Source organism: Rubrivivax rivuli, assembly GCF_004016505.1.
Taxonomy (GTDB): Bacteria; Pseudomonadota; Gammaproteobacteria; order Burkholderiales; family Burkholderiaceae_C; genus Rubrivivax; species Rubrivivax rivuli.
The window spans coordinates 449,528-506,002 of the sequence record NZ_SACR01000002.1 but is presented as its reverse complement, the minus strand read 5'-3'; the positions used below and the strand labels follow the sequence as shown (position 1 = coordinate 506,002).

Genomic DNA, 56,475 nt, shown 5'->3' with positions numbered 1-56,475 from the left:
CGACGGTGGCGAAGAAGACAAGCTCGGCGCCCTCGACGCCACGCTGGCCGCTGCCGACCTCGTCATCTGCCAGGCCGGCTGCGTGAGCCACAACGCCTACTGGCGCGTGAAGGACCACTGCAAGCGCACCGGCAAACGCTGCGTCTTTGTCGAGACGCCCAGCGCCGCCGGGCTGCAGCGCGCATTGGCGCAGATCAGCGGCTGAGGCCGCCTGACTTCAGTCTCTCAACCCCAGTTTCCCCATCTGCCAGAGCAGGAAGCTCTGCATGTCGGCCGCCAGGGCCTGGCGCTGCGTGTGCGTGCTGCCCATGCCGTGGCCGGCCTGCATGTCCAGGCGCAGCAGCGTGGTGCCGGCGTTCGGCAGGCCGGCCTGCGCAGCCTGCAGGCGCGCGGCGGTCTTGCCGCTTTGCCACACGTCCACGCGCGGGTCGTTCATGCCGTGCACCAGCATCACGCCGGGGTAGGCCTGGCCGTCCTTCACGGCGTGGTAGGTGCTCATCGCCATCAGCGCCTTGAACTCGGCCGGGTCCTTCACGGTGCCGAACTCGCTGATGTTGGTGACGCCGTTGGCGCTGTCTTCCGAGCGGATGGTGTCCATCATGCCCACGTTGAAGATGGCCGCCGCGAACAGTTCAGGCGCCTCGGTCACCGCGCGGCCCACGAAGATGCCGCCCGCGCTGGTGCCCATGATGCCCATGGTCTTGGGCGAGCCGTAGCCCTTGGCGATGAGGTACTTGGCGCCGGCGATGCCGTCCTTCCAGGTGTTGGGCTTGGTGGTCTTGAAGCCGGCGCGGTGCCATTCGTCGCCATGCACGCCGCTGCCGCGCGGGTTGATCTTGGCGATGACGCCGCCGCGCTCGATCCACACCATGTTGTCGCTGCTGAAGCCGGCCGAGATGGAGAAGCCGTAGCTCGCGTAGCCGTCCAGCAGCACGGGGTTGCGGCCGTCCAGCGGCAAACCCTTCCTGTGCAGGATGGTCATGGGCACCAGCACGCCGTCGTGGCTGGGCACCTGCACCTCGGTCACCACCACATCGGGCAGGTTCACTGGCGCGCTGCGCTGGCCGAAGCTGACCTCGGTGTTGCGGGCGTTCCTGTCGCTCGAATCCAGGCGCTGCCAGCGCAGCGGCTCGGTCCAGCTGCTGTGGGCGTACAGCAGGGTTTCGCTGTCCTGCGCCGGGGCGGCAGCCGTCCAGGCCGTGCCCGGGCCGGGCAGCGGCAGTTCCACGCCGTTCACGTCGCCCTTCGCGTAGCGGCGCAGCAGCACCGAGGTGCCGCGGCGCCACTGCGCGATCACGGCCGTGGGCGTGAGCTCGAAGCCTTCCAGCGCGCCTTCTTTCGGCTGCGCGGCCACCACGGGCGCCTGTTGCAGCGGCACGGGCTGGCGCAGGTCCACGCGCACCACCTGGCGGCGCGGTGCGCCGGCCTGCAGCATCACGTAGAGATGGTCGCCCTGCAGCGCCACCTCCATCACCTTGTCGGCTTCGTTGCCCAGGGGCTGCCAGCGCATCTTCGGCGTGCCCAGGTCGGCCAGGCGGCCGGCGAAGAGCTTGCCCTCGGGCACGGTGGTGTCGGTGGTGCGCGCCACCACCCAGGGGCTGTCGGGCACGGTGTAGATCTGGCCCACGTCCAGGCGCACCAGGCCGAGCTGGCGCGTCACCGTCGGGCCGAACACGGGTTTCGGCGCGCCGCCCAGGCGCTGCAGCATCACCTGCGCGTCCATGTAGGTTTCCACCACGGGCTGGCCGGGCTTCATCAGGCGCGTCTGCGTGTAGGTGAGGGCGCGGCTGTCGGGCAGCCAGTGCACGCCGGCGTCGTACACGCGCGGCACGGGCCGGCCCACGGTCTTGCCGCTGGCGATGTTCAGCACGTAGAGGGAGGCGTCTTCCGAGCCGCCGGCCGACATGCCGTAGGCCAGGTGCCGGCCATCCCACGACGGCTTGAAGTAGTTGATGGCGTGCGGCACGCCGTCGCGGCGCGTGGCCTCTTCGGGGTCGACCAGCAGTTTCTCGGCGCCCTGCAGGCCCTGGCGCATCACCAGCTTGAACTGCTTCTCGCCGACCTTGCGCTTGAGGTAGTAATAGCGCTCGCCAGGCAGGCGCATCACGCTGCGCACGGCGTCGCCCTGCGCATCGGCCAGCTCGGCCAGGCGCTGGGCGATGGCCTCGCGGCCATCGATGCGGTCGAGCACCGAGCGGGCCTCCGCGCCCTGGCCCTTGAACCAGGCCTGGGCGGGCGCGCTCTTGACCTCTTCCATCCAGCGGTAGGGGTCGGGGACCACGGTGCCGTGCAGCGTGGTGGGAACGTTCTTGATCTCGGCCACGGGCGGGGCAGCCAGGGCCGCCGGGGCCACGGTGGCGGCGGCTGCGGCCACCAGGGTGGTGGCCAGCAGGGTGAGGGTGAGTCGCATCGGCGGACCTCCAGCTTCAGAGGCGGCCGATGCTACGCCGCTGCGGCGGCCTGGGTGCTGGCGGCCTCAGGCCGTGGGCAGCACGTGGTCCTTGAACAGCTCGCGCAGCTTGTTCTTCTGCATCTTGCCGGTGGCGCCCAGCGGGATGGCGTCGACAAACACCACGTCGTCGGGCGTCCACCACTTGGCGATCTTGCCTTCGAAGAACCCGATGATCTCCTCGCGCGTGACGGCCGCGCCGGGCTTCTTCATCACCACCAGCAGCGGGCGCTCGTCCCACTTCGGGTGCTTCGCGGCGATGCAGGCGGCCATGGCCACGGCGGGGTGGGCCATGGCGATGTTCTCCAGGTCGATGCTGCCGATCCACTCGCCGCCGCTCTTGATGACGTCCTTGCTGCGGTCGGTGATCTGCATGTAGCCGTCGGCGTCCATGCGGGCCACGTCGCCGGTGGGGAACCAGCCGTCCACCAGCGGGTCGCCTCCTTCACCCTTGAAGTACTGGCTGACGATCCACGGGCCCTTGACGAGCACGTCGCCCGAGGTCTCGGTGCCCCAGGGCAGCTCTTCACCGTTCTCGCCGACGATCTTGAGGTCGACGCCGTAGACCGCGCGGCCCTGCTTGGACATCACGCCATACTGTTCTTCCTTGCTGAGCCCCAGGTGGCGCGGCTTGAAGGCGGCCACGGTGCCGACCGGGCTCATCTCCGTCATGCCCCAGGCGTGCAGCACGCGCACGTCGTACTCGTCGCCGAACTTGCGCAGCATGGCCGGCGGGCAGGCCGAGCCGCCGATGACGGTGCGGCGCATGGTGCTGAACTTCAGGCCGTTGGCCTCGACATAGGCCAGCAGGCCCTGCCACACGGTGGGCACGCCGGCCGAGACGGTGACCTTCTCGGTCTCGAACAGCTCGTAGAGGTTCTTGCCGTCCAGCCCCGCGCCAGGGAAGACGAGCTTGGCGCCGTTCATGCACGCCGCATAGGGCAGGCCCCAGGCGTTGACGTGGAACATCGGCACCACGGGCAGGATGCTGTCGTTGGCGCTGACGCTGAGCGCGTCGGGCATGCTGATGGCGAAGGTGTGCAGCACCGTGCTGCGGTGGCTGTAGAGCACGCCCTTGGGGTTGCCGGTGGTGCCGCTGGTGTAGCACAGCGAGCTGGCGTGGTTCTCGTCGAAGCTGGGCCAGGTGTAGCGGTCGTCCTGGCCTTCGATCAGCTCCTCGAAGCACAGCAGCCCGGGGATCTTGGCCGCCGCGTCGCCGGTGGGCATGTGCGCGCGGTCGCTCATCAACACCCAGTGCTTGACGGTCTTGCAGCGCGCGGCCACGGCCTGCACCAGCGGCAGGAAGGTGAGGTCGAAGAACAGCACCTGGTCTTCGGCGTGGTCGGCGATGTAGACCACCTGGTCGGGGTGCAGGCGCGGGTTCAGCGTGTGCAGCACGGCGCCGCTGCCGCTGACGGCGTAGTACAGCTCCATGTGGCGGTAGGTGTTCCAGGCCAGCGTGGCCACGCGGTCGCTGTGGCGCACGCCCAGTGCGGCCAGGGCCTTGGCCATGCGGCGGGCGCGGGCGGCCAGCTCGCGGTAGGTCTCGCGGTGGATGTCGCCCTCGACGCGACGCGTCACGACTTCCTGCTCGCCGTGGTGGCGTTCGGCGTGCACGAGCAGGGAAGAGATCAGCAGCGGCTGCTGCATCATCTGGCCGTTCATAGGTCTCCTTGAGGCTTGTTGTTGCACCCGGGCTGCAGTGCCCAGGCGTCGTGCAGGTCCGCTTCGATTTTGCGACAGGCCGGAGCGCCGCCGCCTGAGGTTCAACCCCCGCGCGCGCAGCGGAAGCCGATGTAGACCACCGTGGTGTCGGGCGCCTTGAACTGGGCGTGGTCTTCGCGCATCTGCGCCGTGCCGTACCACCACGAGCCACCGCGGGTGCGGCGCTCAGCGCCTGCGGCGGCCCCGGCCGGATCGTCCACCCATTCCCAGGCGTTGCCGCCCATCTCGAAAAGGCCGTTCACGCCGGCAGGCGTGCTGCCCACCAGCGCATGGCCGTGGCCGCGCATCAGGCGCGCGCCCTGGCGGTGGCCGCGCTGGCGGGCGGTGCGGCCGCAGTCGTCCAGGCACTGCGCACCTTCGGCGCTCTCGCCCGTGGGCAGCGGGTAGCGTCGGCCGGTGCTGAAGGGCGCGGGCGGGTTGCTGCGCTGCTCCAGGTAGGCCGCGCGGGTCCATTGCGCGTCGGTGGGCAGCGCCCCGCCGGCCCAGCGGCAGAAGCTGCGGGCTTCGTCGAACGTGAGGTGCACGGCCGGCTCGTTGTCCACACCCAGCCGGCCGAAGGGCCGGGCCCAGGTCCAGCCGGGGCGGTCGGTCCAGCCGAGTTCGTAGACCTGGCCGCCGCCGCGCTCTTCGGCCAGCGTGCGCGTGTTCGTGGCCTGCACGAAGCGGCGGAACTGGCCGACCGTAGTTTCGGTGCGGGCGATCTCGAAGCTGCCGGGGCCGCTGCCGATGCGCACCCAGTCGATGCCGGCCGGGTTGGCGGTCTTGGCCTGGGCAGCGGCCGCGGCGAGCAGGGCCGCCAGTGTCGCCAGGGTCAGCAGCTGGCGCGTCATGGTGCCTTCGGGGCCTGGGGCGGTGCAGGCGCCTTGTCGCTCCACAGCACGCCGCCGGTGGCCCAGTCGTGGCGCTCGATGTCGTGAAAGATCACGTCCACGGTGTCGGCGTTGCCGCCGAGCGTCTTCACCACGGCTTCGGTGATGGCCACCGCGGCGGCGCGTTTCTGGTCGGCCGTGCGGCCCTTGAAGAGCTGGACGTGGACGGTGGGCATGCGGGCTCCGTGCGGAAGTGTTCGGGGCCGCAAGGCTAACGGGCCGCGGTTTTCCGGCGCCGCGGTGCGCCTACTCTGCGGCCTGCGCTTGCTTCGCGCCGGCCTGCACCCAGCGCCCGATCAGCGCACGCTCTTCGTCGGTGATGCCGGTGGCGTTGTTCATCGGCATGAGCTTGAGCACCACGGTCTGCTGGTAGACGGCCTGGGCCTGCTGCTGCAGCAATTCGGGCGTGTGCAGGGCCACGTTCTTCTGGCGCACCTGGTCGTTGTGGCACATCACGCAGCGCGCCTGCACCACGGCGTGGGCCTGGGCCAGGGTCACTGGCGCGGCGCTGGCCGCCACGGGCGCGGCGGGCTTGGGCGCGAGCCACACCGCCAGGCCCAGCAGCAGCACGGTGCCGCCCGCCGCGTACTCCCAGGGCACGCGCTTGCCGAGCACCAAGGCCTTGTGCCGCACCACGAAGCTGTGGCGGATGAGCGCGCCGGCCAGCATCAGCAGCACCAGCACGGCCCAGTTGTGCGCGCCCTGGTAGAGCCAGCCGTAGTGGTTGCTGAGCATGGCCACCAGCACCGGCAGCGTGAAGTAGGTGTTGTGCACGCTGCGCTGCTTGGCGCGCTGGCCGTGGATCGCTTCCACCGGCTGGCCGGCCTTCATCTGCGCGATGACCTTGCGCTGCCCCGGAATGATCCAGAAGAAGACGTTGGCGCTCATCGCCGTGGCGAGCATCGCGCCCACCAGCACGAAGGCGGCGCGCCCGGCGAAGAGCTGGCAGGCCAGCCACGACGCGAGCACCACGTAAAGCAGCACCAGCACGCCGACGCGCAGGTCGCCACCGACCGCACCGTTCTTCTCGCCGAACCAGCGGCAGATGCGGTCGTAGAACACCCAGAACAGCACCAGGAAGGCCAGCGCCGCCGCGACCGCCATCCACGGCGCGGGCCAGGCGTGCACGCGCGCATCGACGAGGAAGGTGCTGGCGTTGAAGAGGTACATCACCGTGAAGAGCGCAAAGCCCGTCAGCCAGGTGGAATAGCTCTCCCAGAAGAACCAGTGCAGGTGCTCGGGCAGCGTCTTGGGCGCCACGAGGTACTTCTGCGGGTTGTAGAAGCCGCCGCCGTGCACGGCCCAGAGCTCGCCGCCCACGCCTTGCTCTTTGAGCTTGGGGTCGGTGGGCGGCGTCAGGCTGTTGTCGAGGAAGACGAAGTAGAACGAGGAGCCGATCCACGCGATGGCCACGATGACGTGGGCCCAGCGCAGCAGCAGGTTGGCCCAGTCGAGCAGGTAGTTCAGGTCCATTGCTGCGATCAAGAACCGCGGTAGGTGCTGTAGCTCCAGGGGCTGCAAAGCAGCGGCACGTGGTAGTGGCCTGCGGCATCGGCGATGCCGAAGTCGAGTTGCACCACATCGATGAACGGCGGCTCGGGCAGCACCACGCCGCGTGCACGGAAGTAGGGCGCCACGGCGAAGAGCAGGCGGTAGTGGCCGACGGCCATCTCCTCGGCCTTAAGCAGCGGGCCGTCGGCACGGCCGTCGGCGTTGAGCGTCACCTGCTTCAGCGTCACCGGCCCGGTCTCCTCGACGCGCTGCAGGGTGACGGCCATGCCGGCGGCGGGGCAGCCGTGGGCGGTGTCGAGAACGTGGGTGCTGAGGTGGCCCATGGCTTGCTGGTGAAAACGTGTGCAGGGTGTGCGAGCTATTCTCGGCCACCACGCAAGAACACTGCCAAGCCTGCGATGAACGCCCCCTTGCCCGCCGAACGCTACCCGCGCGACCTGCGCGGCCACGGCCGCTACCCGCCGAACCCGCACTGGCCCGGCGGCGCCCGCGTGGCTTTGCAGTTCGTGCTGAACTTCGAGGAGGGTGGCGAGAACAGCGTGCTGCACGGCGATGCCGGCAGCGAGCAGTTCCTGAGCGAGATGTTCAACCCGCCCGCCTTCCCGGCGCGCCACCTCAGCATGGAAGGCATCTACGAATACGGCAGCCGGGTGGGCGTGTGGCGGCTGCTGCGCGAGTTCGAGGCCCGCGGCCTGCCGCTCACCATCTTCGGCGTGGGCATGGCGCTGCAGCGTTGCCCCGAAGTGGCGGCCGCCTTCGTCGAACTGGGCCACGAGATCGCCTGCCACGGCTGGCGCTGGGTGCATTACCAGAACATCGACGAGGCCACCGAGCGCGAGCACCTGCGCCTCGGTCGCGCGGCGGTGGAAGCCGTGACGGGCCAGCCCTGCACCGGCTGGTACACCGGCCGCGACAGCTCCAACACGCGCCGCCTGGTGGTGGAGGCCGGCGGTTTCGAGTACGACAGCGACTACTACGGCGACGACCTGCCCTTCTGGCTGCAGGTGCGCAAGAGCGACGGCACGCTGGCGCCGCACCTGGTGGTGCCCTACACGCTGGACGCCAACGACATGCGTTTCGCGCTGCCCCAGGGCTACAGCCACGGCGACGAGTTTTTCCAGTACCTGCGCGACAGTTTCGATGTGCTCTATGCCGAAGGGGCGCGCGACCCCGCCGAGGGCCAGGGCGGCCCGGCGATGATGAGCATCGGCCTGCACTGCCGGCTGCTGGGCCGGCCCGGCCGCATGCGCGCCTTCCAGCGTTTTCTCGACCACGTGCAGGCTCACGACCACGTGTGGGTGGCGCGGCGCATCGACATCGCGCGGCATTGGAAGGCCACGCATCCTTTCGATGCGGCCACGGCTTTTGTTTGGGAATGAGCGCCTGCTGATGAGCACCCCCCTGACGCTGGACCTGTTGAACGCCGCCGGCCGCGACGACTTCGTTGCGCTGCTGGCCGGCACCTATGAACACTCGCCCTGGGTGGCCGAGGCCGCGCATGCGCAACGCCCGGCCGAGGGTTTTGCGACGCTGGCGGCGCTGAAACACGCGCTGGCACAAGCCGTGCGGCAGGCCCCGCGTGCGCAGCAGCTGGCGTTGATCTGTGCCCACCCCGAGCTGGCCGGCAAGGCGGCGATCGCCGGTGAGCTGACGGCCGAAAGCACGAACGAGCAAAGCAAGGCCGGCCTCACCGCCTGCAGCCCCGAAGAGTTCGCGCGGCTGCAGCAGCTGAATGCCGACTACAAGGCCAAGTTCGGCTGGCCTTTCATCCTGGCCGTGCGCGGCCCGCGCGGGCTGGGCCTCACGCGCGCCGAGATCATCGCGGCCTTCCAGCGCCGCCTGGCCGGCCACCGCGACTTCGAATTCGCCGAGTGCCTGCGCCACATCCACCGCATCGCCGAGATCCGCCTGAACGACCGCTTCGGCCACGTGCCGGTGCTCGGTCAGCGCCTGTGGGACTGGGCCGAAGCCCTGGCCGCGCACAGCGACCCCGGCTTCAAGGAACAAGGCCAGCTCACGGTGACCTACCTCACCGAGGCCCACCGCGCCGTGGCTGCGCAGCTGCAGGCCTGGATGCACGAGGCCGGTTTCGACCACGTGCGCCTCGACGCCGTGGGCAACGTGGTGGGTGTCTACGAAGGCCAGCAGCCCGGCGCACGCCGCCTGCTCACCGGCAGCCACTTCGACACCGTGCGCAACGGCGGCAAGTACGACGGGCGGCTGGGCATCCTGGTGCCGATGGCGCTGGTGCGCGAGCTGCACGCGCAGGGCCGGCGCCTGCCTTTCGGCATCGAGGTGGTGGCTTTCTCGGAAGAAGAGGGTCAGCGCTACCCGGCCACCTTCCTGGGCAGCGGTGCGCTCACCGGCAGCTTCGTGCCCGCCTGGCTGGAACAGGCCGATGCCGAGGGCATCACCATGCGCCAGGCCCTGCAGGCCGCCGGGCTGCCCGGCACGCTGGAGAGCATCGTCGCGCTCCAGCGCGACCCGGCGCAGTACCTGGGTTTCGTGGAAGTGCACATCGAGCAGGGTCCGGTGCTCAACGAGCTGGACCTGCCGCTGGGTGTCGTCACGTCCATCAACGGCAGCCTGCGCTACCAGTGCACGGTGCAGGGCGTGGCCAGCCATGCCGGCACCACGCCCATGGACCGGCGGCGCGATGCGGCGTGCGCGGTGGCCGAGCTGGTGCTGTTTGTGGAGAAGCGCGCGGCAGCGGTGCCCGACGTCGTGGGCACCGTGGGCATGCTGCAGGTGCCGAACGGCTCCATCAACGTGGTGCCCGGCGCCTGCCACTTCAGCCTGGACCTGCGCGCCACCACCAACGCCGCGCGCGACGCCCTGGGCGCCGACGTGCTGGCCGAGCTGCAGCGCATCTGCGAACGCCGCGGCCTCACGCACAGCGTGGTGCCCACGCTGGCGGCCAACGCCGCGCCCAGCCACCCGGCGTGGCAGCAGCGCTGGGAGCGCGCGGTGGCCGCCCTGGGCTTGCCGGTCTACCGCCTGCCCAGCGGTGCCGGGCACGACGCGATGAAGCTGCACGAACGCATGCCGCAGGCCATGCTCTTCCTGCGCGGCGGCAACGCGGGCATCAGCCACAACCCGCTGGAAACCATCAGCGCCGACGACGCCGAGCTGTGTGCGCTGGCCTTCCAGAACCTGCTTGAAGACCTGGCCGCCGCATGACTGACCTGTACCAAGCTCTCGACACCTGGATCGCCGCGCACTTCGACGAAGAAGTGCGTTTCCTGCAGGCCCTGGTGCAAGTGCCCACCGACACCCCGCCCGGGAACAACGCGCCGCATGCCGAGCGCACCGCCGCGTTGCTGTCGGGCATGGGCTACACGGCCGAGGTGCACCCGGTGCCGGAGGCAGAAGTGCAGGCCTACGGTCTCCAAAGCCTGAGCAACCTGATCGTGCGGCAAGGCTTTGCCGAAGGCGGCCCGACCATCGCCCTCAACGCCCACGGCGACGTGGTGCCCCCCGGCGAAGGCTGGACGCATGGCCCTTACAGCGGCGAGGTGGCCGACGGCAAGCTCTACGGCCGCGCCTCGGCCGTGAGCAAGAGCGACTTCGCCACCTACACCTTCGCGCTGCGCGCCCTGCAGTCTCTGGGCGTGCCCTTGAAAGGCGCCGTGGAGCTGCACTTCACCTACGACGAAGAGTTCGGCGGCGAACTCGGCCCCGGCTGGCTGCTGCGCCGGGGCCTGACGAAACCCGACCTGCTGATCGCCGCCGGCTTCAGCTACCAGGTGGTGACGGCGCACAACGGCTGCCTGCAGCTGCAGGTGACGCTGCACGGCCTGGCCTCGCACGCCGCCTACCCGCACACTGGCGTGGACGCTTTGCAGGCCGCCAACCAGCTGCTGACGGCGCTGTACGCGCACAACGCGGTGCTGAAGACGCGTCTCTCGAAGGTGGCCGGCATCACCCACCCCTACCTGAACGTGGGCCGCATCGAAGGCGGCAGCAACACCAACGTGGTGCCCGGGCAGGTGACGATCAAGCTCGACCGCCGCATGATCCCCGAGGAAGACCCGGCGGCGGTGGAAGCCGAGGTGCGAGCGCTCATCGAGCAGACGGTGGCCGCCTGCCCCGGCATCCGCCTGGAGATCAAGCGCCTGCTGCTGGCCCACCCGCTGCAGCCGCTGCCTGGCAACGCGCCGCTTGTGGCGGCCATCCAGCGCCATGGGCAGGCGGTGTTCGGTGAAGCGATCCCGGTCTCGGGCACGCCGCTTTACACCGACGTGCGCCTTTACGGTGCCGTCGGCGTGCCGGCCGTGATCTACGGCGCCGGCCCGCGCACGGTGCTGGAAAGCAATGCCAAGCGCGCCGACGAGCACCTGGTGCTGAGCGACCTGCAAGGCGCCACGCGCGTGGTGGCGCGCACGCTGCTGGACTTGCTGCGCGCGGGCTGAGGTTTCCGCCGCCCGGCGCGGCGCGCGCTCAGGCCCCGGGCTGCCAGCGGCCGACCAGCCGGCCCACCTCGGCCAGCACCGCCTCGTCCTCGGGACGCATGCGGTCGCTGTCGCGGTGCCGGCTCTCGAAGTAGGCCGCCAGCAGCCAAGGTGCGCGCTGGGCGCCGGGCCAGATGATGGCCACGTCGTTGTAGCGGTCGGGCATCGTCGGGTGCATGCCGGTGCCGGTCTTGTCGCCGGCTTTCCAACCGGCGGGCAGGCCGGCACGCAGGCGCCGCGCGCCCGTTTGTGTGGCCACCATCCAGCCGATGAGCTGTTCGCGCCCGGCGGGGCTGAGCACCGGGCCCGTCAGGATGCGGGCGCCTGTGGCAGCGATGGCCGCCGGCGTGCTGGTGTCGCGCTCGTCGCCCGGCGCCACCACGTTCATCTCGGGCTCCCAGCGGTCGATGCGCGTGACCGCATCGCCCTGGCGGCGCAGCCAGGCGGTCAGCCCGGCCGGGCCGCCGAAGAGCTCGCGCAGCAGCAGGTTGGCGGCGGCGTTGTCGCTCGTCTCCTGGGTGGCCTGGGCCATCTGCAGCGCCGTGAGGCCGCCTTCGGCCAGGCGCTCGCGCAAGACCGGTGAAGGCGGTATCAGATCGGCCGCGGTGTAGGCGATGCGCCGGGTGCTCGGCCAAGCGCCGGCTTCGACGCGTTCGATCGTGGCCGCGGCCAGCAGCAGCTTGAAGCTGGAGCACAGGCCGAAGCGCGAGTCGGCGCGGTGGCCGGCGCTGGCGCCGCTGGCGGTGTCGAGAACGGCCACGCCCAGGCGGCCGCCACTGCGGGCTTCCAGCGCGGCCAGTTCGTTTTGCAGGGCCAGGCTGCGCAAGGGCTGCTGCGCGCGCGCAGGCAGCGGCGCAGCCAGGCCCAGCAAACTGCCCATCAGGGCGAGGCAGTGGCGGCGCGGCAGATGGGGCGGGCAGGGCGGATGGGGCATGGCGGTGCGTTCGGCGGGCTCGAAAGCCCGGATTCTGGTCGCCAGTGCCACCTTCTGGTGCACGGCACTGTGCATGGAACTTGCACAACCCTGTCTCAAGGCCCGGCGTCCTGGGCTGCTGCAGGAGAAGATGCCCATGTTCCGCACGTCCCCCGTTCCCAAGCTGGCGAAGTCGGCGAAGCTGCCGAAGATGCAGCGCCGCGGCTGGCTGCAACTGGCGGCCCCGCTGGTGGCCACGCTGCTGTCGCTGCCCACGCTGGTGTGCGCGCAGACCGCGCTGAAGTTCCAGCTCGACTGGCGCTTCGAAGGACCGGCCGCGCTTTTCCTGGCCAGCCAGGCCAAGGGTTACTACAAGGCCGCAGGCCTGGACGTGACGCTGGACGCCGGCAACGGCAGCGGCGGCACCGTCACGCGCGTGGCCAGCGGCGTGTACGACGTCGGATTCGCCGACATGGCGGCGCTGATGGAGTTCCACGCCAACAACCCCGAGGCGCCGAACAAGCCCGTGGCCGTGCTGATGGTCTACAACAACACGCCGGCCGCGGTGCTGGCGCTGAAGAAGAGCGGCATCAAGACCCCGGCCGACCTCAACGGCAAGAAGCTCGGCGCCACGGGCTTCGACGCCGGCCGCAAGGCCTTCCCCATCTTCGCCAAGGCCAACAAGGTCAGCGGCGTCACCTGGACCAGCATGGACCCGCCGCTGCGCGAGACCATGCTGGTGCGCGGCGACATCGACGCCATCACCGGCTTCAGCTTCACCAGCCTCTTGAACCTGGAGGCGCGTGGCGTCAAGGCCGAAGACGTGGTGGTGATGCCCTACCCGGCTTTCGGCGTGAAGCTCTACGGCAACGTGATCATCGCCAGCCCCAAGCTGATCAAGGAGAACCCGGCGGCGCTCAAGGCCTTCATCGGCGCCTTTCTGAAGGGGGCCAAGGAGGTGATGGCCAACCCGGATGCCGCCATCGAGTACGTGAAGGCCCGCGACGGCATCATCAACGTCGATCTGGAGAAGCGCCGCCTGCGCCTGGCCATCGATGCCGTGGTGGCCAGCCCTGATGCGCGCGCCGAAGGCTTCGGCGTGGTGGTGCCCGGCCGCCTGGCCCTGATGGCCAGCCAGGTGAGCGACGCCTTCGGCACCAAGACGCGCGTGGATCCGGCGGCGGTGTGGACCGACGCCTTCCTGCCCGCCAAGGCCGAGCTGAACATCCTGCCGCCGCTGAAGAAGTAGGCGGGCATGGCATCGTTCGTCGAGTTCGACAAGGTCTGGCTGGCCTACAACGACGAACTGCTCGCCAAGGAGCAGTTCGCCGTCGAGGACATCACGCTGAAGGTGGGCGAGGGCGAGTTCATCGCCATCGTGGGGCCGAGCGGCTGTGGCAAGAGCACCTTCATGAAGCTGGCCACCGGCCTGCGCCGGCCCAGCCGGGGCACCGTGGTCATCGACGGCAAGGAAGTGACCGGCCCGCTGAAGATCACCGGCATGGCCTTCCAGGCGCCGAGCCTGCTGCCCTGGCGCACCACGGTGCAGAACGTGATGCTGCCGCTGGAGATCGTGGAGCCCTACCGCAGCCAGTTCAAGTCGAAGAAGAAGGAGTTCGAGGCCAAGGCGCGCGCGCTGCTGCAGAGCGTGGGCCTGGGCGGCTACGAAGACAAGTTTCCGTGGCAGCTCTCGGGCGGCATGCAGCAGCGCGCCAGCATCTGCCGCGCGCTGGTGCACGAGCCCAAGATGCTGCTGCTCGATGAACCCTTCGGCGCACTCGACGCCTTCACGCGCGAAGAGCTGTGGTGCGCGCTGCGCGACCTGCACGCGGCGCAGAAGTTCAACGTCATCCTCGTCACGCACGACCTGCGCGAGAGCGTGTTCCTGGCCGACACCGTCTACTGCATGAGCCGCAGCCCGGGCCGTTTCGTCGTCAGGCGCGACATCGAACTGCCGCGCCCGCGGGACCTGGAAGTGACCTACACCCCGCAGTTCACCGACATCGTGCACGAGCTGCGCGGGCACATCGGCGCGATGCGAAAGACCGGCGTGGTCGTACCCCAATGAAGATCACCAAGAACGTCGAACGCTGGTCGCCGCTGATCCTGCTGGCCGCCTGCCTGCTGCTGTGGCAGGGGGTGGTGATGGGTTTCAGCGTGCCCGAGTACATCTTCCCGAGCCCGGTGCAGATCGCGCAGCAGTTCGTCGAGTTCACAGGCCCGCTGATGGAAGCGGCGTGGAAGACCTTCTGGGTGACGATGCTGGGCTTCGCCATCGCCATCGTGGTGGGCGTGCTGCTGGGCTTCTTGATCGGCAGCAGCCGGCTGGCCTACACCGCCATCTACCCGCTGATGGTGGCCTTCAATGCCGTGCCCAAGGCGGCGGTGGTGCCCATCCTCGTGGTGTGGTTCGGCATCGGGCTGGGGCCGGGCATCCTCACGGCCTTCCTCATCAGCTTCTTCCCCATCACGGTGAACATCGCCACCGGCCTGGCCACGCTGGAGCCCGAACTGGAAGACGTGCTGCGTGTGCTGGGTGCCCGGCGCTGGGACGTGCTGGTGAAGGTGGGCCTGCCGCGCTCGATGCCCTACTTCTACGGCAGCCTGAAGATCGCCATCACGCTGGCCTTCGTGGGCACGGTGCTGGCCGAGATGACGGCGGGTGATTCGGGCATCGGCTACCTGATGCAGAGCGCCGGCAGCCAGCAGCGCATGCCGCTGGCCTTTGCCGGGCTGGTGACCATCGGCGCGATGGCGATGGCGATGTACGAGCTGTTCAGCTGGGTGGAGAAACGCACCACCGGCTGGGCGCACCGCGGCAGCCAGGGCGAGTGAGGCTTTGGGGTGTAGCGGCATCATCGGCGCATGACTTCAGCTTCAGGCTGGCGCGGCGAACTGCGCCTGCGCTACCACCGCCGCGGCGAACGCACCGTCGCCTTCGACGCCCACACCGGCCCGCTGCGTGTGCTGCAGCCGCTCTACCCCGAGGGCGAGGGTGTGTGCCACCACGTGCTGGTGCACCCGCCTGGCGGCGTGGTGGGCGGCGACGAGCTGCACGTGCAGGTGCAGGCCGAGGCCGGCAGCCACGCGCTGCTGACGACGCCCGGCGCCACACGCTTCTACCGCAGCGAAGGCGCGCAGGCGCTGCAGCACACCCAGCTGCAACTGGCCGAAGGCGCGCGGTTCGAATGGCTGCCGATGGAGACCATCGCCTACAGCGGCTGCCAGGCCAGCAACCGCGTGACGGCCGAACTCGCGCCCGGCGCCGAGATGCTGGGCTGGGACGTGCTGGCCCTGGGCCTGGCGGCGGCCGGCCAGCCCTTCGAGCGGGGCGTGTTCAGCCAGCACTTGGAACTGCCGGGGCAGTGGATCGAAGGCGGCCGGATTGCGGCCGAAGATGCGACGCTGCTGCAAGGCCCGGTGGGCTGGGCCGGGCACACGGTGGCGGCCACGCTGTGGTTCGCGGCCGGCGCGCCACTGGCGCCGGCGCGCCGCGCGGCCTTGGTGGAGGCTGCTCGCGAGCTGCTTCCCAGCCACACGCTCGCGGCCACCGCGGGCGTCACGGCCCCGCAGGCCGGCGTGGTGGTGCTGCGCGTGCTGGCCGCACGCGTGGAGCCCGTGATGCAGCTCTTCACGGCCGTGCGCGCCGCCTGGCGGCAGCAGGCCTGGGCGCTGGCCGCGGTGCCGCCGCGCATCTGGAAGACCTGATCCGGCCGCGCCCCGCGCCCTGAACCGGGCCGCCCGGCCCGGCCGCTATCCTCGCGCCCCATGTACGCGTCGTTCTTCGGCCTCAGCAAAGAGCCTTTCTCGATCGCGCCCGACCCGCGTTTCCTGTTCATGAGCGAACAGCACCGCGAGGCGCTGGCGCACCTGCTCTACGGCCTGGGCGGTGGGGGCGGCTTCGTGCTGCTCACGGGCGAGGTCGGCGCGGGCAAGACCACGGTGTGCCGCTGCTTCCTGGAGCAGGTGCCCGCGCATTGCCGCGTGGCCTACATCTTCAACCCCAAGCTCAGCGTGGCCGAGCTGCTGCAGACGGTGTGCGGCGAGTTCGGCATTCCGCTGCCGGCGCAGGCCGACAGCGTGAAGGCGCATGTCGATGCGCTGAACGCCTTCTTGCTTGCAGGCCACGCGAAGGGCGAGCAGGCGGTGCTGGTCATCGACGAAGCGCAGAGCCTGAGCGCCGAGGTGCTGGAGCAGCTGCGCCTGCTCACCAACCTGGAGACGGCCGAGCGCAAGCTGCTGCAGATCATCCTCATCGGGCAGCCCGAGCTGCGCGAGATGGTCGCGCGGCCCGAGCTCGAGCAACTGGCGCAGCGCATCGTCGCGCGCTACCACCTCGGCCCGCTGAGCCTGGCCGAGACGCAGCAGTACATCCAGCACCGCCTCTCGGTGGCCGGGCCCAGCGCGCCGCTGCCCTTCAGCGCGGCGGCGCTGGCGCGCATCCATGCGCTCAGCGGCGGCGTGCCGCGGCGCATCAACCTGCTGGCCGACCGCGCGCTGCTGGGCGCCTACGCGCAGGGCCAGCCACGGGCCGAGCGCCGCACGGTGCAGCAGGCCGCGCAAGAGGTCTTCGGCCGCGGGCCCGCGCTGCCCGTGGCTTGGCGGTGGCCGGCCCTAGCCGGCGGCGTGGCGGTGCTGCTGGTGCTGGGCGCGGTGGGGCTGCTGCGCAAGCCGGCGGTGCCGGCGCCGGTGGTGGCGGCGGTGACGGGCACGGCCTCGCAGCCTGGCGCCAGTGCAGGCGGGGCAGCGCCTGCCCTGCCCGGGCCCGCACCGGCCAGCGCCCCGCCGCTGGCCGGCTCGGCCGAGCTGGGTGCGCTGTGGCGGGCTGCGCCTGTGCCGCCGGCCACGGCCTGGCGCGAGCTGGCGCTGCGCTGGAACGTGGCCATCGGCGACGGCGAACCCTGCGCTGCCGCCGCGCAGGCGCAGCTGGCGTGCTTCCGCAGCGGCTCGGGCGGCCTGGCCGTCGTGCGGCAGTTGGGGCGTCCGGGCTGGATCACGCTGCGCCGGCCTGAAGGCGGCAGCAGCGCAGCCTTGCTGGTGGCGCTGAACGACAGCCAGGCCACGCTGCAGGCCGGCGGGCAGACGGTGAGCTTGTCGCTGGCCACGCTGGCCGGTCTGTGGCCCGGCGATTTCGCGACGCTCTGGCGCCTGCCGCCTGGCTGGGCCGACAGCCCCGATGGCGGCGCCGACCCTGCCGCCCGCGCCTGGCTGGAGCAGGGCCTGCTGCGCGCCGGCATTGCCGCCGGGCCGACGTTGGCCGAGCGCGTGCGCCAGTTCCAGCGCGCCCAGGGCCTGCCGCCCGATGGCCGCGCCGGCCCGGTGACGGTGATGCGGCTGAACCGCCTTGCCGGTGTTCAAGAAGCCCGCCTCGCGGGCGAGAGCTGAAGCCCCGCGATGTCCTACATCCTCGAAGCCCTGCGCCGGTCGCAGGCCGAACGTGAACGCGGCCAGGTGCCCGGCCTGAACGCGCAGCCCGGCGCCGTGGCCGCCTTGCCGCCACGGCCCGAGGGGCCGCCCTGGCGCTGGGTGCTGCCGCTGGGCCTGCTGGCGTTGGGCGCGGTGCTGCTGGCTGTCTGGGCCTGGCGCAGCGCCGCGAAGCCGGTGCCGGCTGCCGCGCCGGCACCCGCCGTGGTGGCTGCCCCGCCGGCCGCCCCGCCTGCGCCGCTGCCGCTGGTGGTGTCGGCACCAACACCCACCGTGGGGGCCGACGCGCCCGCCGCCCCGGCGGCACCGGCCGTGGCCGACCGGCCCGCCGCCCCCGCCCCCGCCCCCGCCCCCGCCCCGCGCGCGCTGCGGCTGTCGGAGCTGACGGCCGAGCAACGGCGCGAGCTGCCCTCGATGTCGCTGGGCGGCTCGGTGTGGTCGGACAGCGCGCTCAGCCGCTTCGTCATCGTCAACGGCCAGGTCGTGCGCGAAGGCGAGACCGCCGCGCCCGGCGTGGTGGTCGACAGCATCGGCCCGAAGTCGGTGCGCCTGCGCTGGCGTGACATGCGCATCGAACTGGCGCTCTGAGATCTGCGGCCATCCCCGTGCTTCGGGGGAAGCACCTCGGGTGCGGGCCCTGCCGCGGGCCATACTCCGCGCCGATCAGAAATGGAGCGTGGGGTGAGATGAGGGCGGCGGGCGCAGCGTTGTGGTCGGGCAGCAGGCGGTGGGCGTGGTCACGCGGTGTCGCGCTGGGCCTGTGTGTCCTGGGCGCCTGCGCCGCTGCCATCGCCACGCCGGGCAACGCCTGGGTGGTGACGCCGGAAGGTGGCCCGGCGGCGCTGGCCGATGCGGTGGCCCGCGCCGCCGATGGCGACACCGTCGAACTCATGCCCGGTGAGTACAAGGGCAAGCTCTTGCTGGAGCAGCGCCGCCTGACCCTGCGCGGCACCGGCAAGGTGGTGGTGCAGGGGGCTGGCCAGCCCGGCGAGCACAAGGCGCTGTGGACGGTGCGTGGCGGCGAGGTGCTGATCGAGGGCATCGAGTTCCGGGGCGCGCGCGCCAAGGACGGCAGCGGAGCCGGCGTGCTGCTCGACGGCGGCAAGCTGACGCTGCGCAAGGTGCAGCTCTTCGACAACGAATACGGCCTGCTGGCCGTCAACAGCCCGCAGGCCGAGCTGACGATCGAGAACTGCGTCTTCGGCCAGGCGCCCAAGGTCGAGGGCGGGCTGCACCACCTGCTGAATGTCGGCCGCGTCGCCAAGCTGCGCATCACCGGCAGCCGCTTCCAGCAGGGTTTCGAGGGCCACCTCATCAAGAGCCGGGCGCGCGAGGCCTTCATCGCCTACAACTTCATCCACGACGGCGTGCGGGGCGGGGCCTCCTACGAGATCGAACTGGCCGCCGGCGGGCTGGCCACCGTCATCGGCAATGTCATCGGCCAGGGCGTGGACAGCCAGAACCGGGTGCTCTTGAGCTATGGCAACGAGGGTCGCGCCTGGGACCGCAACGAGCTCTACGTGGCCCACAACACCTTCGTGCATTACGGCTGGCTGCCGGCCTGGTTCATGCGCGTCTTCGACGACCGCGTCGGCCCCGACGTGCGCGTGCACGCCGTCAACAACCTGCTCGTCGGGCCGGGCGTGTTCTGGCTCGCGGCCCGCGGCGAGTTTGCGGGCAACCGCCACGTCACGCGCGGCATGCTGCAGGACATCTGGACCAACGGCTTCGAGCTGCCGCCGGGCGCGATGTGGCGCGACAAGGGCGTTGACCCGGGCAAGATCAACGGGCAAGACCTCCGTCCGCAGGCCGAGTTCGAGTGGCCCGTGGGCACGCGCGCGCTGCAGCCCGCGACGAGCTGGACGCCAGGCGCCTTCCAGCGATAGGCCGGGCCCCGCGCCGGCAGGGGGTGGCGGGCTACGATGCCGGGCATGAGCAAACCCCTGCACCCCGACAGCATCGCCGCCCAGGCCCTGGGCTGGATCGACGAAGCCACGCGCGCCATCACGCCGCCCATCCATGTCAGCAGCACCTACCTGCGCGACCCCGACAACCAGTACCGCAGCGGCCGCGTCTACGCGCGCGCCGACAACCCGGCCTACGACCAGGCCGAGGCCGTGATCAACACGCTGGAAGGCGGCCACCAGACCCTGCTCTTTGCCAGCGGCATGGCCGCGGCCACCGCCGTGTTCCAGGCCCTGCAGCCCGGCGACCACGTGCTGGCCCCCAAGGTCATGTACTGGAGCCTGCGCAACTGGCTCATGACATTCGCCACCGGCTGGGGCCTGCAGGTCGAGCTCATCGACATGACCGACCCGGCCACGGTGCAGGCCGCGCTGCGCCCGGGCAAGACCAGGCTCGTGTGGATCGAGACACCGGCCAACCCGCTGTGGAGCATCACCGACATCGCCGCCACCGCCAGCTTGGCGCACGAAGCCGGCGCGCTGCTGGCGGTGGACAGCACGGTGGCCACGCCGCTGCTCACGCAGCCGCTGTCGCTGGGCGCCGACCTGGTGATGCACGCCGCCACCAAGTACCTGAACGGGCACAGCGACTTGATCGCCGGCTGCCTCAGCACGCGCGCCGACAACGAACACTGGCAGCGTGTGCGCAAGGTGCGCGCGCAGGTGGGCGGCACGCTGGGCAGCTTCGAGGCCTGGCTGCTGCTGCGCGGCTTGCGCACGCTGCACCTGCGCGTGCGCGCGGCCTGCGCTTCGGCGCAGCGCATCGCCGAGCACTTCGACGGCCATGCGCTGGTGGCCGAGGTGCTCTACCCGGGCCTGCCCGGTTTCCCCGGCCACGCCATTGCCGCGCGGCAGATGCAGGGCGGCTTCGGCGGGATGATGTCGATCCGTGCGAAACACGGTGAAGCCGCGGCGATTGCCGTGGCGGCGCAGACGCAGCTCTGGAAACGCGCCACCTCGCTGGGCGGCACCGAGAGCCTGATCGAGCACCGCGCCAGCGTCGAAGGCGCCGGCACGCCCGCACCGGCCGACCTGCTGCGCCTGTCGGTGGGCATCGAGAACACGGAGGACCTGATCGCTGATCTGGAGCAGGCGCTGGCGGCCGCGGCGGCGGCCGTCGGGGCCGCCCCGCGTTGACCCGTCTCTGAAACGTCGGCATCATCAGGCCTGTAACTTAATTACAAGTCCTTCGGCCTGCAGCCGGGGGCGGCCCGCATGTCCTTCGACCTCGTCCTCTTCGGTGGCACTGGCGACCTCACCTGGCGCAAGCTGATGCCGGCCCTCTTCCAGGCCTGGCGTCACGGCAAACTGCCCGGTGGCGGCCGCATCCTGGCGGTGGCGCGCGACCAGCGCAGCGATGCCGAGTACCGCCAGTACATCCGCGAGCGTTTCACCGCGGTCGACGAGGCCAAGCAGCCCACCGAGGCCGAGTTCAACCAGTTCGCCGAACTGCTGCACTACCGGCGCATGGATCTGGCCCAGCCCGAGCACTACGCGGGGCTGAAACAGTGGCTGGACGCCCGCGGTGCCGACACCGTGGTGGTGTTCCTGGCCACCAGCCCGCACCTCTTCGTGCCCGTGTGCCAGCAGCTCGGCGCGGCCGGCATCAACGGCGAGAACGTGCGCTTGGTGCTGGAGAAGCCGCTGGGCCACGACCTCGCCAGTGCGCAGGCCATCAACCGCGCCGTGCGGGCCAGCTTCCGCGAAGAGCAGGCGCTGCGCATCGACCACTACCTCGGCAAACCCGCGGTGCAGAACCTGATGGCGCTGCGCTTCGGCAACGCCCTGTTCGAGCCGCTGTGGCGCCGCGAGAGCATCGCCAACATCCAGATCACCATGGCCGAGAGCATCGGCGTGGGCACGCGTGGCGACTTCTACGACAACACCGGCGCGCTGCGCGACATGGTGCAGAACCATGCGCTGCAGCTGCTGACGATGATCGCGATGGAGCCGCCCTCCACCAGCGACGCCGACGCCATCCGCGACGAGAAGCTCAAGGTGTTGCGCTCGCTCAAGCCCTTCACGCCCGAGAGCGTGGCGCGCGACGTGGTGCGTGGCCAGTACAAGGCCGGCACGGTGGATGGCAAGCCTGTGGCGGGCTACCTCGACGAGCAGAAGGTCCCTGCCGGCAGCGCCTGCGAAACCTTCGTCGCGCTGCGCACCGAGGTGCAGAACTGGCGCTGGGCCGGCGTGCCCTTCTACCTGCGCACCGGCAAGCGCCTGCCGGCGCGTGACGCGCACATCGTCGTGAACTTCCGCGAAGTGCCGCACCCGATCTTCCCGGGCACGCGCCGGGCCAACAAGCTGGTGATCAAGCTGCAGCCCGAAGACGGGCTCGAGCTGCACCTGCTGGCGGCCAAGGGCGGCGGCGCTTCCCTGAACGGCCAGGAGATCCTCTCGCCGGTGTCGCTGGACCTCGATTTCGACAAGGCCTTCCCGAGCGAGCGCGTGGGGGGCTACGAGCGCCTGCTGCTCGATGCCATCGCCGGGCGCCTGAACCTCTTCGTCCGCAGCGACGAACAAGAGCAGGCCTGGCGCTGGGTGGAGCCCATCCTCAAGGCCTGGGCCGACGACCCCACCGGCCCGCGCCCCTACAGCGCCGGCAGCTGGGGCCCGGCCGCGGCCAGCGCGCTTGTGGCGCGCGACGGCGGTGCCTGGGCGGAAGAGCTTTGAGCGCAGCTTCAGCCTGGAGCCCGGCATGAGCACCGGCATGCTCGACCGCATCCGCGCTTCGATCCCGGCGCTGCCGCCGGCCGAGCAGCGCGTGGCCAAGCTGCTGATGGCCGACCCGCGCGGCTTCGCCACGCTGCCCGTGGTGGAACTGGCCGAGCGTGCGCATGTCAGCAAGCCCACCGTGGTGCGCTTCTGCCGCAGCATCGGCTACGACGGCCTGGCCGACTTCAAGCTCAAGCTGGCCGGCAGCGTCAACGAAGGCGTGCCCTTCGTGCACCGCGCCGTGGACGACGACGACAAGGCCGGCGACATCGTCGTGAAGGTCATCGACAACGCGGTGGCCGCGATGCTGCGCTACCGCAACGCCGCGGCCAGCCAGAGCGTGGAGCGCGCCATCGAGGCCTTGGCCGAGGCCTGCCGCCAGGGCCGGCGCATCGAGTTCTACGGCGTGGGCAACAGCGGCATCGTGGCGCAGGACGCGCAGCACAAGTTCTTCCGCCTGGGCGTGATGGCGGCGGCCGTGAGCGACGGCCACATGCAGGTGATGAGCGTGACCATGCTCAGGCCTGGCGATTGCGCGGTGATCATCAGCAACTCCGGCCGCAGCCGCGACCTGCTCGACGTGGCCGAGATCGCGCGGCGCAAGGGCGCCACCGTCATCGCCATCACGGCCAGCGGCTCACCGCTCGCGCTGGAATGCCGTGTGGGTGCGAACCACATCCTGTTGGCGGCCGACCACCCGGAGGACGCCGACCGCTACAGCCCGATGGTCTCGCGGTTGCTGCACCTCTTGATCGTCGACATTCTCACCACGGGCGTGGCGCTGCGCCTGGGCTCGGCGGGCCTGCGGCCCATGCTGCAGGAGATCAAGAAGAACCTGCGCCAGAAACGCTATGCCGCGCTCAGCGGCACCGCGGCTCAGGACGCGGCCGAAGGCGACAGCGCCAGCAGTTCTTCCACGCCATAGAGCGCGGCCAGTTGCTGCAACTGCTGCGGCGCCCCGCTGACACTGAAGCCGCGCCCCGCGGCCTGCGCGGCACGGCGCGCCTGCATCAGCAATGCGATGGTGGCGGTGTCGTAGGCCGTCAGGGCGGAGGCGTCGACCGTGAAGGTGCCGCTGCCGCCAGACACGGCGCTCGGCAGGGCGGCGGCCAGTTCTGCCACCTTCGTCAACGTGGCGTCGGCGGGCAGTTGCATCGCCAGGCGCCTTACTTGGCCGCGGCCTTGTTGCGCTCGGCCAGCGTGTTGATCAGGCCGTCGATGCCGCCTTTGCCCAGTTCGGTGGCGAACTGCGAGCGGTAGTTCTGCACCAGCCAGATGCCACCGACGTTCACGTCGATGATCTTCCACACCTCACCGGCCTTGTCGAGGCGGTAGTCGAGCTTGATCGGTTCGCCCGAGCCCTTGACCTCGCTCTGCACGATGACCTGCGTGCTGCCCGGCGTGGGCAGGGTGCGCGTGATGGAGACGGTCTGGTCCTTCAATTGCGTCAGCGCGCCGGCGTACAGGCGCAGCAGCAGGGTCTTGAACTCGGCTTGCAGGCGGGTGCGCTGTTCGGGCGTGGCGCTGCGCCACTGCGGGCCCACGGCGGAGCGCGTGGCGACTTCGAAGTTCACGCTGGGCATGACCTTGCTGTCGACCAGGGCCGTGATGCGCGCCATGTCGCCGGCCTGGATGGCCTTGTCGGTCTTGGCGACGTCGATGACCTCGGTGGAGATCTGGCGCACCAGCGCGTCGGGCGTCTGGCTGGCGTGCGCCGGGGCCGCGAGCACGGTGACGGCGCCCGCGAAGGCGGCCAGGGCGGTGGTGTTCAGCAGGTTCGGGACCATGTTCATTCCTTCTCAAGTGCGGGCCGCGCGGTCAGGGGCCCGGGGTTTCGACCCCGCCCGACCGTGGAGGTTCAACGCGCGGCGGAAGCAGGTTTGGCGGCAGGTGCCGCAGAAGCCGCGGCGGCAGCGGGCCTGGCCGCAGGTGATTCGGGTTCGTCGTCGAAGGTCTCCATCGGCGGCGCACCGTCGTAGAGCGCATCGCGGCGGCGCGACAGGTAGGCATCGCGCAGGAAGCTGTACTTGTCGATGGCGACGCTGTCGACGAAGTTGCCGGCCTGCAGCAGGTTGGTGCGCGTGTTCAGCAGTTCCAGCGCAGTGATGGTGTACTGCTCGGCGGCGCCCGAAGGCAGCACCGAGGGCGAGACCTGCCGGTCGGCGAAGTAGCCGACACTGTCGCGCAGCGTCGAGGGGCCCAGGAAGGGCAGCACGACGAAGGGGCCCGTGGGCACGCCCCACATGCCCAGGGTCTGGCCGAAATCTTCCGAGCGGCGCACCAGGCCCATCTCGGTGGCCGGGTCCATCACGCCGAGCGCACCGAACACCGTGTTGGTGATCACGCGCATGCCCATCTCGGCACCCGTGCGGAACTTGCCCTGCAGGAAGTGGTTGGCCGTGGACCAGACGTCGTAGAAGTTGCCCAGCACGTTGTTGATGCTGGTGCGCACGAAGACCGGCACGACATCGCGGTAGGTTTCGGCCACGGGCTTGAGCACCGCGCGGTCGACCTTGTCATTGAAGGCGAAGACGCGGCGGTTCCAGCTTTCCATCGGGTCGGCCGTGGGGCCGGCGGCGCTGGGTGGGACGGTGGCGCAACCCGCCAGCACCACCAGGGCCGCCGTGGCCGCGGCCGCGCGCACGCCCAGGTGCCGGGCATTCACTTCGCGGGCTCCGCGGCGGCCGGGGCTGCACCCGTTGCGGGCGCGGCCGGCGTTTCGGCCTTGCTGCTGAGGAACTGGCCGATGAGGTTTTCCAGCACCACGGCCGATTGCGTCTGCGGCACCAGCGCGCCGGCGGTGAGGTTGGCATCGTCGCCGCCGGGCTCCAGGCCGATGTACTGGTCGCCCAGCAGGCCGGCGGTGAGGATCTTTGCGGCCGAGTCCTTCGGAAACTGGTAGACGCGGTCGATCTCCATCGTCACCACGCCCTGGTAGGTCTTGCTGTCGAGCTGGATGCCCGTGACGCGGCCCACGGTCACGCCCGCGGTGCGCACCGGCGCGCGCACCTTCAGGCCGCCGATGTTGTCGAAGTTGGCCTTCAGCGTGTAGGTGTCGCCACCGCCCACGCTGCCCAGGTTGGCGGCCTTCATGGCCAGGAACACCAGCCCGGCCATGCCCAGCAGCACGAAGAACCCGACGAGGGTTTCGATGCTTCGTTTGCCCATGCGATAAAGCTCCTGAATCCTGTTGCGCCGTCAGGGCGTGGAGAACATCAATGCGGTCAGCACGAAGTCCATGCCCAGCACCCACAGCGAAGAGATGACCACCGTGCGGGTGGTGGCGTAGGCCACGCCCTCGGGCGTGGCTTCGGTCTCGAAGCCCTGGTACAGCGCCACCAGCGTGCAGATGACGCCGAAGACGGCGGCCTTCACGAGACCGTTGCCGACATCGCGGAACACGTCCACGCGCGTCTGCATGATCGACCAGAAGTTGCCCGCGTCCACGCCGATCAGCAGCACCGCCACGACGTAGGCCCCGAGAATGCCCACCGCCGAGAACAGCACGGCCAGGATGGGCATGGAGACGATGCCGCCGATGAAGCGCGGCGCCAGCACCCGCACCTTGGGGTCGATGGCCATCAGTTCCATCGCGGCGATCTGCTCGCCGGCCTTCATCAGGCCGATCTCGGCCGTCAGCGAGGTGCCGGCGCGCCCGGCGAACAGCAGCGCCGTCACCACCGGCCCGAGTTCACGCACCAGCGCCAGGTTCACGATGAGGCCCAGGCTCTCGGCCGCGCCGTAGGTGACCAGCGCGTAGTACATCTGCAGCGCCAGCACGAAACCCACCGCCAGGCCCGAGGCCAGGATGATGATGAGGCTGCGGTTGCCGATGGCGTAGACCTGCGCCACCACGAGGCCGAAGCGCCGCAGCGAGGCCGGCAATGCGCGCAGCACCTCCAGGAAGAAGAAGGCCGCATGGCCCCAGCCACGGAACTGGTCGAGCGTGCGGGCGCCCAGCTGTTGCAGGAAGGTGGTCATGGCGCCACCCCGAAGTCGGCCGCGATCTCGGGCGCGGGGTAGTGGAACTTCACCGGGCCGTCGGGTTCACCGCGCACGAACTGGCGCGTCTCGGGGTCCATGCTGTCCATCAGTTCCTTGGGCGTGCCCTGGGCCACGATGCGGCCGCCGGTGGCCATCAGCACCACGTAGTCGGCGATCGCCATGCACTCGGGCACGTCGTGGCTGATGACGAGGCTGGTGGCGCCTGTCACGTCGTTGAGCGTGCGGATGAGCTTGGCGGCCACGCCCATGCTGATGAGGTCGAGGCCCGCGAAGGGCTCGTCGTACATGATGAGCTCGGGGTCGAGCGCGATGGCGCGGGCCAGCGCGATGCGGCGCGCCATGCCGCCCGAGACCTCGGAGATGCGCAACCCGGCCGCACCCCGCAGGCCCACCGCATTGAGCTTCATCAGCACGATGTCGCGGATCATGGCCTCGGGCAGCTGCGTGTGCTCGCGCAGCGGGAAGGCTACGTTGTCGAAGACGCTGAGGTCGGTGAAGAGCGCGCCGAACTGGAAGAGCATGCCCAGGCGGCGGCGCAGGCGGTAGAGCTGGGCGCGATCGCGGGTGTCGACCACCTCGCCGTCGAAGATGACGCGGCCGCTGTCGGGGCGGTGCACGCCGCCGATCAGGCGCATCAGCGTGGTCTTGCCGCAGCCCGATCCACCGAGGATGGCGGTGACCTGGCCCCGCGGGAACTTCAAGGAGATGTCCTTGAGGATCGTGCGGCTGCTGTCGTAGCCGAACGTGACGCGGTCGATCTCGATGAAGGGCGTGGTGGTCAAGCGGGGCAGCGCCCGAGCGTGCTCAGGCGGTCGTGGCCGATGTGATGGGCGCAGATTGTGGCATGCAGCCCTGGTAAGCAAGGGTTACCCCGAGGGGCGGGGTGACGAGCTGCCAGGGCGTGGGCACGAAGTGCAGCCCGCCGGGCCCAGACGGCGGGCCGGCGGCTGCCGGCTCTGGTCTTCAGTTCACGGGCCGCCAGTAGATGCGGCGCCATTGGGCCGCGGTCGAGGCAGGCTCCGGCACCTCGGGTGCCCGCACCGTCTTGTCGGACATGCGGATCAGCGCGCGTTTGCCGGCCGAGGTGGTGACGATCACGGGGCGGCTGGCCAGGGCATAGCCCAGGAAATAGCCCGCGTCGTAGTAGGTGTTGCCGCCGACGTTGCGCACCACGGCGCCGCCGGTGGCGCCGTTCAGCGCCAAGAACCACGAGCGGCCGCCCGGGTCGCACTGCACGTTGGTGGGGATGTTGACGGTGAGCGTGAGCGTGCCGCTGCTGGTGAGCGCGGGCTTGCTGACGATGCGGCCGTTGATCATGTGGCGGCCTGCAGGCGTGCTGGAGGTCGGCAGATCGAGGTACCAGCCGCGCCCCGAGCCCAGATCGACCGCGTGCGTGGTGGCCTGGTAGGTGTCGGTGCTGCTGTTGTAGGTGAGCGCCTGGCAGACCAGCGAGCCGTTGCCGCCACCGGCGGGGCAGTTGCTGCCGTTGGTGCCGCGCATGTTGGTGATGCGCGCTGCCACGCCGGTGAGCGTGACGTCATCCACCAGGCCGTAGATGCTCTGTCGCTGCGTGGCCTCTGCATTGGCGCCGGTGCCCGGAACATCGGCATCGGCCAGGTAGCGCCCGGTGCCGAGTTGCACCACGAAGCGCGTGGTGCTGCCCGAGACCTGGCTCACCTCGGGGGCGGAGGTCACGGGCTGGGCCAGCGAGCCGCCATCGTCCACCAGCGAGGCGATGAGCACGGCGGCGCTGCTGCCGCTGCCCGTGATGTCGAAGCGCCAGACGTTGCCCAGGTTGTCGGCGCCCCAGACGTAGGAGGTGTCGGCGTCCGGCGCGACGTTCGCCAGCTTGCCCAGGTGCGCGAGGCCCGAGCCGGTGACGCCGGTGTCGATGGTCTTCACGATGCTGCCATCGGCTGCGTTGAGCACCCAGACCCGGCCCGACACCGACGCATCGAAACCCGAGGCCACCACCACGCGCCAGGTGCCGCCCACCTTCACGATCAAGGGCGTGCCGAAGGAATAGCCCATGCCCGAGGGGCTGACTTCCCATTTCACCTTGCTGGCGGCGTCGGCCTCGGAGCTGGCGGTGTAGCTGGAGATGTCGAGGGCGTAGTAGCCGCGGCCGCCCTTGCCCAGGCCGCCGACGAGCAGCTTGCTCATGCCGCCCAGACCCGTCACGTCGGCTGCAGCCGGCGTGCCGTCGATGTAGTAGCGGTGGGTGTAGTTGACGTTGGTCAGTTCGGACAGCGTGCCGTGCAGGAGCTTGGGGACATAGGCCCACAGTTCCTGGCCTCGGGTGGCCACCGAGGCGTCGGTGCGCCCGTCCACCACGTGCAGCATGCCGTCGTTGGCGCCCTGGAAGACGATGGGCACGTTGCCGGCGTAGTTCACCACCACCGGTTCGGCGTTGATGATGTCGCCGAGCACATCCTGGCGCTGGCGAAACGTGGTGCCTTCGCCCGTGCGGTCGCCGCGCAGGTAGTTGATGACGGCGCCCGTCAGCGAGGCCGGTTTGCCGGTGTAGGCCAGGGTGTCCCTGAAGACGACCCCGGCCGTGCCGTTGAAGGTGGCGATCTTGCGGCTGTTGGGGGTCTGCGCGGCGAGCCGTTCGCGCAGCGACCAGATGTCGGCACCCGTCTGCAGGCCGGTGCTGGTGTCCAGCGAATAGGCGGCGAGATCGCCGTACCACGAGCCCGAGTTGTAGCTGGAGGCATAGCCCACGTTGTTCAGCGTGATCTGCGCGTTCGCCACCGCAACGGCCGCAGCGGCAGCGTCCTTCGCGAAGGCGTCGGTGATCACGCGCTGGAAGGCAGCGGTCAGAGAGGTGCCGTCAGCCGCATTGAGGAACAGGCCGCCACCCTGCGCGGCCGTGTTGATCAGCAGCGGGTCGTTCTCCACCGCCTCGTCGGCGAAGCCGATGGTGTAGGTCAGCAGGTTGTTCTTCTTCGGCCGCGTCGTCGGGTTGGGCGACAGGAGGTCCGGGCGCAGGTCCACGTCGAACAGCGCCTTCGCGATGTCGTCCAGGTAATCCGAACCCACCTGCGAACCGCTGACGCTCTCATAGGGCAAGCGCGCCGTCTTGCGGTCCCAGTTGGCGATGGCGGTCGACTCGGTGCCGCCGACGCAGTTGGCCGCCAGGGGGCCCTTGCAGTCGCCGTCGTAGTCGCGCAGGTACTCGTTGCGGTTGAAGCTTCGGTCGTAGGTGGGGCGTCCGTCGGTCACGAGGAAGGCGTAGGAGCGCTGGCACCACTGCTGAATGGGCTTCTGCGCCTCGGTGGCGGACGTGCTGCTGCACGACACCGGTGTGCCCGCCAGGCAGGCGTTGGTGCCCAGCGCGGTGGTGTCCGTGCCGTTCTTCTTGAAGAAGTTGTCGATGTTGACGCCGCTGACACTGCCGGCCGTGATGTTGCCGTTGTAGCCGGTGGACATGTAGCGGCCGATGTCGGCGAGCGTGGTGGCCAGCGGCGTGAAGCCGGAGGGCTCGGCCAAGGTCGGGATGGTGGTGCCCGTGAGCGTGCTGCGCGCAGCGCTGGTCAGGTCGCTCATCGCGTACCTCAGCGCACCGCCGCCGTTGCCTCCTGAGGCATAGGTGCTGAGGCCCACGCGCACCAGCGGGGCGCCGCCCACGGTGGCCGGCACCGGCAGGCCGCCGATGACGGCGATGGCGGAACGCTTGGCCACTTCCCACCGGTTGCTGGCCAGGGCACCCGAAGTGAGCCTCTTGCGTGCGGCACTGCCCGTGGGCCAGCCGCTGCCCGGGCCGTCGTAGACGCCGAAATACCAGTTCAGGAAGTGCCCGGTGTAGCGGCCCGTGGTCGTGCCCACGTCGCTGGTGCCCACCAGCCTGGCGGGATAGGTCGCGGTGTTGTTGAAGCAGCGGCCCGTGCCCGAACCCAGGCTGACATGGCGGAAGTTGGTGGTGGACGAACCGACCCGGAACTGGGGGATGCCGCTCGGGGTGCCGCTGGTGGTCACGTTCAAGGTGATCAGCGAGCCGGCCGCGATGGTCTGTGCCGCGGTGCAGGTGAAGCTGTAGGTGGCCGTCTCGCTGTAGGGGGCGTCGGGCACGACGTGCAGCATCGAGCCCGAACTGTCCAGCATGAACATGAAGTTGGCCGGCACGTTGTTCTTCACGGCCATCGGCACGTCGTTGATGCTCTGCGCCTGTGCAGGGCCGGCGAGCAGCAGTGCAGCAATGAACAGGGCACCGACGGCGTGGACCGCCGTGGCCGGACGGCCCGCGAAGGTGCAGTGAGACGTAGGCATCATGTGGAACTCCCGGAGGGGCAGGTCTGCTGCTTGCAGCGTTGCGGGGCGTGCGGGGGCTTCAGCTGGAGGCCGGACCGGAGACCATGGCTTCGAACCACTGCTCGGTGCCGCGGGGGCCACGCACGCGCATGATCACGCGGTAGCGCAGCTGGATGTTGAAGGCCGACACCACGCCTGCGCTGGCTTCGTGCTCGCACTTGGCACGGATGTCGTTGATGTCGGTGAGCGTCGGGTTGCTGTTGCACAGGCGCTCGATGACGTACTGGATGCGGTAGTTGCCGTCGTCAGCGGCGCAGTTGCCGATCACGGTGCCTGCGGGGTCGACGCAGCCCACGTTGTCCCAGTTGATGGAGGTTGGAAAGCCGCGTGCGTCCACGGCGCCCTGCCGGGTGCTGAAGTAGCGGTTGGCGACGTTTGTGTTGCCGCCGCCAGCGATCACGGCGCCTGCTGCGGTGTTCAGCGCATCGGTCAGGGCGCGGTCGGCCGATTGCATGGCGGCCTGCTGGAACGAGAAGTTGCCGGCGATGACGTTGCCCGAGTCCACCGCGCGCAGGGCGCCAGCACCGGCCAGCAGCAGCAGGGCGAGCACCACCAGCACCACCAGCAGCACCATGCCCCGCGCGCGCTGCTTCAAGCCGGCGCGTGCCTGGGCTGCGCGGGTGCGTGCGGGCCGGGTGGCCATGAGGGGCGCCATCAGTTGCTCCAGATCACGTTGCGCAGCGGAATCACCGCCTGCTGGACGCGATAGCGGTAACGCCGCCAGTTCGAGCCGCTGGGGGTGCTGGTGGCGCTGAGGTCGATCACGGGAGCCTCGGCGTCGTTGAAGGAGCAGGGGCCGACGTTCGCCACGCCGGCGTCGTTGGTGCAACTGGCGGGGGTGACGTCCTCCCCGGCCGCCTCTTTCGAGCGCGAGACGATGACCACGCGCACCGCCTTGATGCGGCCCACGTTGGCTGCCGTGGGGCTGGCCCAGTTGACACCGCCGACCGTCTTGGCGTCGACCCAGTTGGTGACCACGTCGCTGCTGGCCGTGGCGCTGATGCCGTACTGGGCCTGCAGCAGCACCACGTCGGTGACCAGCGCGTTGGCGCCACCGCTGAAGTCCAGCGGGCCGGTGGTGCAGGCGGGGTTGTCGATGAAGGCGTTGTATTCGACCAGCGTCTCGCAGAGCACGGCGAAGGCCTGCTGGCGGAAGTTGGTGCCCAGGCCCATCACCACCGCCGGGCCGAAGACCGGGGGTGCGTCGGCGAAGCCGTAGCGCGGTTCGTTCGCGAAGGTGCCAGCCGACGGGTTGTAGTTGCCGCCTGCGGTGCGCGCGAGGGTCTTGCACTGGCTGGCGTTGCCGCCGCAGGACACGCCGGAGGTCGGTGTGGCCGTCACCTGGAACAGGGTGCAGGGCACGGCGGCTGAACCGGGCACACCGACGATGGCCAGGTCGTTGGCGGCGATGAGCCCGCCGTCGGTGACCACGATGTCGGCCGCCGAAGAAGCCATGGCATCCATCACCGGCATGCCCGAGAGCGGACCGATGGCGCTGGAGGCCGAGAAGACGAGCCGGTCCGAGGCCGTGTCGCTGCCGCCGTCGATGATGCGCGCCGGCATCAGCGGTGCGCCGTTGGACTTGACCGTGCCGCCGTAAGCGGCATTGAAGCTCATGCAGACCGGCTGGCCGTTGCTGAAGAGACCGGCGCCAGCGGTGCGCCCGGCGCTGTCGATCAAGGACAGCGCCAGTTGCGCGTTGACCTGGGCGGCCGATGTGGAGCCGACCACGCGGAACTGCCGCCCCATGGTCAGCATCGAGAGGCTGACCGCCAGCGCGAGCACGAGGCCGATGGTCAGCGCGACCATCAACTCCACCAGCGTGAAGCCGCCCGCTGCGTTGCGGCCGGCGCGTGCGGGCCTGCGGTGGGCGGGGTTCATAGTTGCCACTGCACTTGGTTGCTGACCGACAGGCTGCGCGGCGCATCGTTGCCGTTCTGCCAGCACAGGGTGACGATGACGCGCGCAGTGATGTCGGGCGCCGAGGGGGGCACCACCACGATCTGCTGCAAGCCGGCGGTGGCGTTGGGCAACTGCCGGAGCACCTCGGCGAGCCAGCCGGTGACCACCGCGTTGGTCGACTCCGCGCCGCTGGGGTTGCAGGCCGTGGTGCCCGACGGTTTGTGCTGGAAGGTGGTGGCCGTGGCGGGGTCGGCGATCAGCATGCGGGCCAGCAGCTGGTCGGCCAGGAAAGTGGCCACGGCACGGTCACGGGCGTCGCCGGCCATGCGCGTGGCCGTGGCCTGGATGGACACCAGCGCCAGCACCCCCAGCGAGAACACGAGCAGGGCGACCAGCACCTCGATCATCGTGAAACCGCCCCTCCGTGCGCAGGGCACGCGGCATGCGGCTGAGCGCTTGTGCATGCCCATCAGCATCTCCGCGGGTCGCCAGCGGCCGTGACTGCCGGGTCACAGGCCCGGATGAGGCCACCGCCGAAGATGTCGATGCGGCGGGTTTCGGTGTTGGCGGCCGAACTCGCCAGGTTGATCTGGCTCATGCGTGTGCCGCTGCCATCGACGAAGCCGGTCGCGGTGAAGGTCACGGCGCGGCTCGCGGTGGTGGAGGTGGCGCTGACACCCGGCGAATCACCGGCCGCACGCTGCTGCAGCGTGGTGGCGGGGCTGACCTGCGCCACGGTCCAGCCTGAACCCGTGTCGCTGAGCGTGAAGCTCACCGGCGAGTTGCGCCGCACGGCTTCGGCGCGGGCGTAGTTCAGGCCGTTGATGATGCTCTCGGAGGCCGTGCGCAGCCGGTAGTTGGCGATCTGCTGCGTGAAGGTCGGGGCGGCCAGGGCCAGGCCGATGGCCAGCACGGCGATCGTGATCATCAGCTCGATGAGCGTGAGCCCCCGGGCCGCCTGGCGGTGGCCGGGGCTGCACCGAGCGCGCACGAGTTTCAGCATGTGTCGCCTGCGCGCCTCAGCCAGCAGTTCACGGGCAAGCCACTGGCGCCCGTGAAGGCGGTGGTGCGCTGGAGGTTGTCCTGGTTCACGGTGAAGGTGTAGCCGCCCATGCTGGCGCTGGACTTGCCGGTGGCCGTGAGCACGAAGGACTGGTTGGACGAGGTGGCGCCCCAGCCGCAGGTGTAGGTGAAGTAGTCGCCCGTGGGCATGGCCACGCCGCAGGCGCTGGCGCCGTAGTTGCGGTTGTCCTGGTAGTACTGCTCCATGCGCACCCGCGTGACGCTGAGCGTGCCGGTGGCCTCAGCCAGGCGGCTGCGCGTCACGTAGCTGGTGTATTGGGGGTAGGCCACGGCCGCCAGGATGCCGACGATGGCCACGGCGATCATCAGTTCGATGAGGGTGAAGCCCGCCTCCCGGCCGTGCGCCGGCAGGACGCTGCGGCCGCGCCCCGGGGCACGACGCACAAAGTTCGGAAAAGGCAGACGCACGCAAACTCCTCAGCACTCGGACCAACCCGAGTCTGCCTCTCTTTATCGACCCTGGATCGGTGAAGCTGTAGGGTCTGTGTGCGTCAAATGTGCGGCGGTGCAACAAACCGTGACGGCTGCGCCGGCCGCGGGCCCGCCGCAGCGGGCCCGGCCTGGCTTCAGCGCGGCAGGCTGCTGCGGCCCATCAGGTAGGCGTCGACCTCCCGCGCGGCCTGGCGGCCTTCGCGGATGGCCCACACCACCAGGCTCTGACCGCGGCGCATGTCGCCGGCGGCAAACACCTTGTCGACGTTGGTGCGGTAGCCGGTGCCGTCTTCGGTGCCGGCGCGGGCGTTGCCGCGGGCGTCTTTCTGCACGCCGAAGGCGTCGAGCACCGTGCCCACGGGCGAGGTAAAGCCCATGGCCAGCAGCACGAGGTCGGCCTTGTGCTCCTGCTCGGTGCCGGGCACCTCGACGAACTTGCCGCCCTCGAGTTGCACGCGCACGGTCTTGACCGCGGTGACCTTGCCCTTGCTGCCGATGATTTCCTTGGTGGCGATGGCGAACTCGCGCTCGCAGCCTTCTTCGTGGCTGGAACTCGTGCGCAGCTTGGTTGGCCAGTACGGCCAGGTCAGCGGCTTGTCTTCCTGCTCGGGCGGCTGCGGCATCAGCTCGAACTGCGTGACGCTGGCCGCGCCGTGGCGGTTGCTGGTGCCCACGCAGTCGGAACCGGTGTCGCCGCCGCCGATCACGATGACGTGCTTGCCGTCGGCGCGCAGCTGCTTCTTCAGCTTGTCGCCGGCCACCACCTTGTTCTGCTGCGGCAGGAACTCCATCGCGAAGTGCACGCCATCCAGCTCACGGCCGGGCACGGGCAGGTCGCGGCTGTTTTCGCTGCCGCCGGTGAGCAGCACGGCGTCGAACTCGGCCTTGAGCTGCTCGGCGCTGACGGTTTCCCTCGCGTCGTTGGTCACCTTGCTGTCGACCGGGAAGGCGCCCACCAGCACGCCGGTGCGGAAGACCACACCCTCGGCCTGCATCTGCGCGATGCGGCGGTCGATGTGGGTCTTCTCCATCTTGAAGTCGGGTATGCCGTAGCGCAGCAGGCCGCCGATGCGGCTGTTCTTCTCGAACACCGTCACGTCATGGCCGGCGCGGGCCAGCTGCTGAGCGGCGGCCAGGCCGGCCGGGCCGCTGCCCACCACGGCCACCTTCTTGCCCGTCTTCACCGCTGGCACCTCGGGCTGCACCCAGCCCTCCGCCCAGGCGCGGTCGATGATGGCGTGCTCGATGCTCTTGATGCCCACCGCGTCGTCGTTGACGTTGAGCGTGCAGGCTGCCTCGCAGGGCGCCGGGCAGACGCGGCCGGTGAACTCGGGGAAATTGTTGGTGCTGTGCAGCACCGTGATCGCGTTCTTCCAGTCGCCCTGGTAGACGAGGTCGTTGAAGTCGGGGATGACGTTGTTGACCGGGCAGCCGCTGTTGCAGAAGGGTGTGCCGCAGTCCATGCAGCGCGCACCCTGCACCTTGGCCTGGTCCGCGTTCAGCGTGATGACGAACTCCTTCCAGGTCTTCAGCCGCGCCGGTGGCGGCTCGTAGCCTTCTTCGATGCGCTCGTACTCGAGAAATCCGGTGACCTTGCCCATGGTGTGTCTCAGCTCGATAGGGTGGGGTGTGGGTGCGCAGGCGCTTTACTTGGCGTCGAGGGTGCTGGCGGCGGTGGCTGCGGCGGCCCGTGCGGCCAGCACGCGCTTGTATTCGTGCGGGAAGACCTTCACGAACTTGGCGCGCGAGGCGGCCCAGTGGTCCAGCAGCTCGCGCGCACGCAGGCTGCCCGTCCAGCGGTGGTGGTCCTCGATCAGCTTCTTCAGCAGCGCTTCGTCGGTCTCGCCGGCGTGCAGGCCCGCAGCGTGCGTGGTCTGCTCTTCGCGCGGCAGCACCTTGTCCAGCGCCACCATGCTGGTGTTGCAGCGGCGTGCGAACTGGCCGTCTTCGTCGTACACATAGGCCACGCCGCCGCTCATGCCGGCGGCGAAGTTGCGGCCGGTGGCGCCCAGCACGACGACGGTGCCGCCCGTCATGTATTCACAGCCGTGGTCGCCCGTGCCTTCCACCACCGCGGTGGCGCCGCTCAGGCGCACCGCAAAACGTTCGCCGGCCACGCCGCGGAAGAAGGCTTCGCCGCTGGTGGCGCCGTAGAGCGCGGTGTTGCCGATGATGATGTTCTTGGTGGCGTCACCGCGGAACTCGATGCTCGGCCGCACGACGACGCGGCCGCCGCTCAGGCCCTTGCCGGTGTAGTCGTTGGCATCGCCGATCAGGTAGAGCGTGATGCCGCTGGCCAGGAAGGCGCCGAAGCTCTGGCCACCCACGCCTTCCATCTGCATGAAGATGGTGTGGTCGGGCAGGCCTTCAGGGCGGTGCTTGACCAGCTCGCCCGAGAGCATGGCGCCAACGCTGCGGTTGAGGTTGCGCGCGTCCTCCATGAAGTGCACCTTCTCACCCTTCTGGATGGCGGGCTGGCAGCGCTCGATCAGCTTCATGTCCAGGGCCTTGGCCAGGCCGTGGTCTTGCACCTCGGTGTGGTGGCGCGCCACGCTGGCTGGCACGGCCGGCTGGTGGAAGACACGGCCGAAATCGAGGCCGCGCGCCTTCCAGTGCTCGATGCCCTTCTTGGTGTCCAGCAGGTCGGCGCGGCCGATCAGTTCGTCGAACTTGCGGATGCCCAGCTGCGCCATGATCTGGCGTGCTTCTTCGGCGACAAAGAAGAAGTAGTTCACCACGTGCTCGGGCTTGCCCGCGAACTTGGCGCGCAGCACCGGGTCTTGCGTGGCCACGCCCACCGGGCAGGTGTTGAGGTGGCACTTGCGCATCATGATGCAGCCCTCCACCACCAGCGGTGCGGTGGCGAAGCCGAACTCGTCGGCGCCCAGCAGCGCGCCGATGACGACGTCGCGGCCGGTCTTCATCTGGCCGTCGGCCTGCACACGGATGCGGCTGCGCAGGCGGTTGAGCACCAGGGTCTGCTGCGTCTCGGCCAGGCCCAGTTCCCAGGGCGTGCCGCAGTGTTTGATCGACGACCACGGCGATGCGCCGGTGCCGCCGTCGTGGCCCGCGATCACCACATGGTCGGCCTTGCACTTGGCCACGCCGGCCGCGATCGTGCCCACGCCGACTTCCGACACCAGCTTCACGCTGATGCTGGCGCGCGGGTTGGCGTTTTTCAGGTCGTGGATGAGCTGCGCCAGGTCTTCGATGGAGTAGATGTCGTGGTGCGGCGGCGGGCTGATGAGGCCCACGCCGGGCACGCTGTAGCGCAGGAAGCCGATGTACTCGGAGACCTTGCCGCCCGGCAGCTGGCCGCCTTCGCCAGGCTTGGCGCCCTGGGCCATCTTGATCTGGATCTGGTCGGCGCTCACCAGGTATTCGGTGGTCACACCGAAACGGCCCGAGGCCACCTGCTTGATCTTGCTGCGCAGGCTGTCGCCCTCGCGCATCTCGTAGTCGGCCTCGATCACCTTCTTGCCGATGACGTCAGACACCTTGGTGCCGGCCGTGACCTTGATGCCCTTCAACTCGCTGCGGTAGCGCGCCGGGTCTTCGCCGCCTTCGCCGGTGTTGCTCTTGCCGCCGATGCGGTTCATGGCAATGGCCAGCGTGCTGTGGGCTTCGGTGGAGATCGAGCCCAGGCTCATCGCGCCGGTGGCGAAGCGCTTGACGATCTCGGCCGCCGATTCCACCTCGTCCACGGGGATGGCCTTGCTCGGGTCGACCTTGAACTCGAACAGGCCGCGCAGCGTCATGTGGCGCTTGCTCTGGTCGTTGACGATCTGCGCGTACTCTTTGTACGTGTCCCACTTGTTGGCACGCGTGCTGTGCTGCAGCTTGGCGATGGCGTCGGGCGTCCACATGTGCTCTTCGCCACGCGCGCGCCAGGCGTACTCGCCGCCGGTTTCCAGCATGTTGGCCAGCAGCGGATCGTTGCCGAAGGCGGCGTGGTGCATGCGCAGCGCTTCTTCGGCCACCTCGAAGACACCGATGCCGCCCACCTGCGTGGCCGTGCCGCGGAAGTACTTCTCGACGAAGGCTTTCTCCAGACCGATGGCCTCGAAGAGCTGGGCGCCGCAATACGACATGTAGGTCGACACGCCCATCTTGGACATGATCTTCGACAGGCCCTTGCCGATGGCCTTGACGTAGTTGTAGATCGCCTTGTCGGCATCGATCTCGCCCGGCAGCGAACCTTGCAGCTCCACCAGCGTCTCCATCGCCAGGTAGGGGTGCACGGCCTCGGCGCCGTAGCCCGCCAGCACCGCGAAGTGGTGCACCTCGCGCGCGCTGCCGGTTTCCACCACCAGGCCGGCGGTGGTGCGGCGGCCTTCGCGCACCAGGTGGTGGTGCACGGCGCTCAGCGCCAGCAGCGCCGGAATGGCGATCTGCGTGCGGCTCATGCGCCGGTCGGTGATGATGAGGATGTTGTGGCCACCCTTGAGGGCGTCCACCGCCTCGGCGCACAGGCTCGCGAGCTTGGCTTCCACGCCTTCACGGCCCCAGGCCAGCGGGTAGGTGATGTCGAGCTCGTAGCTCTTGAACTTGCCGCCCGTGTGCTGGGCGATGCCGCGCAGCCGCGCCATGTCGGCGAAGTTGAGGATGGGCTGCGTCACCTCCAGGCGCATCGGCGGGTTCACCGCGTTGATGTCCAGCAGGTTGGGTTTCGGCCCGATGAAGCTGTTCAGGCTCATCACGATCGCTTCCCGGATGGGGTCGATCGGCGGGTTCGTCACCTGCGCGAAGAGCTGCTTGAAGTAGTTGAAGAGCGGCTTGTTCTTGTCGCTCAGCACGGCCAGCGGGCTGTCGTTGCCCATGCTGCCGATGGCCTCTTCACCGTTGGCGGCCATGGGCGCCATCAGGAACTTCAGGTCTTCCTGCGTGTAGCCGAAGGCCTGCTGGCGGTCGAGCAGGCTCTCGGCGGCGGCCGCGGGTTCGATGCCACCGCCCACTTCGTCGAGGCGCACGCGCACGTTGTCGATCCACTGCCGGTAGGGGCGGGCGTTGGCGAACTGGTTCTTCAACTCCTCGTCGTCGACGATGCGGCCCTGTTCCAGGTCGATGAGGAACATCTTGCCGGGCTGCAGGCGCCACTTCTTGATGATCTTGCTCTGCGGCACCGGCAGCACGCCGCTCTCGGAGGCCATCACCACGAGGTCGTCGTCGGTGACGATGTAGCGCGCGGGGCGCAAGCCGTTGCGGTCGAGCGTGGCACCGATCTGCTTGCCGTCGGTGAACACCATCGCCGCGGGGCCGTCCCAGGGCTCGAGCATGGCCGCGTGGTACTCGTAGAAGGCGCGGCGGCGCTCGTCCATCAGCTCGTGGTTCTCCCAGGCCTCCGGGATCATCATCATCGCCGCGTGGGCCAGCGGGTAGCCGGCCATGGTCAGCAACTCCAGCGCGTTGTCGAAGGTGGCGGTGTCGCTCTGGCCTTCGAAGCTGATGGGGTAGAGCTTGTTCAGGTCGTCGCCCAGCACCGGGCTCTTCATCACGCCTTCGCGGGCGCGCATCCAGTTGAAGTTGCCCTTGACGGTGTTGATCTCGCCGTTGTGCGCCACCATGCGGTAGGGGTGGGCCAGCGGCCATTCTGGGAAGGTGTTGGTGCTGAAGCGCTGGTGCACCAGCGCCAGGGCGCTGACGGCGCGCGGATCGGCCAGGTCCTTGAAGTACACGCCCACCTGGTTGGCCAGCAGCAGGCCCTTGTAGATGACGGTGCGGCAGCTCATGCTGGGCACGTAGTACTCGCGGCTGTGCGTGAGCTTCAGCGCCTGGATGGCGGCGCTGGCCGTCTTGCGGATGACGTAGAGCTTGCGTTCCAGCGCGTCGGGCACGATGACGTCGGTGCCACGGCCGATGAAGATCTGGCGGATGACGGGCTCTTTCGCGCGCACGGCCGGGCTCATCGGCATCTCGCGGTCCACCGGCACGTCGCGCCAGCCCAGCAGCACCTGGCCTTCGGCCTTCACGGCGCGCTCCAGTTCCTGCTCGCAGGCCAGGCGGCTGGCGTGTTCCTTGGGCAGGAAGATCATGCCGACGCCGTACTCGCCCGGGGGCGGCAGCGTCACGCCCTGGGCCGCCATTTCCGCGCGGTAGAAGTCGTCGGGAATCTGGATCAGGATGCCCGCGCCGTCGCCCATCAGCTCGTCGGCACCCACGGCGCCGCGGTGGTCGAGGTTCTCCAGAATCTTCAGGCCCTGCTGCACGATGGCGTGCGCCTTGGCGCCCTTGATGTGGGCGACGAAGCCGACGCCGCAGGCGTCGTGCTCGTTGCGCGGGTCGTACAGGCCGTCGCGGGCGAGGCCCTCGATGTCTGCGGCGCTGGCAGCGGAGGCGTCGGCGTGGGGGGTGGGCGTCGGCATGGCGCGTTCCTGGATCAAGGGTGCAAAACGGGGCGGATCAAGCGGCGAGGGCGGGGAAACCCTTCGGCCGGCGAGCGTACTGCAGTGCAGCAAACGGGACAACCGCTATTAAATGGGGTCAGACCCGATAAATATTGCAGCGAGTCTGTCGCTGAATTAATTGGGGACATATCAGTCTGGTGCGAGCCGACCCTGCCGGGGCTGCCTATGCAGCCCGCATGCCAGGCGCGTCAACCGAAGCCCGTGAGCTTGCGCGGCCTGCCCCGCGCCCGCGGGCGGGCGGGCCGCGCGGTGGCGGCGGCCACTTCGCCGGCGAAAGCCGCCGAACCGGCCGCCCAGCCGCCCAGTGCGGCTTGGCGCAGGCTGTCGGCCAGCGTCGTGCCGAGCCCCTGCGCCAGTTGCTGCCGGTACAGGGCTTCGCGGTCGAAGGGCGTGTTCCCCAGGGCCCACCATTCCGGTGGGTCGGTCAGCAGCCCGTCCCGCGGGCCGCCGGTGCGCGCGGCGGCGCTGGTCCAGCCCGGCAGTTCCGATTGACCGTCCACCAGCAGCAGCGCCTGCAGCCGCAACGCGCCAGGTTCCACCACGGCGCTGCGGAAGCGGCCGTCCCACAGGCTGCCGCGGTGGCCGTGGCGGCGGTTGTAGGCGCTCACATAGCGCCGCCCCAGGGCCTGCATCAGCCGGCCCAGGGCGCCTGCGGGGCCGGGCGTGGCCAGCAGTTGCACCTCGGTGGGCAGCAGGGCGTAGGCGTGCACCTGCACCTGCTCGGCCACCGCGGCTTCGCGCAGCGCGGCCAGAAAGGCGTTGCGGTCGGCCGCGTCAGCAAAGACGCCGGGCTGCCCGGCGGCATGGGCGCTGAGCAGTCCGCCATGCGCACGCTGCAGCAGGTAGTGCGTGTGGCCTGGCCATTCCAGCCGCGGCAGGCGCGCCACGCTCGGCCTCCGTGGGCCCCGCGCTTCAGTCGAACAGCCGCCGCCCGGTAAGGCGGTGGTGCTCGCGCAGCGCGTAGCGGTCGGTCATGCCGGCGATGTAGTCGGCCACGGCGCGCGCCTGGTCGTCGGCCTGCAGGTAGTCGGCCGGCATCTCGCGGGGCTGCGCCAGGTAGGCCTCGAACAGCTCGGCCACCACCGTGCGTGCCAGCCCGGTGGAAGCCACCACTTGCGGGTGGCGGTAGAGCTCGCGGAAGAGAAAGCGCTTCAGTGCTGCGTTCTGGGCCTGCAGCGCCGGGCTCAGGGCAACGAGTGCGGGCAGCTGGCGCACTGCCGCTGCATCGGCGGGCTCGGCCTCTGCCAGCAGGGTGCTGGTCTGCGTGATCAAGTCACCCACCTGCGCCGACAGCAAACGTCGCAGCGTCTCGAAGAGCAAGCGCCTGCCGCCCTGCTCGCCCAGTTGCGGATGCTCGGTCAGCACCTCGTCACGCCATTGCGCGAAGACCGGCACTTCGCCCAGCTGCTGCAGCGTGATCAGGCCCGAACGCACGCCGTCGTCGATGTCGTGGGCGTTGTAGGCCATCTCATCGGCCAGGTTCACCAGCTGCGCCTCCAGGCTGGGGCGCGTGCCGTCGATGAAGCGCTGCGCCGGCCCGCCGGGTTCGGCAGCCACCAGGCGCTGCGCGTTGCGCGGCGAACAATGCTTGAGGATGCCCTCGCGCGTCTCGAAGCAGAGGTTCAGGCCGTCGAAGGCGGGGTAGCGCACCTCCAGTGCGTCCACCACGCGCAGGCTCTGCAGGTTGTGCTCGAAGCCGCCGTGGGCCTGCATGCAGGCGTGCAAGGCGTCCTGCCCGGCGTGGCCAAAGGGCGTGTGGCCCAGGTCATGGGCCAGGGCGATGGCCTCCACCAGGTCTTCGTTCAGGCGCAGCGCACGCGCCATCGATCGGCCGAGCTGTGCCACCTCCAGCGAATGCGTCAGCCGTGTGCGGAAGAGGTCGCCTTCGTGGTTGAGAAAGACCTGCGTCTTGTAGACCAGACGCCGGAAAGCCGTGCTGTGCACGATGCGGTCGCGGTCGCGCTGGTGCTCGTGGCGAGGCGGCGAGGGCGGTTCTGCCACACGCCGGCCGCGTGTGCGGCGCGGGTCGCTGGCCCAGGGCGCCAGATCGTCGAGGTTCACGCCGCGCTGGCCACGGGTACGCTGTGGCGGCGGATGACACGCAACACCTGGTCGTCAGGCGCGCTGCGCAGGCTGGCGCGCCCCGGCGGGTCGATCAGCACGAAGCGGATGGCGCCGGCTTCGGCTTTCTTGTCCACCCGCATCAGCTCGAGCCAGCGTTCGTCGGGCATCGCCGGCGCCTGCGTGGGCAGTCCGGCGGCCTGTACCAGACGCGTCAGCCGCTCGACGAAGGCGCCCGGCACCAGCCCCAACTCGGCCGAGAGCGCAGCTGCCAGCACCATGCCGCAGCCCACGGCCTCGCCATGCAGCCATGCGCCATAGCCCTGGCCGGCTTCGATGGCGTGTCCGAAGGTGTGGCCGAAATTGAGGATGGCGCGCAGGCCGCTCTCGCGCTCGTCCTGGCCCACCACCTCGGCCTTGATCTCGCAAGAGCGCTGCACGGCATGGGCCAGAGCTTCGGCATCGCCAGCGCGCAAGGCCACCATGTGGTCTTCGATCCAGTCGAGGAAGGCCATGTCGAAGATCGGCCCGTACTTGATGACTTCGGCCAGGCCGGCCGAAAGCTCGCGTGCCGGCAAGCTGGCCAGGGTGCCGAGATCGCAGACCACGCGCGCCGGCTGGTAGAACGCGCCGATCATGTTCTTGCCCAGCGGATGGTTGATGGCGGTCTTGCCGCCCACCGACGAATCCACCTGTGCCAGCAGTGTGGTGGGCACCTGCACGAAGGGCACGCCGCGCATGTAGGTGGCGGCGGCGAACCCGGTCATGTCGCCGATGACGCCCCCGCCCAGCGCGTACAGCACGGTCTTGCGGTCACAGGCGTGAGCCAGCAGGTGGTCGAAGATCCGGTTCAGTGAATCCCAGGTCTTGTGCGCTTCGCCCTCCGGCAGCAGCACACGACTGACCTGACGGTGCCGGGAGGCCAGCGAGGCCGCCAGGTCATCGCCGTACAGCGCATCCACGGTGGCATTGCTGACGATGACGGCCTGCGACGAGGCTGGCAGATCCGCCCAACTGCTGGCGTCTTGCAGCAGACCGCTGCCGATCAGGATGTCGTAACGGCCGCCGGGTGTGGCCACCGCGACCGTGCGAGGACGCGCTGAGTTCATGACCATGAGTTTACGGGTGAGCCGTCGGGCGTCCTGCGGCGCAGGCAGGTGGCTGCGGCCGTGCAAACCTCAGCCGTGATGCTGATCGACGCTGGAAGGAACCTGGCCTGGATCCACCAGGCCCGCCAGTTCAAGTTGCATCAACACCATGCCCGTGAGCGAATGCACCGAGGGCCGGGCCGCCTCGACGACGAAGTGCGCCGTGCGGCGGTAGAGCGGATCTCGCTCGCGGTACAGGTCACGCAGGCGGCCGAGCGGGTCGGCCACCTGGAGCAGCGGCCGCTGCTGGTCGTGCCGCAGCCGGCGGTGCAGCTCTTCGGCGGTGCTGCGCAGGTAGACGACGTGCGTGCGCGAGTGCAGCGCGTCGCGGTTCGACGGTCGCAGCACGGCGCCGCCGCCCGTGGCCAGCACGCAGCCCTGTTGCTGCGTCAACTCGTCGATCGCGTCCTGTTCGATGTCGCGGAACGCGGCTTCGCCATTGGCTTCGAAGAAAGCACGGATGGGCATGCCGATCCGCTGCTCGATCTCGGCGTCGCTGTCGACGAAGCGCAGGTTTAGGTGCCGCGCCAGATGGCGCCCGACCGTGGACTTGCCACAGCCGGGCATGCCGACGAGGGAGACCGTCAGAGGCACGGGGTCGAGGTGGGCCCCGCGTTGCGGTAGAAGGTCTGCGCAAAGACCGTGGTCAGTCCACCCGGCGAGCGCACCGAGATGGTCACCGTACCGGAGGTCGTGGTGTCGTCGAAGGTGTAGCTGATGGCCGATGCTGACGGCGACAAGGTGCTCGGCACCGTGTTAGCCAGGACCGAGACCGTGAGACCGGCCGTGGCCACGGCGCTGATGGTGGTGCCCGCAGCCGCAGGGTTCAGTGCGATGGGGTTGTTGTCGGCCACGAGGAAGGCCACCGAACCGGTCTTGCCGAGGTTGGCCAAGGCCACGCCCGACCCGTCGCCCAGGAGGTAGAACGGGACGGACATCGCCGTGTCGTTGTTGGCGTAGGGTGCAGCGGCGATCTGGTCGATGAGACTCACACGCTGGCAACTGCCGGCGCCGTTGGAGACCGCACGCGCATCCGGCGCCACGCGCCAGCCCAGGCGCGTCTCGGAGGTGGAGAAGACCGTCTGAATGGCCCTGCGCACATAGGCCCGGCCCCAGCCGCTGACGCAGGTGTTCAAGGCCGCGCCGGTGTTCGACAACACGCGCGACGGTTCGCCGCTGCCCAGGCGCAGCAACTGCGACGTGGCCGTGCGGCAAGCGTCGACGCCGCTGATCGACAGCGAGATGAACTGGTCTTCGTTGCCGTTGAAGCTGCCGTTGAAGAGGCGGTCGAGGAACACATCACCGAGGTCCTGGAAGTCTTCCCCTGGCGTGAACACGTTGTCGCCGTTGGTATCGAGGAAAGACTCCTCGCCGAGCGCATAGGCCAGCACCGTCACGCGGCCATCGGGCGGGCGCGGTGACGAGGACTGGAAGTTGGCCGTTGCGCTGGCCAGGCCGTTGCTCAGGGTCGTGAAGCGGATGGCCTGCACCTGGCCGCCTTCTGTCACGAAGTTGATGGCCGTGCCCTCGGGCACGGGGTTGCCGAGCCGATCGGAGGCGATGACCAGGTAGGTGTTCGGGCGCCCATCGATGTTGTAGCCCTCGATGTTGAAGGTGCCTTGCGACAGCGAGAAGTTCTGCTGCGAAGGCAGGCCCACCGCCACCGCGAGGTTGCTGGACACGGTGGAGATGTTCGAGGCCGCCAAGGTGGCGCGCACGCGCACGGGTGTCGGCACCGTTCCGGCGTTGATGCGCACCAGCACGTTGCCGTTGGAGTCGGTGCGCTTGGTGACAGGCACGGCGCCATCGTCGATCAGCAAGCCGCCGGCCAGGGACGTGGCCTCCAGCGTGACCACCTGGTTCGGGACGCCGAGCCCGTTCGCGTCGCGCACCTGGAAGCTCACGATCGAGTTCTCTGCGAAGCCCGATCCCTTGAGGTAGATCTCGCTCGGCGCGGCCGAGACGAAGGCGATGCTGGCGGGCGTGGGGGGCGTCAGCGTGATCGAGCGTGCCGCTGTGGCAGCCGTGCCCGTGACGGATGCCTGCAGGCCGTCGGTCACCTGGAAGGCACCGCAGCCGGCGTCTCGGTAGGTGAAGGTGGCGGTGCCGGTGCTGGTGGAGGCCGTGGCCGGTGTCAGCGTGGCGCGGCCGGAGGTGACGCACGACGAGGAGATGGCGACGTTCACGGGGTTGGCCGGCGAAGTGCCGGCCAAGGTCACGGTCAGCAGGGTCTGACCGTAGGCACTCAAGCTGCCTGTGCCGATGTCGGCAGTGAAGGCGGAGATCGTGACGTTGGTGGCGGTGAGCTGGAAGCCGAGAGAACCGCTCACCACCGAGCCGTTGACGGTGGTGGAGGCGATCACCGTGTCGGCCCCGACGGCGCTGGCGGTGGCGGGCGACAGCGTGACCGTGGCCACGCCATCGGCGTTGGTGAGGGCCGTGGCGGCGCTGAAGGCGCCCAGGCCCGTGGACGTGGAGAACGAGACCACCTGATTGCTCAGTGCGGCGCCTGCACTCGACACCACGCGCGCCGACACCGTCGCGGGTTGCGATGACGTGACGGTCTGCGCAGACAGGGTGAGCGTGACGCTGTAAGTGACGGTGGCTCCACCGCCCGATCCGCCGCCGCCCGAGCCATTGCCGCTGCCGAATGGCGTATTGCCGGCACTGCCGCCGCCGCCGCCGCAGGCCACCAGCAGCAAGGACATCAGGCTGGCCCCGACAATGTGTAGGACACGGTTCATAGGGTTCTCGCGATGACTGGTACGCGCTGGCGGAACTTCAGCGGGCCGCCGACCGGTCCGTCACGATCTTCGGCGTGATGAAGATCAGCAACTCGGTCTTGCGGGTGCTGCGCACACGGTTCTGGAAGAGGTAGCCAAGGTAGGGAATGTCGCCCAGCAGCGGGACCTTGTTGACCTCGGTCTGTTCGTCCTGCGTGAAGATGCCGCCGATGACGACGGTGCCGCCGTTTTCGACCAGCACCTGGGTCTTCACCTGCTTGGTGTTGATCGCGGGCCCGGCGGCCGTCAGCGCGCCGCGGCTGTCCTTGTTCACTTCCAGGTCGAGGATCACATTGCCTTCGGGCGTGATCTGCGGCGTCACTTCCAGGCTCAGGCTGGCCTTTTTGAAGGAGACCGAGGTGGCGCCGCTCGACGTGGCCTGCTGGTAGGGAATCTCTTCGCCCTGCTCGATGCGCGCCTTGGTCTGATCGGCCGTGATCACCCGCGGGCTGGACACGATGTTGCCCTTGCCTTCGGCTTCCAGCGCAGAAAGCTCCAGGTTCAGGAAGCGGTTGGCCGTGGCACCGAACAAGGACAGCGCGAAGGTGGCCGCATTGCTGCCGCTGAAGGCGGTGGTGTTGGCCGGGAAGCTGATGAAGGCGCTGTCCGAGAAACTCGGCGCCGAGCCGCCCTGGCCCGTCTGGTAGCCGATGGCGGCATAGTTGTTGCCGATGGTCACGCGGTTGTCGCCGCCGACCCCATAGCCGGGGGTGCCACCGCGCACCCCGCGCAGGTCGTTGCCGCCCAGGCGCACCCCGAGGGCGCGGCCGAAGCTGTCATCGGCCTCGACGATGCGCGCTTCGATCAGTACCTGGCGCACCGGGATGTCGATCTTGGTGATCAGCGCCTGGATCTCTTCCAACTTGGACGGAATGTCGTTCACGAAGAGCTGGTTGGTGCGCGCTTCGAAAATCACGCTGCCGCGCGGCGAGAGGATGCGTGAGGCCTGTCCGCTGGTGCCACTGCCGCCGCCGGTCGTCTGACCGGTCAGGCCCTTGGCCACTTCTTCGGCCTTGGTGTAGTTCAGCTGGAAGGACTGCGTGCGCAGCGGCTCCAGTTCAGCCACCTTCTTCTTGGCTTCGAGGTCGACCTGTTCCTTCGCGGCCAGTTCGTCCTTCGGCGCGATCCACAGCACGTTGCCGTTCTTGCGCACGCCCAAACCCTTGCTCTGCAGGATGATGTCCAGCGCCTGGTCCCAGGGCACGTCCTTCAGGCGCAGCGTGACGGTGCCGGTCACCGTGTCGCTGGTGACGACGTTGAAGTTGGTGAAGTCGGCGATGACCTGCAGCAGGGCCCGCACTTCGATGTTCTGGAAGTTCAGGCTGAGTTTCTCGCCCTGGAAGCCAGGGCCTTGCGTCAACTTGTTGGGGTCGACCTTCACCGGGCGCACTTCCAGCACGAACTGGTTGTCGCTCTGGTAGGCGCTGTGCTCCCACGAACCGCTGGGCTCCACCACCATGCGGACGCGGTCGCCCGACTGGAAGGTGGACACGGTGCGCACGGGCGTGCCGAAGTCGGTGACGTCGAGCCGCCGGCGCAGGTTCTCGGGCAGGCTGGAACGCAGGAACTCGACCACCAGGGTCTGGCCCTGCTGGCGGATGTCCACGCCGACCTGGGTGCTGGGCAGGTTGACGATCACCCGGCCGGTGCCGTCCTGGCCGCGCCGGAAGTCGATGTCGCGCAGCGCCAGCGGTGCGTTGTTCTGTGGCGCGGCGAACTGCACGGTCTGCCCGGCCGGGCTGGTGGACGGTGCTGCCGCGGCCGTGGCCTCGGCAGCAGGGCCGGGCCCCGCAGTGTCCAGGATGACCAGCAGCACCTTGCCTTGAACCTGGGCGCGGTAGCCCGAGGCTTGCTTGAGGTTGAGCACCAGGCGAGAGCGGTCACCGGCCTGGGCCACGCTGGCCGAACGCAGGTTGCCCTGGTTGATGTCGATGCTGTTGCGGCCCAGGCCGTTGCTCACGCCCGGCAGGTCGATGGCGATGCGGGGCGGCGCCTGCACCGAGAAGCCATTGGGCACCGCGGTCAGCGGCTCGCTCAGTTCGACGCGCACGACCTCCGTGCCGGCCTGCTGGCTGCTGGTGATGGACTGGATCGCGTTCTGGGCCCACGAGGACAGCGGCACGAACAGGGCGCTGGCGGCAGACAGAGCGGCAAGGGCGGCACGCCAATGCGACATGGTGCATCTCTCCTGATAGGTCTTCATCGCGCCCTCTCCTGCAGTTGCAGCGTCGCGGGGCGCTCGATCATTTCGCCGCTGGCGTCCATGACCAGTTCGCGCAACACGATCTCGGTCTCGGCAATCTTCGTGATCAGCCCGTAGTTCTGGCCCAGGTGGTCACCCACCTTCACCTGGTACAGCAGGTTGTCCACCCGCAGCAGCGCGAAGGGCCGGCCTTCCTTGTTGACGCTGCCGACCATGCTCATGCTGTCCAAGGGGTAGGCTTCCAGCGGTTCCTTGCGGCGATTCAATTCAGCAGCCAGCAAGGAGTTCGGCTGCTTCGCCTCTTGCTTGAGCGCCACTGACAGCTTTTGTGTGCTGAAGGGTTCCACGCCCTGGGCCACGCCATAGGGTTCGGGATCGAACTTCTTGGGGGGTTGCAGGGGCTGCACGCTGGGTTTGACCTCACGCCGCTGCTGCTCCATCCACTCGCGCAGTTCATCGTGTTCGGCGCCGCAGGCAGCCAGCAGCCCGGCGCCGGTGAGAACCAGGGCGATCGTGTGCAGACGGCTCATTTCTTGGCCCCCTTGCGTTGTTCGGCGATCTCGCTGGTGTCGAGGTAGCGGTAGGTGCGAGCGGTCGCCTCCATGGCGAGGTTGCCGCTGGCAGCGTTGACGGGCGTGATGACCAGGTTCTGCAGCGTCACGATGCGGGACAGGTTGGCCACATCGGCAGCGAAAGACCCCACATCGTGGTACCGGCCGCTCACGCGGATGGCGATGGGCAACTCGGCGTAGTAGTCCTTGATTTGCACCTGGCCGGGCCGGAACAGTTCGAACTGCAGGCCGCGCCCGAGACCGGCCTGGTTGATGTCCGACAACAGCGCGTCGATCTCGGCCTTGCCGGGCAACTGCTTCTCCAGCTGCGTCACGTACTCCTGTACCTGCAGGCGCTGCTTGCGGTACTCGCTGAGGTTGACGGCCTGGCCCAGCCGGTCCTTGTAGGTGTTCTTGAGCTGCGGCTCTTTAGCGCGCAGGTCTTCCAGGTCTTGCGTGGCGGCAGACAGCAACAAGAACCATCCCACGACGACCACGGCACCGCAGGCCGCCAGCCAGGTGGCGATCTTCGGCAGCGGTGGCCATTGGCCGGGCTCGTTGGGATTGAGGTTGCGAAACTGGGACGCCGCCTGCTCGACAAAGCCGGTGACATCGAAACTCATCGTGGAGGGCTTGGCCATGCGGACCTCAGCTCGCCTTCGCGGGCGTGGAAACGGCGGGTGCCGAAGTGGCCGGGGCAGGCGCGGGGGCGGCCGTTCGCTGCCGCTTGATCGTCACGCGCATCGAAAAGTCGAACAGGCGGCGCTGGTCGCGGGTACCGGTCGTGACGTTGGAGGCCCGGATCTCGACGAGGTCGGGCTTTTCCAGCCAGGTTGAGTTGTAGAGCGCATTGCGCAGGAATTCGGACACCCGCTCATTGGTTTGCGCCACGCCCGTGATCGAGACGATCTGGCCGGTCTGCCGGATGCTGGTGAGGAACACGCCCTCCGGCGTCTGCTGCACGAGTTCGTTGAGCAGGTAGACCGGCACGTTCCGGTCGTTCTGGAGGTCTTCGACTGCCTTCTTGCGCGCATTGAGCGCCTCGATCTCGGAGCGCAGCGTGGCGATGTCCTTGATCTGCGAATCCAGGCGCGTGATCTCGGCCTGCAGGAAGGCGTTGCGTGACTCCTGGTCGGCCGTCATCTGACCCAGCACGGTGTACCAGATGGCGACGATGACTGCGCCAGCCATGGCGCAAGCGGCGAGGCTGGCGAAGTACGCCCGTTTGCGCTGGCGCCGCTTTTCCTCGCGGTGCGGCAGCAGGTTGATCAGGATCACTGGAGGAACCTCCGCATCGCCAGACCGCAGGCCGTGAGGTAGGAGGGCGCTTCGCGGCGCACCCGGCTCTCGCGAACGGAAGAGCCGAGTTGCATCTGCTCGAAGGGGTTCACGACGCTGGAGGCGAAGCCTGTCAGGTCGGTGACCCGGTCCTTGAGACCGGGCAAGGTGGCGGTGCCGCCGGCCAGCATCACGTAGTGCACCTTGTGGTGCGGCGTGCTGGTAAAGAAGTACTGCAGCGCGCGGCCGATTTCCTGGGACAGGCTGTCGACGAAGGGTGAAAGGATCACGCTCTCGTAGTCTTCGGGCAGGTCACCGCTGAGCTTTTTGGCCTCGGCCTCCTCGAAGCTGAAGCCGTACTGGCGGCTGATCAGCTGCGTGAGCTGCGAGCCACCGAAGGCCTGGTCGCGGTCGTACAGCATCTCGTCGTCGCGCAACACTTTCAGGCTCGTGGTGTCTGCGCCAATCTCGAACAGCGCCACCAGCGCGTCGCGGCCTTCGTTGGGCAGTGCCCCCACCACGCGGCCCATGGCCAGCCGCGAGGCGTGCGATTCGATGTCCAGCACCACCGGCTTGAGGCCGGCGGCCTCGGCCAGACCTTGGCGGTCCTGCACGCGGTCGCGGCGCGAGGCGGCGATCAGCACCTCGACGTCGCCCGCCGACGTCGGGCTGGGGCCGACAACACAGAAATCCAGGCTCACCTCGTCGAGCGAGAAGGGGATGTATTGGTTGGCCTCGCTCTCGACCTGGATCTCCATCTCTTCTTCGCGCAGGCCGGCCGGCAGCATGATCTTCTTGGTGATCACGGCCGACTGCGGCATGGCCATCACGACCTGCTTGGTCTTGGTGCCGCTCTTGCTGACCACGCGCTTGACGGCGGCGGCCACCTCGTCGAATTTTTCGATCTGGCCGTCGGTGATCCAGCCCTTCTCGAAGGGCTCGGAGGCGAAACGCTCGAGGATCAATTCGCCGCTGGCGGTCTGGCCCAGTTCGACCAACTTGACGCTGGAGGAACTGATGTCCAGCCCGATCATGGGCGGATGCTTGCGGCCCAGCAATGTGTCAAGAAAACCCAAGTCTCACACTCCCCAGCCACTCGGCCTTCAGTCGCACGGAACCCGAAAAGAGCCCAAGGCTTGTTAAGAAGTTACTTCAATGCTAGCAGTAAAGCCCTTGTGCACCAAAGAAAAAGGCGCCTTCGGCTGCCCATGCTCGTTGCCATTCCCTGACGTTGGCATCGCAGTTGAAACAAGCCGCAAAGCCCACCGCTGATGCCCCCAGCTCCGGCCTGTGCGGCTGTGGACAATGCCACGAGGGCCCTGCTACCGCCGAAGGGTCCGGCCCGACCGGGCGGTGAAAACCCGCTCCCTATAATCTTTCGACCCGGTTCCCGGGTTCTTTATGGCTGCCACCGACGACGCCCGCGCCCCAGCAACATCTCCAGCCTCAGGCCAGCGTCTGCCGGGATGGGCGAGGGTGGGTCTGCGTGTGGCCGGCTGGCTGTTCGGCTTGGCGCTGGCCGGGCTGTTGGCAGTCTTGTTGCTGGTGGGTGTGGCGCTGGCAGTGGCCTACCCGAACTTGCCCGAAATCAGCAGCCTGGCCGATTACCGGCCCAAGCTGCCCCTGCGCGTTTATTCGACCGAGGGCGTCCTGCTTGGTGAGTTTGGCGAAGAACGGCGGAATTTCCAGCCGATTGCACAGATTCCGCAGGTCATGAAAGACGCGGTACTGGCCGCGGAGGATGCGCGCTTCTACCAGCACGGCGGTGTCGACTACAAAGGCGTCGCCAGAGCCGCCCTCGAGAACCTGCGCGACGCCCGCAGCCAGGGTGCGAGCACCATCACCATGCAGGTGGCGCGCAATTTCTACCTCTCGACCGAAAAGACATTCACACGCAAGATTTACGAAATCCTCTTGGCGCTGAAGATCGAGAACCTGCTGAGCAAGGACCAGATTCTCGAGCTCTACATGAACCAGATTTTCCTGGGGCAGCGCGCCAACGGATTCGCGGCGGCTTCAGAAATCTATTTCGGCAAGAAGCTGAAGGACGTCACGGTGGCCGAGGCGGCCATGTTGGCGGGTCTGCCCAAGGCGCCTTCGGCCTACAACCCCGTTTCGAACCCTCGCCGGGCCACGGTGCGGCAGCGGTACATCATCAACCGCATGTTCGAGACCGGCTTCATCACCGAAGCCCAGCACGAAGAGGCGCTGGCCGAGAAACTGCGCTACCGCACCCAGCGCGAGAGCGCACCGCACGCCGAGTACCTGACCGAGACGGCGCGCCAACTGGTTTTTGCCCAGTACGGCGAAGACACCTACACGCGCGGCCTGAACGTCTACCTCACGGTCAAGGCTGCCGACCAGATCGTGGCCTACCGTGCGCTGCGGCGGGGCCTGATGGACTTCGAACTGCGGCAGGTCTACCGCGGCCCCGAGGCCTACACCACGCTGCCGGCCGACGAGGCTCTCATCGACGCACGCGTGGCCGAGGCCCTGGCCGACCACCCCGACAACGATGACCTGCGTGCCGCCGTGGTGCTGGAAGCGTCGCCGCGCAAGGTGGTGGCGATGCTGCAGTCGGGCGACACCGTCACCATCACGGGCGAGGGCCTGAAGCCCGTCACCTCGGGGCTGTCCGAGAAGGCGCTGCCGCAGAAGCAGATACGGCGCGGGGCCATCGTGCGCGTCTACAAACACCCGGCTTTCAACAAGGGAGAGTGGCTGCTCACACAGGTGCCGGAGGTCGAGGGCGCTTTCGTCGCGCTCGATCCGCGCAACGGCGCCATGCGGGCGATGGTGGGCGGCTTCGATTTCGGCGGCGGCAAGTTCAACCACGTCACGCAGGCCTGGCGCCAGCCGGGGTCGAGCTTCAAGCCCTTCATCTACTCGGCCGCGCTGGAGAAGGGCTTCACGCCTGCCACCGTGGTGAACGATGCGCCGCTGTTCTTCGATGCAGGCGCCACCGGAAGCCAGCCCTGGGAGCCCAAGAACTACGACGGCAAGTTCGATGGCCCGATGCCCTTGCAGACGGCCTTGGCCAAGTCGAAGAACATGGTGTCCATCCGCGTGCTGCAGGGCACCGGCACCGGGTTTGCGCAGGAGTGGATCCAGCATTTCGGCTTCGAGCCCGACAAGCACCCGGCCTACCTGACCATGGCCTTGGGTGCCGGCTCGGTCACACCGCTGCAGATGGCCACGGCCTACAGCGTGTTTGCCAACGGCGGCTTTGGCGTGCAGCCGCAGTTGATCGAACGCATCACCGACCAGAAGGGCAAGGTGCTGCTCGAAGCGAAGCTGCCGCCTTTCGACGAAAGCCAGCGCACGCTGCCGGCGCGCAATGCCTTCGTGATGGGCACGCTGTTGCAGGAGATCACACGTTCGGGCACGGCCGCCCGGGCGCAGGCCACGCTCAAGCGGCCAGACCTCTACGGCAAGACCGGTACGACCAACGATTCGATGGACGCCTGGTTTGCGGGCTTCCATCCCACGCTGACGGCGGTGGTCTGGATCGGCTACGACACGCCCCGCAAGCTCGGCGACCGTGAAACGGGCGGTGGGCTGTCGCTGCCGGTGTGGATCGAGTTCATGCAGCACGCGCTGCGCAACGAGCCGGTGCAGGAACTCACCCCACCCGAGGGTGTGATCCAGGCCGGTCCCTACTGGGTCTTCGACGAGTTCGCAGGCAAGCAGGGCATCGCCAGCGTCGGGCTGGACGACAAGGTGCCGCAGCCCCCCAGCACCGAAGAGCGCAGCAGCATCCTCGACCTGTTCAAGCGCTAGAACTGCAGCGGCTGGCCGCCCTGCAGAGTGGCGTGCGCGTTCAAGGCAGCGAAGAACTCGCTGCCATCGCGTGTGTCGCGCCACGCGCCATCGGCCCAGCGGTAGTGGAAGCCCCCGCCGCGCGCCGCCATCCACACCTCGTGCAGCGGCGGCTGCGTGTTGACGATGATCTTGCTGCCGTTGGGAAAGCTCAGCTCCAGGAGGCCGCCGCTGCGGTGCGTGTCGATGTCGATGACATCGTCCTGCAGCCAGCGGTCGGCCGCGGCTTCGATGCGGGCTAGCAGCGCGCTGGTCTCCTGGGCGTAGGCCTGGTCGCTGAGCGAAGAGCCGGTGAGGGTGCCACTCATAGAATCGTTTTCATGGACAGACCAAGGGCGGTAAGTTTAGTGGCGCGCCCGGCCACCCCCTTGGCGGCAGGGCCGCGCGTGCGTTTCGGTGCTGCCGCGTCGCTGATGGCAGCGGTGCTGTTGGCCGGCTGCGGGCAGAAGGGCCCGCTGAGCCTGCCGGGCACCTCGCCAGCCGCTCCCGCCAACACCGCTTCGGCGCCCACGCGATGAACCTGCCCGGCGCCCCTTTCCTGGCCCGACAGGGCCGCGAGCTTTGCCTCGAAGGTCATGCCTTGGCCGAACTGGCTGCGCGCTTCGGTACGCCGCTGTATGTGTACTCGCGCGGTGCGATGCTGCGGGCCTTCCAGGCCTACGAACGCGCCCTGCATGGGCGCCGCCACCTGGTCTGCTACGCGATGAAGGCCAATTCCAGCCTGGCGGTGCTGCAGACGTTCGCCCAGGCCGGCGCGGGCTTCGACATCGTCTCGGGCGGTGAACTCGCGCGTGTGCTGGCCGCTGGCGGCGACGCCAGCCGCGTGGTGTTCTCGGGCGTCGGCAAGACGCGGGCCGAGATGCGGCAGGCATTGCAGGCCGGCGTGCGCTGCTTCAATGTCGAGAGCCAGGACGAGCTCGACACGCTCAACGCCGAGGCCCTGGCCAGCGGTTGCCGCGCGCCGGTGAGCCTGCGCGTGAACCCTGATGTCGATGCCGGCACGCACCCGTACATCAGCACGGGGCTGAAGGGCAACAAGTTCGGCATCGCGCATGCGCAGGCGCTGGGCGCCTACCGCCATGCGGCCTCCTTGCCGGGGCTGCACGTGGTGGGCATCGATTGCCACATCGGCTCGCAGATCACGCAGCTGCCGCCTTACCTCGATGCGCTGGACCGCCTGCTGGACCTGGTGGAGGCCGTGGAAGCCGCCGGCATCCCCATCCATCACGTGGACGTGGGCGGCGGCCTGGGCATCACCTACACCGACGAGACCCCGCCCGACGCCGGCGCGCTGGTGCGCGCGCTGCTGCAGCGCCTGGACGAGCGCGGTCACGGCCACCGTGAGGTGCTGTTCGAGCCGGGTCGTTCGCTGGTGGGCAATGCCGGCGTGCTGCTGGCCGAGGTGCTGGTGCTCAAGCACGCGCTGGATGCCGAGGGCAAGAACTTCTGCATCGTCGATGCGGCGATGAACGACCTCGTGCGCCCGGCCATGTACGAGGCCTGGATGGGCATCGAACCCTGCGTGCAACGCGACGGCCCGGCGCCGGTGTGGGACGTGGTGGGCCCGGTGTGCGAATCGGGCGACTGGCTGGGCCGCGCGCGCGCACTGGCCGTTGCGCCGGGCGACGTGCTGGCGGTGCTGTCGGCCGGCGCCTACGGCATGACCATGGCCAGCAACTACAACACACGCCCACGCGCCGCCGAGGTGATGCTCGACGGCCCTCGGGTGCACCTGATCCGCGAGCGCGAAGACGTGCGCCAGCTCTTCGCTGGCGAGCGGCTGCTGTGAGATGAACCGATGGCCGCAGCGCCTGCAAGGCGCCGCGGCTGGTGCATCAGCTCAGATGCGCCCTTCCTGCACCGCGTGGCAGGCCACCTCGATGCCCTGGAAGCGCGTGAGCGCCGGGCGCTCGCTGCTGCAGCGCGCGTTGGCGTGCGGGCAGCGCGGGTGGAAGGCGCAGCCACTGGGCGGGTTCAGCGGGTTGGGCACCTCGCCCTGCACCGGCGTGCGGGCGCGGCCCGTCATGTGGATGTCGGGAATGGCGTCCAGCAGCATGCGCGTGTAGGGGTGGCGCGGACTGCCGAAGAGCTCGGCCTTGGGCGCCACTTCCACCAGCCGGCCCAGGTACATCACGCCGACGCGGTCGGCCACGTGGCGCACCACGGCCAGGTTGTGGCTGATGAAGAGGTAGGTCAGGCCCTGCGTCTTCTGCAGGTCCTTCATGATGTTGAGCACCTGGGCCTGCACGCTGACGTCCAGCGCCGAAGTCGGCTCGTCGCAGACCAGGAACTCGGGCTGCGTGGCCAGTGCGCGTGCAATGGAGATGCGCTGGCGCTGCCCGCCGCTGAACTGGTGCGGGAACTTGTCGCAGTCGGCCGCGGCCAGGCCCACCTGCTGCAGCAACTCGCCCACGCGCTGGCGCAGCGCTTCCTTGCCCGGCACGAGGCCGTGCTCGCGCAGCGGCTCGCCGAT

At 69.1% G+C, this 56,475-nt stretch carries 50 protein-coding genes (2 of these 50 only partly in view); 17 read left to right on the top strand and 33 right to left on the bottom strand.

What is annotated here, in order from left to right:
* On the top strand, positions 1-205 hold the 3' end of the coding sequence (locus tag EOE66_RS06855; protein ID WP_128227918.1) for a DUF2325 domain-containing protein. 998 nt of this gene lie to the left of the window's left edge; only the last 205 of its 1,203 coding nucleotides appear in the window; its start codon lies beyond the left edge, outside the window; its stop codon occupies positions 203-205.
* Between the two features lie 12 nt (positions 206-217).
* Here the strand turns inward: EOE66_RS06855 and EOE66_RS06850 are convergent, their stop codons facing one another.
* From EOE66_RS06850 to uraH, 6 genes are all read right to left on the bottom strand, one after another.
* Positions 218-2,410: a prolyl oligopeptidase family serine peptidase gene (locus EOE66_RS06850; RefSeq protein ID WP_128227917.1), complete on the bottom strand. Its 2,193-nt coding sequence runs from the start codon at positions 2,408-2,410 to the stop codon at positions 218-220.
* 66 nt (positions 2,411-2,476) lie between these two features.
* A complete protein-coding gene (locus EOE66_RS06845) occupies positions 2,477-4,114 on the bottom strand; it encodes a 3-(methylthio)propionyl-CoA ligase (RefSeq protein ID WP_128227916.1) in 1,638 nt (545 codons plus the stop codon).
* Positions 4,115-4,215: 101 nt separating this feature from the next.
* The gene (locus EOE66_RS06840; protein WP_128227915.1) at positions 4,216-5,004 is read right to left on the bottom strand and encodes a formylglycine-generating enzyme family protein; all 789 of its coding nucleotides are present in this window, start codon (positions 5,002-5,004) and stop codon (positions 4,216-4,218) included.
* On the bottom strand, positions 5,001-5,219 hold the full coding sequence (locus tag EOE66_RS06835; RefSeq protein WP_128227914.1) for a 4-oxalocrotonate tautomerase: 219 nt from the start codon (positions 5,217-5,219) through the stop codon (positions 5,001-5,003). The genes EOE66_RS06840 and EOE66_RS06835 overlap by 4 nt, the downstream gene beginning before the upstream one ends.
* 70 nt (positions 5,220-5,289) lie before the next feature.
* The gene (locus tag EOE66_RS06830) at positions 5,290-6,516 is read right to left on the bottom strand and encodes a urate hydroxylase PuuD (protein WP_128227913.1); all 1,227 of its coding nucleotides are present in this window, start codon (positions 6,514-6,516) and stop codon (positions 5,290-5,292) included.
* Positions 6,517-6,524: 8 nt separating this feature from the next.
* Positions 6,525-6,878 (bottom strand): hydroxyisourate hydrolase, encoded by a 354-nt coding sequence (gene uraH, locus EOE66_RS06825; protein WP_128227912.1) that lies wholly within the window; start codon positions 6,876-6,878, stop codon positions 6,525-6,527.
* Positions 6,879-6,953: 75 nt separating this feature from the next.
* On the opposite strand from uraH, the gene puuE reads away from it, so the two are divergent.
* From puuE to EOE66_RS06810, 3 genes are read left to right on the top strand one after another with little or no spacing between them, the layout of a single operon-like run.
* Positions 6,954-7,934 carry an allantoinase PuuE gene (gene puuE, locus EOE66_RS06820; RefSeq protein ID WP_128227911.1) on the top strand — a complete coding sequence of 327 codons (981 nt, stop codon included), beginning with the start codon at positions 6,954-6,956 and terminating at the stop codon, positions 7,932-7,934.
* Between the two features lie 10 nt (positions 7,935-7,944).
* Positions 7,945-9,735: a 2-oxo-4-hydroxy-4-carboxy-5-ureidoimidazoline decarboxylase gene (uraD, locus tag EOE66_RS06815; RefSeq protein ID WP_128227910.1), complete on the top strand. Its 1,791-nt coding sequence runs from the start codon at positions 7,945-7,947 to the stop codon at positions 9,733-9,735.
* Entirely contained in the window at positions 9,732-10,967 is a 1,236-nt protein-coding gene (locus EOE66_RS06810; protein ID WP_128227909.1) for a M20/M25/M40 family metallo-hydrolase, read from the top strand. The genes uraD and EOE66_RS06810 overlap by 4 nt, the downstream gene beginning before the upstream one ends.
* A gap of 28 nt (positions 10,968-10,995) precedes the next feature.
* Here EOE66_RS06810 and bla read toward each other — a convergent pair whose 3' ends face one another.
* Complete coding sequence (bla, locus tag EOE66_RS06805; RefSeq protein WP_164885012.1) at positions 10,996-11,886, bottom strand: class A beta-lactamase; 891 nt, start codon at positions 11,884-11,886, stop codon at positions 10,996-10,998.
* 244 nt (positions 11,887-12,130) lie between these two features.
* On the opposite strand from bla, the gene EOE66_RS06800 reads away from it, so the two are divergent.
* The 10 genes from EOE66_RS06800 (at position 12,131) to EOE66_RS06755 (ending at position 22,947) form a co-directional block, all read left to right on the top strand.
* Positions 12,131-13,168: an ABC transporter substrate-binding protein gene (locus tag EOE66_RS06800; RefSeq protein ID WP_128228283.1), complete on the top strand. Its 1,038-nt coding sequence runs from the start codon at positions 12,131-12,133 to the stop codon at positions 13,166-13,168.
* 6 nt (positions 13,169-13,174) lie between these two features.
* Positions 13,175-13,987: an ABC transporter ATP-binding protein gene (locus EOE66_RS06795; RefSeq protein WP_128227907.1), complete on the top strand. Its 813-nt coding sequence runs from the start codon at positions 13,175-13,177 to the stop codon at positions 13,985-13,987.
* Entirely contained in the window at positions 13,984-14,754 is a 771-nt protein-coding gene (locus EOE66_RS06790) for an ABC transporter permease (protein ID WP_128227906.1), read from the top strand. The genes EOE66_RS06795 and EOE66_RS06790 overlap by 4 nt, the downstream gene beginning before the upstream one ends.
* A gap of 30 nt (positions 14,755-14,784) precedes the next feature.
* The gene (locus tag EOE66_RS06785) at positions 14,785-15,627 is read left to right on the top strand and encodes an urease accessory protein UreD (RefSeq protein WP_128227905.1); all 843 of its coding nucleotides are present in this window, start codon (positions 14,785-14,787) and stop codon (positions 15,625-15,627) included.
* Positions 15,628-15,687: 60 nt separating this feature from the next.
* The gene (locus EOE66_RS06780; protein WP_128227904.1) at positions 15,688-17,304 is read left to right on the top strand and encodes an ExeA family protein; all 1,617 of its coding nucleotides are present in this window, start codon (positions 15,688-15,690) and stop codon (positions 17,302-17,304) included.
* A gap of 9 nt (positions 17,305-17,313) precedes the next feature.
* Positions 17,314-17,931 carry a general secretion pathway protein GspB gene (locus EOE66_RS22355; RefSeq protein WP_128227903.1) on the top strand — a complete coding sequence of 206 codons (618 nt, stop codon included), beginning with the start codon at positions 17,314-17,316 and terminating at the stop codon, positions 17,929-17,931.
* A 98-nt stretch (positions 17,932-18,029) separates the two neighbouring features.
* A complete protein-coding gene (locus tag EOE66_RS06770) occupies positions 18,030-19,229 on the top strand; it encodes a right-handed parallel beta-helix repeat-containing protein (protein WP_128227902.1) in 1,200 nt (399 codons plus the stop codon).
* Positions 19,230-19,274: 45 nt separating this feature from the next.
* Entirely contained in the window at positions 19,275-20,444 is a 1,170-nt protein-coding gene (locus EOE66_RS06765) for a trans-sulfuration enzyme family protein (protein WP_128227901.1), read from the top strand.
* A gap of 78 nt (positions 20,445-20,522) precedes the next feature.
* Positions 20,523-21,980, top strand: coding sequence for a glucose-6-phosphate dehydrogenase (zwf, locus tag EOE66_RS06760; RefSeq protein ID WP_128227900.1), 1,458 nt, complete (start codon positions 20,523-20,525; stop codon positions 21,978-21,980).
* Between the two features lie 37 nt (positions 21,981-22,017).
* Positions 22,018-22,947 (top strand): MurR/RpiR family transcriptional regulator, encoded by a 930-nt coding sequence (locus tag EOE66_RS06755; protein ID WP_128228282.1) that lies wholly within the window; start codon positions 22,018-22,020, stop codon positions 22,945-22,947.
* Here EOE66_RS06755 and EOE66_RS06750 read toward each other — a convergent pair.
* From EOE66_RS06750 to EOE66_RS06635, 24 genes are all read right to left on the bottom strand, one after another.
* The gene (locus EOE66_RS06750) at positions 22,899-23,177 is read right to left on the bottom strand and encodes an STAS domain-containing protein (protein WP_128227899.1); all 279 of its coding nucleotides are present in this window, start codon (positions 23,175-23,177) and stop codon (positions 22,899-22,901) included. The two genes, EOE66_RS06755 and EOE66_RS06750, sit on opposite strands and share 49 nt — an antisense overlap.
* Before the next feature lie 11 nt (positions 23,178-23,188).
* On the bottom strand, positions 23,189-23,809 hold the full coding sequence (locus EOE66_RS06745) for an MlaC/ttg2D family ABC transporter substrate-binding protein (RefSeq protein WP_245478939.1): 621 nt from the start codon (positions 23,807-23,809) through the stop codon (positions 23,189-23,191).
* 71 nt (positions 23,810-23,880) lie between these two features.
* On the bottom strand, positions 23,881-24,687 hold the full coding sequence (locus EOE66_RS06740) for an MlaA family lipoprotein (RefSeq protein WP_245478938.1): 807 nt from the start codon (positions 24,685-24,687) through the stop codon (positions 23,881-23,883).
* Positions 24,684-25,190 carry an outer membrane lipid asymmetry maintenance protein MlaD gene (mlaD, locus tag EOE66_RS06735; RefSeq protein ID WP_128227897.1) on the bottom strand — a complete coding sequence of 169 codons (507 nt, stop codon included), beginning with the start codon at positions 25,188-25,190 and terminating at the stop codon, positions 24,684-24,686. Before mlaD ends, EOE66_RS06740 begins: the two co-directional genes overlap by 4 nt.
* A gap of 30 nt (positions 25,191-25,220) precedes the next feature.
* Positions 25,221-26,003: a lipid asymmetry maintenance ABC transporter permease subunit MlaE gene (gene mlaE / locus EOE66_RS06730; RefSeq protein ID WP_128227896.1), complete on the bottom strand. Its 783-nt coding sequence runs from the start codon at positions 26,001-26,003 to the stop codon at positions 25,221-25,223.
* Positions 26,000-26,809, bottom strand: coding sequence for an ABC transporter ATP-binding protein (locus EOE66_RS06725; protein ID WP_128227895.1), 810 nt, complete (start codon positions 26,807-26,809; stop codon positions 26,000-26,002). The genes mlaE and EOE66_RS06725 overlap by 4 nt, the downstream gene beginning before the upstream one ends.
* Positions 26,810-26,990: 181 nt before the next feature.
* Positions 26,991-30,299, bottom strand: coding sequence for a pilus assembly protein (locus tag EOE66_RS06720; protein ID WP_128227894.1), 3,309 nt, complete (start codon positions 30,297-30,299; stop codon positions 26,991-26,993).
* A 58-nt stretch (positions 30,300-30,357) separates the two neighbouring features.
* Positions 30,358-30,993, bottom strand: a complete 636-nt coding sequence (locus tag EOE66_RS06715) for a hypothetical protein (protein ID WP_128227893.1) — start codon at positions 30,991-30,993, stop codon at positions 30,358-30,360.
* Positions 30,993-32,219, bottom strand: coding sequence for a PilW family protein (locus EOE66_RS06710; RefSeq protein WP_128228280.1), 1,227 nt, complete (start codon positions 32,217-32,219; stop codon positions 30,993-30,995). Before EOE66_RS06710 ends, EOE66_RS06715 begins: the two co-directional genes overlap by 1 nt.
* Positions 32,216-32,704: a type IV pilus modification protein PilV gene (pilV, locus tag EOE66_RS06705; protein WP_164885011.1), complete on the bottom strand. Its 489-nt coding sequence runs from the start codon at positions 32,702-32,704 to the stop codon at positions 32,216-32,218. Before pilV ends, EOE66_RS06710 begins: the two co-directional genes overlap by 4 nt.
* Positions 32,705-32,709: 5 nt before the next feature.
* The gene (locus EOE66_RS06700) at positions 32,710-33,243 is read right to left on the bottom strand and encodes a GspH/FimT family pseudopilin (RefSeq protein ID WP_128228279.1); all 534 of its coding nucleotides are present in this window, start codon (positions 33,241-33,243) and stop codon (positions 32,710-32,712) included.
* Entirely contained in the window at positions 33,237-33,731 is a 495-nt protein-coding gene (locus EOE66_RS06695; protein ID WP_310733098.1) for a type IV pilin protein, read from the bottom strand. Before EOE66_RS06695 ends, EOE66_RS06700 begins: the two co-directional genes overlap by 7 nt.
* Positions 33,732-33,889: 158 nt before the next feature.
* The gene (locus EOE66_RS06690; protein ID WP_128227891.1) at positions 33,890-35,356 is read right to left on the bottom strand and encodes a glutamate synthase subunit beta; all 1,467 of its coding nucleotides are present in this window, start codon (positions 35,354-35,356) and stop codon (positions 33,890-33,892) included.
* 45 nt (positions 35,357-35,401) lie between these two features.
* Positions 35,402-40,117, bottom strand: coding sequence for a glutamate synthase-related protein (locus EOE66_RS06685; protein ID WP_128227890.1), 4,716 nt, complete (start codon positions 40,115-40,117; stop codon positions 35,402-35,404).
* A 230-nt stretch (positions 40,118-40,347) separates the two neighbouring features.
* A complete protein-coding gene (locus EOE66_RS06680; RefSeq protein ID WP_128227889.1) occupies positions 40,348-41,046 on the bottom strand; it encodes a transposase in 699 nt (232 codons plus the stop codon).
* Between the two features lie 25 nt (positions 41,047-41,071).
* Positions 41,072-42,220, bottom strand: a complete 1,149-nt coding sequence (locus EOE66_RS06675) for a deoxyguanosinetriphosphate triphosphohydrolase (RefSeq protein ID WP_128227888.1) — start codon at positions 42,218-42,220, stop codon at positions 41,072-41,074.
* A complete protein-coding gene (gene aroB / locus EOE66_RS06670; protein ID WP_375137460.1) occupies positions 42,217-43,329 on the bottom strand; it encodes a 3-dehydroquinate synthase in 1,113 nt (370 codons plus the stop codon). The genes EOE66_RS06675 and aroB overlap by 4 nt, the downstream gene beginning before the upstream one ends.
* Before the next feature lie 69 nt (positions 43,330-43,398).
* Positions 43,399-43,956, bottom strand: coding sequence for a shikimate kinase (locus tag EOE66_RS06665; protein ID WP_128228277.1), 558 nt, complete (start codon positions 43,954-43,956; stop codon positions 43,399-43,401).
* Entirely contained in the window at positions 43,953-46,112 is a 2,160-nt protein-coding gene (locus EOE66_RS06660) for an Ig-like domain-containing protein (RefSeq protein ID WP_128227886.1), read from the bottom strand. The genes EOE66_RS06665 and EOE66_RS06660 overlap by 4 nt, the downstream gene beginning before the upstream one ends.
* A gap of 37 nt (positions 46,113-46,149) precedes the next feature.
* The gene (locus EOE66_RS06655) at positions 46,150-48,354 is read right to left on the bottom strand and encodes a type IV pilus secretin PilQ (RefSeq protein ID WP_128227885.1); all 2,205 of its coding nucleotides are present in this window, start codon (positions 48,352-48,354) and stop codon (positions 46,150-46,152) included.
* Positions 48,351-48,884 carry a pilus assembly protein PilP gene (locus EOE66_RS06650; protein WP_128227884.1) on the bottom strand — a complete coding sequence of 178 codons (534 nt, stop codon included), beginning with the start codon at positions 48,882-48,884 and terminating at the stop codon, positions 48,351-48,353. Before EOE66_RS06650 ends, EOE66_RS06655 begins: the two co-directional genes overlap by 4 nt.
* Positions 48,881-49,546, bottom strand: a complete 666-nt coding sequence (locus EOE66_RS06645) for a type IV pilus inner membrane component PilO (protein ID WP_128227883.1) — start codon at positions 49,544-49,546, stop codon at positions 48,881-48,883. The genes EOE66_RS06650 and EOE66_RS06645 overlap by 4 nt, the downstream gene beginning before the upstream one ends.
* Positions 49,547-49,553: 7 nt before the next feature.
* The gene (locus tag EOE66_RS06640) at positions 49,554-50,183 is read right to left on the bottom strand and encodes a PilN domain-containing protein (RefSeq protein ID WP_128227882.1); all 630 of its coding nucleotides are present in this window, start codon (positions 50,181-50,183) and stop codon (positions 49,554-49,556) included.
* Positions 50,180-51,217 (bottom strand): pilus assembly protein PilM, encoded by a 1,038-nt coding sequence (locus tag EOE66_RS06635; protein WP_375137459.1) that lies wholly within the window; start codon positions 51,215-51,217, stop codon positions 50,180-50,182. The genes EOE66_RS06640 and EOE66_RS06635 overlap by 4 nt, the downstream gene beginning before the upstream one ends.
* Before the next feature lie 367 nt (positions 51,218-51,584).
* Here EOE66_RS06635 and EOE66_RS06630 point away from each other — a divergent pair, with 367 nt between their 5' ends.
* The gene (locus EOE66_RS06630; protein ID WP_128227880.1) at positions 51,585-53,963 is read left to right on the top strand and encodes a penicillin-binding protein 1A; all 2,379 of its coding nucleotides are present in this window, start codon (positions 51,585-51,587) and stop codon (positions 53,961-53,963) included.
* Here the strand turns inward: EOE66_RS06630 and cyaY are convergent.
* Positions 53,960-54,310 (bottom strand): iron donor protein CyaY, encoded by a 351-nt coding sequence (gene cyaY / locus EOE66_RS06625; protein WP_128227879.1) that lies wholly within the window; start codon positions 54,308-54,310, stop codon positions 53,960-53,962. The two genes, EOE66_RS06630 and cyaY, sit on opposite strands and share 4 nt — an antisense overlap.
* A 12-nt stretch (positions 54,311-54,322) precedes the next feature.
* On the opposite strand from cyaY, the gene lptM reads away from it, so the two are divergent.
* Complete coding sequence (gene lptM / locus EOE66_RS22455; RefSeq protein ID WP_205702642.1) at positions 54,323-54,520, top strand: LPS translocon maturation chaperone LptM; 198 nt, start codon at positions 54,323-54,325, stop codon at positions 54,518-54,520.
* Positions 54,517-55,791: a diaminopimelate decarboxylase gene (gene lysA, locus EOE66_RS06615; RefSeq protein ID WP_128227877.1), complete on the top strand. Its 1,275-nt coding sequence runs from the start codon at positions 54,517-54,519 to the stop codon at positions 55,789-55,791. Before lptM ends, lysA begins: the two co-directional genes overlap by 4 nt.
* Positions 55,792-55,842: 51 nt before the next feature.
* Here the strand turns inward: lysA and EOE66_RS06610 are convergent, their stop codons facing one another.
* On the bottom strand, positions 55,843-56,475 hold the 3' portion of the coding sequence (locus EOE66_RS06610; protein WP_128227876.1) for an ABC transporter ATP-binding protein. Its footprint extends 360 nt past the window's final position; the window shows 633 of its 993 coding nt (coding positions 361-993); its start codon lies beyond the right edge, outside the window; it ends in the stop codon at positions 55,843-55,845.

Excerpts from the sequence above, each read along its gene's own strand:
- EOE66_RS06755 (WP_128228282.1), top strand. The coding sequence starts at position 22,018 with ATGCTCGACCGCATCCGCGCTTCGATCCCGGCGCTGCCGCCGGCCGAG.
- EOE66_RS06655 (WP_128227885.1), bottom strand. The coding sequence starts at position 48,354 with ATGAAGACCTATCAGGAGAGATGCACCATGTCGCATTGGCGTGCCGCC.
- EOE66_RS06840 (WP_128227915.1), bottom strand. The coding sequence starts at position 5,004 with ATGACGCGCCAGCTGCTGACCCTGGCGACACTGGCGGCCCTGCTCGCC.
- zwf (WP_128227900.1), top strand. The coding sequence starts at position 20,523 with ATGTCCTTCGACCTCGTCCTCTTCGGTGGCACTGGCGACCTCACCTGG.
- bla (WP_164885012.1), bottom strand. The coding sequence starts at position 11,886 with ATGGGCAGTTTGCTGGGCCTGGCTGCGCCGCTGCCTGCGCGCGCGCAG.
- aroB (WP_375137460.1), bottom strand. The coding sequence starts at position 43,329 with ATGAACTCAGCGCGTCCTCGCACGGTCGCGGTGGCCACACCCGGCGGC.
- EOE66_RS06635 (WP_375137459.1), bottom strand. The coding sequence starts at position 51,217 with ATGATCGGGCTGGACATCAGTTCCTCCAGCGTCAAGTTGGTCGAACTG.
- EOE66_RS06765 (WP_128227901.1), top strand. The coding sequence starts at position 19,275 with ATGAGCAAACCCCTGCACCCCGACAGCATCGCCGCCCAGGCCCTGGGC.
- EOE66_RS06660 (WP_128227886.1), bottom strand. The coding sequence starts at position 46,112 with ATGAACCGTGTCCTACACATTGTCGGGGCCAGCCTGATGTCCTTGCTG.
- EOE66_RS06650 (WP_128227884.1), bottom strand. The coding sequence starts at position 48,884 with ATGAGCCGTCTGCACACGATCGCCCTGGTTCTCACCGGCGCCGGGCTG.
- EOE66_RS06780 (WP_128227904.1), top strand. The coding sequence starts at position 15,688 with ATGTACGCGTCGTTCTTCGGCCTCAGCAAAGAGCCTTTCTCGATCGCG.
- EOE66_RS06690 (WP_128227891.1), bottom strand. The coding sequence starts at position 35,356 with ATGGGCAAGGTCACCGGATTTCTCGAGTACGAGCGCATCGAAGAAGGC.
- EOE66_RS06750 (WP_128227899.1), bottom strand. The coding sequence starts at position 23,177 with ATGCAACTGCCCGCCGACGCCACGTTGACGAAGGTGGCAGAACTGGCC.
- EOE66_RS06795 (WP_128227907.1), top strand. The coding sequence starts at position 13,175 with ATGGCATCGTTCGTCGAGTTCGACAAGGTCTGGCTGGCCTACAACGAC.
- cyaY (WP_128227879.1), bottom strand. The coding sequence starts at position 54,310 with ATGAGTGGCACCCTCACCGGCTCTTCGCTCAGCGACCAGGCCTACGCC.
- EOE66_RS06790 (WP_128227906.1), top strand. The coding sequence starts at position 13,984 with ATGAAGATCACCAAGAACGTCGAACGCTGGTCGCCGCTGATCCTGCTG.
- EOE66_RS06845 (WP_128227916.1), bottom strand. The coding sequence starts at position 4,114 with ATGAACGGCCAGATGATGCAGCAGCCGCTGCTGATCTCTTCCCTGCTC.
- EOE66_RS06810 (WP_128227909.1), top strand. The coding sequence starts at position 9,732 with ATGACTGACCTGTACCAAGCTCTCGACACCTGGATCGCCGCGCACTTC.
- EOE66_RS06630 (WP_128227880.1), top strand. The coding sequence starts at position 51,585 with ATGGCTGCCACCGACGACGCCCGCGCCCCAGCAACATCTCCAGCCTCA.
- EOE66_RS06700 (WP_128228279.1), bottom strand. The coding sequence starts at position 33,243 with ATGCTGAAACTCGTGCGCGCTCGGTGCAGCCCCGGCCACCGCCAGGCG.
- uraH (WP_128227912.1), bottom strand. The coding sequence starts at position 6,878 with ATGGGCCACCTCAGCACCCACGTTCTCGACACCGCCCACGGCTGCCCC.
- EOE66_RS06745 (WP_245478939.1), bottom strand. The coding sequence starts at position 23,809 with ATGGTCCCGAACCTGCTGAACACCACCGCCCTGGCCGCCTTCGCGGGC.
- mlaD (WP_128227897.1), bottom strand. The coding sequence starts at position 25,190 with ATGGGCAAACGAAGCATCGAAACCCTCGTCGGGTTCTTCGTGCTGCTG.
- EOE66_RS06835 (WP_128227914.1), bottom strand. The coding sequence starts at position 5,219 with ATGCCCACCGTCCACGTCCAGCTCTTCAAGGGCCGCACGGCCGACCAG.
- EOE66_RS06715 (WP_128227893.1), bottom strand. The coding sequence starts at position 30,993 with ATGGCGCCCCTCATGGCCACCCGGCCCGCACGCACCCGCGCAGCCCAG.
- puuE (WP_128227911.1), top strand. The coding sequence starts at position 6,954 with ATGAACGCCCCCTTGCCCGCCGAACGCTACCCGCGCGACCTGCGCGGC.
- EOE66_RS06685 (WP_128227890.1), bottom strand. The coding sequence starts at position 40,117 with ATGCCGACGCCCACCCCCCACGCCGACGCCTCCGCTGCCAGCGCCGCA.
- EOE66_RS06720 (WP_128227894.1), bottom strand. The coding sequence starts at position 30,299 with ATGATGCCTACGTCTCACTGCACCTTCGCGGGCCGTCCGGCCACGGCG.
- EOE66_RS06645 (WP_128227883.1), bottom strand. The coding sequence starts at position 49,546 with ATGGCCAAGCCCTCCACGATGAGTTTCGATGTCACCGGCTTTGTCGAG.
- EOE66_RS22355 (WP_128227903.1), top strand. The coding sequence starts at position 17,314 with ATGTCCTACATCCTCGAAGCCCTGCGCCGGTCGCAGGCCGAACGTGAA.
- EOE66_RS06785 (WP_128227905.1), top strand. The coding sequence starts at position 14,785 with ATGACTTCAGCTTCAGGCTGGCGCGGCGAACTGCGCCTGCGCTACCAC.
- EOE66_RS06800 (WP_128228283.1), top strand. The coding sequence starts at position 12,131 with ATGCAGCGCCGCGGCTGGCTGCAACTGGCGGCCCCGCTGGTGGCCACG.
- pilV (WP_164885011.1), bottom strand. The coding sequence starts at position 32,704 with ATGCACAAGCGCTCAGCCGCATGCCGCGTGCCCTGCGCACGGAGGGGC.
- EOE66_RS06830 (WP_128227913.1), bottom strand. The coding sequence starts at position 6,516 with ATGGACCTGAACTACCTGCTCGACTGGGCCAACCTGCTGCTGCGCTGG.
- EOE66_RS06710 (WP_128228280.1), bottom strand. The coding sequence starts at position 32,219 with ATGAACCCCGCCCACCGCAGGCCCGCACGCGCCGGCCGCAACGCAGCG.
- lptM (WP_205702642.1), top strand. The coding sequence starts at position 54,323 with ATGGACAGACCAAGGGCGGTAAGTTTAGTGGCGCGCCCGGCCACCCCC.
- mlaE (WP_128227896.1), bottom strand. The coding sequence starts at position 26,003 with ATGACCACCTTCCTGCAACAGCTGGGCGCCCGCACGCTCGACCAGTTC.
- uraD (WP_128227910.1), top strand. The coding sequence starts at position 7,945 with ATGAGCACCCCCCTGACGCTGGACCTGTTGAACGCCGCCGGCCGCGAC.
- EOE66_RS06850 (WP_128227917.1), bottom strand. The coding sequence starts at position 2,410 with ATGCGACTCACCCTCACCCTGCTGGCCACCACCCTGGTGGCCGCAGCC.
- EOE66_RS06770 (WP_128227902.1), top strand. The coding sequence starts at position 18,030 with ATGAGGGCGGCGGGCGCAGCGTTGTGGTCGGGCAGCAGGCGGTGGGCG.
- lysA (WP_128227877.1), top strand. The coding sequence starts at position 54,517 with ATGAACCTGCCCGGCGCCCCTTTCCTGGCCCGACAGGGCCGCGAGCTT.